We start from the raw sequence: 57671 nt of genomic DNA on the forward strand, positions 1-57671 counted from the left end.
ATCGTCACCCTGCGAGCCTTCAGCAAACTCCTGTGGCTGCAGAATGATCTCATCAACCGACACTACAGCCGCGCGCCATTGCCGGAAGTCGCCAGCGTTGCGTGATGAGTGCTTGGTTCGTCGTCATTCCCGCGAAGGCGGCAATCCAGTGATACTCAGTGGCCTACGCGCGAAACCCAAACTCGCTAGTGCAATAAGCACCATGCCACTCGGCTCCGGCACTGCCGCGAGCGAACTCAGCGGCACAATCGCCCCGCTGCCGGCTTCGCGTTGCCAGATCAGAAAATCACGACCGGTGACGGCCCCATCGCCGTCGGCGTCGCCATCTTGATAGTTCGCGCCGGTCGAGACTCCATAACCGGCCTGCCACAGAATCAAATCGGCCGAGTCCACCAGATTGTTGTGATCGAAATCGGCCTGGAGCGCGGGGCCATACAGAAACTGAACGCCCGCAATGTCGTCGGCATCGGGAATCCGATTGATCGGCATCTTGCCATCACTGTCGGGATCGTAGTACGCGCATTGCGAACCATCGAAACCCGAGTCTACGTACCCACACATCAACCCTGATGGCACATCCGAGTGAGCCAGTGCCACGGCGTGGCCCAGTTCATGGACCACAAGTCCCTCGAAGTCGTTGCGGTAATAGCCGCCCCCCGGCGGGTACAGATCATAGAGATCGCCCTCGGCACCCGGCGCGACATAGAAGGAAATGTCAGACCGACTGTTAAGGATAATGTCGCCATCAAGCGTCGTATCGCCAGGAGGATAGGCCGAATAGCCAACCCCCGCCGAGAAGCCGTCAATGTCAAATGCACCAATGCGAATGTCGCCTATGGTTTGCCCAGGCGCTTTCGGCGCGCCAAAAGGTGTGCCATCGTCGATACCCACATACTCAAAATAAATGTTGCTGACGGACGACCAGTTGTCGAACGCCGATTGAATCATCGCGAGCGCCGCCGTTTGGCCGCCGACCTGATTGAACACGGATGTTAAATCCGAGGTGCCGTGAATGTAGTTGGGCGCCGAGGCATGTAAGGTTGTGCCCTGGGGCATGAAACTCCAAGTGATCGTTCCGCCGGGAGAACCGGGCGTGAATATATCGCCCCACTTTTGGTAGTACTCATCCTCACCCCAAGGATAAGGGCCAAACAGATTGTAGGCCGCCGCCGACGCTGCCAACTGCGTGACGAGAATCAAAGAAAGTAAACCGACTCCCAGAGAACGCATCGTAGCTCCTTTAGTCTTGATCGATTCAAGTTTGCTTGATCGATTTTAATGCCCACGCATTATAGCTGGCCCATGAGTCGCAAAATGAGAGAGAAATACACTTATTCTTAAACAAACTGCGAGGATTGCCCCATCTACTGGGGGGATAGTCCCACCATTTCCATAAGGGCCAGATACGTGTTTTTAGAATTTGCCTTTTCCGTTTTACTGTCGTACTTCGGGCCGAATCCCCCGCTCGTTGTTTCCGAGGAAACAACCGTCATCACCGCGCCGCTCAGCGACGATGGCTTGCCCGACTATCAAACCTATTGGCGGGACTTGGGCCGCGAGGGGGTCACGCACGACAACAATGGCGCCGTGCTGTTTTGGCAGGCCATCTGGCCCGCGGGGCTTTCCCAAAACGATTTGTTCGCGATGAGCGATGCCCTGGGCTTTGCCCAAATGCCCAGCACGACCGAAAGCCTGCAAGATCCGTTCGACAGGACCGTACGCAGCTTGGTGTCGTACTGGCTCACCACACAGTATCAAGTGGTGCTGACTCCGGCCGAGTCCGATACGTTACTCAATCCGACGAATCAACAAATCATCGACAAAGCGGCCGAAGAAGTGATCGATTTGGCCATGAGCCGGCCTTGGACGAGCGAGCAAATCCCGCCGCTTGCCGATTGGGTGAAGCATAACGCAAAACCATTTGAACTTTTGACCGAGGCTGGTCAACGGCCGAAATGGTGGTCTCCTTCACCTTCGCTGTTGCGACCAAAATATGAAGGCGCTATTCAAATTTTGTTGCCGGGAGTACAAAACCTGCGCGGGGCCACACGGGCGCTTTGCATTCGAGCAATGTGGTACGCCGCCCAAGGCCAACGCGCGGAGGCCTGGCAGGACCTGCAAACAACATTTCAATTGGCCACTCACTGTGGACGGGGGATGACCCTCGTCGAACAGTTAGTCGCCATCGCGATCGACAACACGGCTTTGAGCCGCACGGTAACGCTGTTGCAGCTCGACGAATCCGACGCCAAGTTCGCCCGCGAAGTGCTTGATTACTTGCAGAAACGCAAAATCCCTTCCGACGTGGTGCGCTCGTTCGATCAAGGAGAACGCGTCTTCTTTGCCGATATGGTTGTCATGTTGCTGCGTGATTTCAGCACGTTAGAAAATGCGGGCACCGATGTGACGACGCCTGCGCTGTTGTTCTTCAGCCAAGCACCCGTGAATTGGAACAATGTGCTGCGCTCCGCCAATGCGATTTACAATCGGTTGGTGGAAACCGCGCGCATTGCCGACCGAGCCGAACGCATGCGCGCGACGGCGAATCTTGACCACCATATTTCGCAACTCGCCCGCTCGGCTGGGGACCCAGCTCGCATCGCGGCCAGCTTTATTAACGCCGAGGTCAGGTCCGCGCTGGTTGCCGACACAATGGTCAGCCTGATGTTGCCGGCGCTCAATGCCTCCATGAAGGCCCAGGATCGAGCAATTGTATTACTCGATCTCACCCGCGTGGCGGCGGCGCTCGCCGTCTATCGAGCCGAACAAGGCAAGTACCCAGAAAAACTCGCGCAGCTCGTGCCGAGCGTGCTCGACAAACTTCCGAACGATCTTTATTCGGATCAGCCGTTTATTTATGAGCGTAAGCCTGATGGGGGCTATTTGCTCTACAGCGTGTTTGAGAACTGCAAAGACGATGGAGGCACTGAACGCGATGGCTCAATCATCGGCGGCGAATGGGTCGCGCCAAACTCTGGCAATGTCGATTATGAGCACACCGACTTGGTAATCCGCGTACCAGTTCCGAAGTTCGAGTTGCCACCGAAACCGACATTCGCAAACTAAGCCCGGCGAGGCTGCTTCAGCAGCCGTGCGAATAACCCACAAGCTTGCGCTCACGTCTACTCTGTTCTTAACAGCACTTCCAAATGCGTGGCGACGCATTGTGCCAACACTAGAGGATTGTATCCCCCTTCGAGCGCACTCACCAAACGCCCTTGCGCATAGCTGTTGCCAATGTCAACAGCGATCTGCGTGAGCCATTCAAAGTCTTCCGTCTCCAAACCCAACGAACCGACCGGATCGCTGTGGTGCGCATCGAAGCCCGCGCTCACGAGTACGAGTTCCGGTTTGATCTTCGCGGCGAAATCTTCCAGACTTCTTCGCACGATGTCTTGATACTCGCGGCGCGACGTGCCGAAGATCACCGGCAGATTGCGGGTCGTGCCCAATCCTTTGCCGGTGCCGGTTTCGTCGGCCGTTCCTGTGCCGGGATAAAAAGGCCAGCGATGCACCGAGAAAAATCCCACACGCGGTTCTTCGTAAAAGATCGCCTGCGTGCCGTTGCCGTGATGCACGTCCCAATCGATCACGAGCACGCGTTGTAAACCGGCCTCGAGCGCGGTCCGCGCGGCCAGCGCAATGTTGTTGAACAGACAAAATCCCATCGCCACGTCGCGCAGTGCATGATGGCCCGGCGGGCGCACCAAACACAAAGCGTGAGAATCGTCGCCGGCGATGACTCGCTTGGTCGCATCGCAAACGGCCCCCGCCGCGAGCCTTGCGACGTCGACCGATTCGCTCCCCACGATCGTGTCGGCATCCGCCATCCCGCCGCCGCTGGCAGCAAGGCTCTCCAGATAGCGAATCATCTCCTGCGTATGGACCGTGGCCAGACTTTCTTCCTCGGCTCTCTGCCACGTGGGGCGAGTGCAGCGTTCCGCGAGGCCGGTTTCGCTGAGCCGGGTGAGAATCTGCACGAGCCGCTCAGAACGCTCGGGATGCTGGCCGGTGTTGTGATCCAGAAATCTTGGCGAAGTGTAGAGCAGGGTCATGGCAGGGAACTCACAGGGGACAGTTCCTTTAGCTTGACATGCCGCGAGAATTCTGGCCAGAGCGAAAACAAGCTAACACGTTACAAGCCAACGGCTTGCGCACGAAAAAAATGCCGGTTGCGAATGGCGATTTTGCGGCGGGGCACTCCAACCTTAGAATAGAGAGGTTCGCACGCGCGGCCGGTCGGTCGACGCATCTCGCGGCAGGAACATTTAAGGAACAGAGGCCATGTTCGCAAAATCTCATCTCGCTGTACGCCGGCGTTTCTCTCTCTGCGCCGCTTTGGCGGTTGTGTTTGGTAGTCTGTCGACGGCAACGTTTGCCCAAGACTACAGAACCTTGCCCGTCAATCAAGCCGCCAGCAGCTTGAGAATAAGTTTTGCCACTGCCGCTAGAAATCCCGCCGGGTTGGGAGGCTCCCAGGCTGACGTTGAAAAATATTTGAAGGAGTACCACTTACCGTCGATGACTCTCCACACGTCGGACGCTTTGAAGGAACTCAGCAAGTCGCGCGAACAATTGCTTAAACTCCTGACGCAAGTCACCAATGCAGGGTCGCGAGATTTTATCAATGAATTGATTTTCACCTACGGTCGCGGCATGGCGCGGGGCAACTTCCATCCCGCCGTGCGTTACAACGCCGTGCTAATGCTCGGCGATCTGGATCAGCAATTGGGGAGTGGATCTGCCGCTCCGGTTCCGATGGCTAAGGCGACGCAGGAACTCTTGGAACTCGTCGAGAAAGAGGATTTCAATAAAGTCCCCGTGCCTGAGTCGGTGAAACTCGGCGCGCTGATCGGCCTCGAACGGCACAGCCGTTATGGTATTGATCCCAGCCTCAATCCACGCCTGACTGCCGCCATGATCAAAGTCGCGGGCAGCCCAACCCCCGAGGATGTTGATGCCGACGTGCATGACTGGGTCCGCCGCACCGCCGCTCAGGTGCTGGCCAACCAAGCGAAACAAGGCCCCACGAAAGAAGTGCAAGCCGCGCTAACCGCGCTGATCGCCGACAAAAAAGTCGATCTTGATGAACGCTGCAACGCCGCCGCTGCGCTCAAGCGGATCACCTATCCCGCGAATGCCGACATCGACGGTAACGCGGCGGTTGATGCCATGGCGCAATTGGCTCTCGATGTGGTGTCCGAAGCAGCGAATCTTGCTCGGGACTATCAAAAGCAAGCCCTGGCGGGTGCTGATTTTTCGAGCCGAGCCGGGGGTGGTTATGGAGGTGGTCGAGGCTACGGTGGTGGTGAATATGGTGGCGGTCGCGGTTACGGAGGCGATGAAGAAGAGACTGGCCCTCGTTTCGAGCGCCGTCAGGTCTTTGCTCGGCTTTACAGCATCGGTACGGGGAGCACGTCTTTGAAGGCTGGTCTGGCTGATGAACCCAAGGCTCGCTTGGATGACATGATCGATCAGATGGGACCGACCATGCAGATCATGGAAAATAAAGATGCCACAGAAGTGTCGGTGTCCAATAAAGTTATCGAATTAGAGACGGCCCTCAAGCAGTTGGTCCCCGCGGCCAAGTCGGCAGAAGAAGCCGCGGCTGCGACTGAAAAAGAAGACAAGGCGTTGGCTGAGAACTGAGCAGCAAGAGTTTTGAATCACCAGAAACGCAAAACGCCCAGGGATGGCCATCCCTGGGCGTTTTGTGTTTTGAATGATCAAGTCGCTTAATTCTTCACGCGCTCGCGAGCGAAGGCGGGGGTCTTTAATCCGACCGATGCCAAGCTACCGGCCAGCAAGCCGAGGTAGAAAACGTCGCCGGCGAGCATCGTGCGATAGAACGGCAAGCCCGCGACATAGCAATTCGTCAAACCTTCCCAGGTGTGTGCGTACATGCTGGTCGAGGCCCAGTGGACGAAATTGGTCACGATGAAAAACGCCGTGGCGGGAACCATGCCGCAGAGTATGCCTTTACCCACAATTTGCCAGCCTTCGGCACCACGAGTCCAACGACCCAGCACCATCGGCACGATCATCATGAGATAAACCGAGAGCAGCACGAACACGTTCTCGTAGCCGTCGAGGGCGAAGTTGGAAATCGTGAGAATCCCCACCGGCAGCAACGCCGCCAACCACATCGAACGGAAGTAACAGCCACCCAACACCGTGGCAGCCATGATCGGTGTGAAGTTCCAATCAGGCTGACTCCAACGCCCAACCACACCAATCGCCAACAGAAGGAAAAAGACGCTCAGATCGCGGAGGGTATCTCGCTTCGACATGGTGGGTTCCTGAATGAAAACTTGCGACCGAGCGCAAAGATTTGTGCGGAAGGCAATACGCCGCCTATTCTACAGCCCATCTTCTTCCCCCGCAAACCACCAGCGAACCTGCTCGCCGGGGGCGACTTCTTGCAGGCAAAAGCTCTTGGTTCCTGGCGTGCCAGCAACCTCGTATCGCCAATTTCGACCGCTGGCCCCCTCGTTCTTGAGCCCTTCCAATTCCGTGAGAAAACCACCTTCACCTTCGCCGATCTGCTCGTAGGTAATCCCAGGCTGAAAGTCGCGCGCGGCCGCCATCACGTCGGCGGCGGTCATCCCGGCTTTCCAAGGCAAGGCATCGAATTGTCGCTTGGCACCGTTGCCAAAATCGATTTCTAGCTGCACAACTTCGCCGGTGGGCTTATCGCTGGGGGTCCATTCCACCGAGGGCGCTTTGGACAGCGCAGGATGCTCCCGCGCGCGATCCCAAATCACTAAGCTCCCCAAGATGAGCGCCAGAAAAAAAGGAAATAACCACAGCCGAGGTGGGGGTGCGTCCTCGGTCGCGTCTGGGCCATTTGGGTTCGTTGCCATAGAATAAAACGATAACTTTTTGGGGAAACGACGTCGACCGCGTTTCTGCTGATTTCCCTGTCCCCGAATTTCCTTGTCCCGCTGACTTCCTCAAAACTGCCGAGCAATGATGGCTGACTCTATTCTCACGCTCGATTTCCCCCCATCCGACGTGGCGGTGATCACGATCAACGACCCGCAGAAAAGCGTCAACATCTTGTCACGTGGCACGCTAGCGGACTTCGCCAAACTGTTTGACGAACTCGAAGCTCGTAAAGGCTTGTCGGGGCTGGTGATTCAATCGGCCAAGCCTGGCAATTTCATCGCCGGTGCCGATCTGCGTGAATTCGTTGCCGATATCGACAAGCCCAAGTCCGACGTGATAGCCGTCTCGCGCCATGGCCATGAGCTCTTTGGCCGGCTGGCAAAGTTCCCCTTTGTGACCATCGCGGCCATTGGCGGCTTGTGCATCGGTGGTGGGGCGGAACTTTCGATCTGGTGCGATCGCCGCATCATGGCCCGCGAAGCGGCGAGCTACGGCTTCCCTGAAGTGAAGCTTGGTTTGTTTCCCGGTTGGGGTGGCACGGCGCGCACGCCCCGGATTGTGGGCCTCGGCAATGCGGTCGAGCTGGTCTCCAGCGGCGAGAACATTGACACCAGCGCCGCCGAGAAAATGGGGCTGGCGATTGGTGTGCCCGCCGACAAGCTGCTCGACGCCGCGATTGAACTTGCCCGTAGCGAGAGTGTATCGAAGAGTTATCTGAAAGACCGTGAACTTTGGTCGCAGCCGATCACGATCAGCGACACAGAACTTGCGTTTCTCGGCGCGACGGCGAGTGCTTACATCCAGGGCCAAACCAAAGGCCACTATCCCGCGCCACTCGCGGCCCTGGAAGTCATGCTCGGCGCCGCGGGGGTCGATCTCGAAACAGCCTGCCAAATGGAAGCCGAAGGGTTCGCCGACTTGTTTGGTTCACCCGTCAATCGTGCGCTACTCAATGTATTTTTCTTGCAGGACGCCAACAAGAAACAGACCGGCCCTCCTGGCAGCGAGCCGCGGAAGATCGAAAAAGTCGGCGTGCTGGGCGCGGGCACGATGGGGCAGGGGATTGCCGCCGCGAATGTGAAACGCAAGATTCCCGTCACGCTCACCGACATGAACGACGCGGCCATTAATCGCGGCGTGCAGGGGGTGATCACCGAAGTCAGCTTCAACAAAGAAACCAAAGGTCCTGATGCTAAGAAGGCCCTCGATTTTCTGCCGTTTATCGAAGGGACGCAAAGCTACGAAGATCTCGAAGACGCCGACCTTGTTATCGAAGCCGTTTTTGAAAGCGCCGATGTGAAGCACGAGCTCTTTGCCGAGATCGAGCCACAACTGGCCGAAGAAACGCTGCTCTGCTCGAACACGTCGACGATTCCCATCACGACGCTCGCCCACGGGCTCACGCATCCCGAACGGTTCTGCGGGTTGCATTTTTTCAATCCCGTGCGGCGAATGCCGCTCGTGGAAGTGATTCGCGGCAAGCAAACGTCCGACAGCACGATTGCGACCGCTGTGGCTTATGCAAAGGCAATTGGCAAGTCGCCGATTGTCGTGAACGACGGCCCCGGCTTTTTGGTGAATCGCGTTCTGCTCCCCTATATGAATGAAGCACTGTTGCTGCTCGAAGAAGGAGCCACGATCAAGGCCGTCGACAAAGCGGCCACGGGCTTCGGCATGCCGATGGGCCCCATCGAGTTGTACGATACCGTGGGACTCGACGTCGCCCTCCATGCAGGCAACGTGATGGCCCGGGCGTTTCCCGATCGCGTGGTGCCTTCGAAGATTTTGCCGGCGATGGTCGAAGCCAAACGACTCGGTCAAAAGAACGGCCAAGGGTTCTTCGATTACGCCGACGACAGCAAAGGTCGATCAAAATCGCAGCCGTCAGCGGCGGCCGCTGAGATCATCAAGAAACACGCCACAGGTGAGACCAAAGACAATCTCGTCGACCGGCTGTTATTACCCATGTTCCTGGAAGCGACTCGCTTGCTCGAAGAAAACATCGTGAGCGATGTTCGCGACGTCGATCTTGCGTTGATTTTCGGCATCGGATTTCCACCGTTCAAAGGGGGCCTCTTCTTTTGGGCCGATACACTCGGCGCGGCAGCGATTGTCGAGAAGCTTAAGAAGTACGAACACCTGGGCGAGCGATTTAAGCCAACGCCGTTGTTACTCGAGCACGCGGCGAGCGGCGAGAAGTTTTATGCGAGGCAGTCATCATGAAATCTCCTGTTATCGTTGATTGCTGCCGTACGGCCATTGGCCGCTCGAGTGCCGAGAAGGGCGTGTATCGCTTTGTTCGGAGCGACGACCTCGCCACAATTGTGGTGAAGGCTCTCGTCGAGCGGACCGGTATTGATCCCCAGGAAATTGAGGACGTTGTGCTGGGCAACACGCAGCAACAGCGCGAGCAAGGTTTTAACATCGCCCGCATCGTGGGCCTCATGGCGGGGCTGCCTTCCACTTCGGCGGGCGCGACCATCAATCGCCTCTGCGGCAGCAGTTTGCAAGCGATCAACCAAGCATCCCACGCGATCATCGCCGGGGCGGAAGACGTGCAGATCGTCGGTGGCTTGGAACATATGCAGCACATCCCGATGGACTCGGGTGTGGACTTCAATCCGAAGTTGTTCCACGCGACAAGCAAAGGGGCCCTGCACATGGGCTACACGGCGGAGTTCTTGGCGCAATCGCAGGGGATCAGCCGCGAAGCTCAAGACAAGTTTGCACTGGCAAGCCATCAAAAGGCCGCAGCCGCCACCGAGAAGAAGGAGTTCGCACGCGAGATCATCCCCGTCTGGGGTCATGATGAAGCGGGCTTGCCGCTCTCCGTCACGGTCGATCAATGTATCCGCCCCGACACGAGCCTCGAAGCGCTCGCGGCGTTGAAACCGGCGTTCATGCCCGGCATCGGCACGGTTACGGCAGGCAACAGCTCGCCGCTCAACGACGGCGCGGCGGCGCTGTTGATGATGAGCGAAGAGAAAGCCAAATCCCTAGGTCTCAAGCCACTCGTGCGCGTGCGGGCCACGGCGGTGGCTGGAGTTGATCCCGCGGTGATGGGAACCGGTCCCGTGCCCGCCACACAGAAAGCACTCCAACGCGCGGGACTCAAGCTTGCCGACATCGAACTTGTGGAACTTAACGAAGCGTTCGCTTCGCAATCGCTGGCCTGCATTCAGATGCTCGGCCTCGACGAAACGAAGGTGAATGTTCGTGGCGGGGCCATCGCCATCGGCCATCCGCTGGGGGCAAGTGGCGCGCGCATCGCCACGACGCTCATTCACAATATGATCGACCGCGATGCTACGCTAGGACTCGCCACGATGTGCATCGGCATCGGCCAAGGCATCGCCACCATCTTCGAGCGCGTCTAAAGCCGCTCGCGGCTTAGCGCTCTGTGATGAAGCTCGGTGCAAGCACCGCGGCTAAATGGTTTAGTGATCGGCGTAAACGCGGGTGCTTTCTTCCTTGGTGATCGGCTCGCGAATTTCGTCGGTCGTGATCTGCACCTTGATGCGGTGATCGCCGTCACGAATGCCCTGAGCTTGAATGCGGAACGTCGTTTCGGCCTTCGGACCCAATTGGGGCAGGGGAGCAAACACCACGCGATCCCCTTGAATCGCATGTCGTGTGTCGCCGTGGCCCGAGAGCGCTCGCAGACCGGGGGGCATGATCGCCACCACTTGCACGTTGGCCGCGGCTTTGGAACCTTGATTCACAACACGGATCTCATAGCCCGTTTCGCCGCCCACTTCGATGGGGTCATCGCGGTCAACGACTTCAAACATCAGCGCCGCGATCCCTTCGACCGTAACCTGTTTTTGAATTTCGTCGTTCAGACCGTCGCGAGCCTTGGTGCTCACCTGCAACGTGTGCTGCCCTGGTTCGACGGGCAATGCCACGAGTTCCACGGTACCCCGTTCATTGGCGGGGAGTTCCGCTAAACTCCAAATCACGCTATGTGCCGCGGCATCGTATTCACCCAAGTTGTTCGCGCTCACGAATTGCAAACCCTTGGGCAAGTGCGTGACAAGCTGAATTTCCTTCGCCGGGGCCGTGCCGGGATTGTCGACGCTCACTTGGTAAGTCGCGGGACGTTCGAGGAACCGGCGTTCTGGGCCTTCCACGGTCACTTGCAAATCGGGGGCAACAATTTCAAATTCGCAGCTTGCATCGACGTGCAAGCCAGCATCTGCTTTGGCGGTCATCGTGTTTTTGACGCGGCCCGATTGTTCGGCGGTGAGGACCAATTCCAAACGGCGCGTTTCACCCGCGGCGAGATTGCCGATTTCGAATTCCAGAGCCGGTCCCGCTTCGTGCGTTACGCCGGTGGGAACGGTTTCCAAAATCATGACGCCGGTCGCTTCGCCGCTGCCGGGATTGGTAATTTCCACTTGGACGATCTGCTGCTCGCCCGCGTGAACTTGCGGCTGCGACGAAAGTCGCAAGGCGAGTTCGGGCTTGGTGCAGCGAGCCTTGGCCGAAGCTTGAGCAGCCATCGTCACCGTGGCCACGCTCCCCAGTTCGCCTTCTTCGGTGGGAATCAATTCCATCTCGACGGTCCGCTCTTCACCGACAGACAAGGTGCCGAGATCCCACACAACCTTACCACCAGAAACCGAAGCACGGGGTGCCGTGCCGACGAGCTCCGTTCCCAAAGGAATTTCATCATGAACCTGTACGTTCTGAGCGGTTCGCTGACCACTGTTTTGAACGCGGATGCCAAACGTGCAGCGTTTGCCCACCTGAATCTCAGGAGGAGCGAGTTTCAAAATCGTGAGCGAAGGGGTTTGCGCCCCTTCCAACACGCGTTCGCCGGGACGGCCTGAACCAGGCTGCGAAGCCAAACCAGGAGTCGGCGTAATACCGGTGTTCGTCGGTTCGTCGTTGGCAATTTGAGATTCGGCTGGAGTGGGCAGCGGAGCGGCGTCCACAGGGAAGGCCGACATCGGTTGACGAGAAGCGATTTGCGCATCCGCGGCACCCATATCCACGACCGGGGGCAAGCTCGGCGTGGGAACTGTTGTTGGCGTGCCGTAGCGATTGTTGCTCACCGGCATCGGCGCGGCCGCAAACGGATTTGCGGTGGTGACCGAGGGAGCTGACTCTGGCAACTGCGATTGAGGCAGCGGAGACGCCAACGGATTGGATGTTTCTTGGGCCAACGGCTCGGCGGGAGTCGGCGTGTTCACGGGAAGCGGTGAAGCGGTGGCGAAATCTTCGCGCGTGTCGGCGATCTCAGCGGGTGTTTCGAGCTCAGCCTTGGCTTGTTGCACATTCGTGTCGGCCATGCGAAGCGGATTTGCATCGGGCCCTTGGCCCCGAGTCACATCCTCGACGGGTGGCTGAGGTTCTTCTTCGATCGGTGGCAATGTGGCTTGCGGTGCGTAGCTGCCATAGCGGTCGCCAACTAATGGCACGACCGGAGTGGGCTGAGTGTCACGCAACGTATTGCCAAAAGGATCCGGGGCATCGTTGCTGGTTTCCGGCTCGGATTTCTCCTCGGCGAACAGATTCTTGAGCTGTTCCTTGGCGGAATGAGCCCGCAGCGAATTGCCGGTTTCGGTGTCCGCTTCGGCTGAACCATTCATGCACCAATAAGCGCCGCCGCAGCTCGCGCCAAGGACGGTGACAGCCAACGTGGCAGGCCACATCAGACGACGAACAAGAGAAGGACGGCCAGTGGTGAGATTCGTTTCCATGGGAGAACCCTGAAAAATGCCAAGCGTTTACCAAAAAGGGCGCGTGCGTCGGCGCACCTCGGCGCGACTCGCGCGGCGAGGTGTAGCAAATGGCCGTACGCGGGCAAAGAGCATTCCCGCGGATGTGCTAGCAGCCGCTCGCGGCTTAGCAATGGAAACTACTGCACATAGGACAGTGCCAGCAGCACATATCCCGTCACCAGATTGGGATCATTCTCCAACCAGCGCGGCTGGGCATTCACCCAACTGCCGTCAGGCTTCTGCTGCTTGGCCAGAATTTCAACCAACTCGGCTTTCCAGTCGTGGGCCTTGCCCGATTCATCAACCAGCTCGGGTTTGCCCACGGCGTTGAGCGACTTGGCGAACGTGTGATAGTAGTAATAGAGCCCGCTGTCTTTCATGCCGGGATTTTCATCGAGCGTGTAATTCTTGGCGATCCATTCGAGCGCCGCCTTCACGCGCTCGTCGTCGGCTTTCACGCCGGCGTAGATCATGCTCTTGAGACCCGCGTAGGTCATCGAACCGTAGCTACGCAAGCCGCCATCTTCCTCGGCACCGGCTTGGCTCGATCCCCCCGCGGCAATCGTGTAATAAAATCCGCCGTCGGGATTCTTGTCGGCGTACTCGGTTTCATTGTGTTCCGTGGGCAGATTCTGGCAACGCGACACAAACACCAACGCCTTTTGAATCGCGGGGTCATCGTCGCTCGCGCCCAATTCTTTGAGCGTGTCGATCAAGAACGAAGTGTTCGACAAGTCAGGCCGGGAATGCGAACCGTAACCCGCCCCGCCGTAGTTCATGCTCGGTTCGTCGTGATTTTCACCGCCATCCCATTGAACTTCCTTGATGTACTTTTCGGCGTTCTTGACGAGGTCGTCGTATTCACCGTTCTTGTTGGCCAAGTGAAAGGCCACCACCGCCAAACACGTTTCGTAGTTGCGATGGGTGCTCCCCGGCTTGTAGATGCCGCCGTCTTCTTGCACGTACTGCTTCAAATAATCGAGCGCCTTGGCCACGACCGGATCGTCAGGGCTCTTGCCGTTCTTCAGCAAGGCCGTGATCACGAGCGAAGTAATGCCCGTACCGCTGTCGCTACTGAACGAGCCATCCTCGGCCTGCGACTTTTCGAGAAACGCGGTCCCTTTGTCGACGAGTTCCTTGGCCTCCGCGGCGAAAACATTCGCTCGAACCAAACACAGAAGACTCAGAACTACAAACGCAACAAGCCTGGATCGCATGGAAAACTCCTCGCTGCCGGGGGAATGTCGAGAATCGACCGTAAGACTCCTCATCCTACAGCAGGGGAGAGGAGAAGAAAAATCCCCTAGCGCGAGTCGGCAATGGGCACGTGTCAGAAATAGCGACACCGCCAGACACTTCGTCGACAGGCAAATTGCCTTAGCGAATAATCGCCAGCACGTCTGCTGAGCGCAAGATCAAGAGTTGCTCGCCGTCGATATCGACTTCTTGCCCTGCATAGCTGCCGAACACCACGCGATCCCCTTCTTGCACGTCGCAGCCGCCGCGCTTGCCACTGGGCAGCAGCGGGCCATCGCCCACGCTCAAGACTTTTCCTTGTTGAGGCTGTTCGCGCGCTGAATCGGGCAGGACGATCCCTCCCGCGGTGGTTTCTTCCGCTTCGACGCGCTTGACGACAATATTATCCCCGATGGGTACCACGTTCATGTCAATTAGTGTCCTCGTTTATGCTTGCCGCGCTGAAAGACTCGATTCGCGGCGTTAGCTCTGCCTCAACGAATCACTCTATTGAAAAACGGCGCGGCAAGAAGTTCAACTGCCAAACGCCATCCAAGCCAGAAAAATCATCCACAACGCCAACAAAACACTGGAAACAATCAGTTGCCAACGGCTGGGGCGGGGGCCAGAAAAGTTGGTTTCAGCAGGGGAAGCCGTTCCCACGGGACCGCTGGGCGGAGGGGCTTGCCGTTTCTTGGCCGACATCAATGCTCCGTCCTCTGCAACTCAGTCCTCTTCGACTCAGTCCCCATCAATAATCGCGCTCCTCGCTCGGATCGAGAGGCGAGAATTGAAAGCTATGCTGAAAACCTTCATCGAAATCAAAGACGTCGTCGAAATCTTCACGACGATCGTGAGGCGTTTTGCGCATCTGTTCGATCTTGATGAGATTGAACACGATCTCGCCAAAGTCGCCCGTGCTTTTGATGCCCCAACTGTTGAGCACGCATTTGGCCATGTAGCCGTATTGCTCGTGGGCATAAACTCGCATCGCTTCGCAGAGCTCTTGCCCCGTCACGTGCCGTTCGGGTTCGTCTTCCTCTTCGGCTTCGTCGGCAAAATACTCGGTCCCCATGCCGAGCTTCTCCTGCGCATGCCGCAGGGCCTCAAACACAAACAGATAAGCATCCAAATCGTAGCGCTTGTCGTGACACAAAAGTTCTGCAAGCGGATGATCGGGGTCAAGCATGGTCATAATAGTGGTCGCTTATCGCTATCGGTGCTGCATCGAAAATGCTGAATCGAAATGCCACCTACATCAGTTAATCTTACTCTCCCGCGGGAGAATCGTCAGCATCTGGTGACGGGAAATCCTCGCCCGACGTATCATCATCGGCCTGCCGCTGCGGATTCTTCGCATTTCCGCCGTTCCGCGAGCCACCCTTTTTCAGGACAGTCAGCACCGCCGAGCCATCCAGGGCCAAATGACGCATGTCCTCCATTTCCACGAGGATACGCCCGGCGAGAATCTCCTGTGCCAGCACTCGGCCCCGGCCTTCGCTGGTGATAATATCCGCCCCGATGGGTGGCAAATCTTTTTGCAATTCCTGGTAAGTATCGTACTCATAACGCAAACAGCACTTCAGCCGCCCGCACCGGCCGGAAATCTTGCTGGGGTCGAGCGTCGCCTTTTGCAGCTTCGCCATCCGCATCGAAACGGGGGGCATCTCCGACAGATGGGTATTGCAGCAGACCGGTTTGCCGCAATCGCCGTAATCGGCCAGCAGTTTCGCTTCGTCCCGCACGCCGATTTGTTTCATCTCGATGCGGGTTTGAAATTCGGTCGCCAGATTCTTCACCAGCAGCCGGAAATCAATGCGATCCTCGGCCAGGTAATAGACCACCACCCGCTCACCGCCATAAATTCGCTCGACGTCGACCAGCTTCATGTCGAGCTTCAATTCCTCGATATGCCGTTGGCAGGTGGCGTGTTCGTGTTTTTGTTGTTCCATCAAGCGGCGCAATTCGCCGGCGTCGTTGGCGTCGCGCTCGCGCAGGATCTGGCCGTTCTTGGGATCTTGCAAGTTCGCCAGGGCCAGTTCATTGGCCTCGCACAGCACTTCACCCACTTCCAAACCCCTCGCCGTCCGCGCGATCACTTGCGTACCGCGCGCAAACAGATCGCTCCCCCGGCTCGCAAAGACACCGAGGTCACGCATCACGCCATGTCGCACAACGTATTTGGGCATAGCTGGTCACTGAAAGAGTGGTTTGAGGAACCAATCAATATATCGGATAGATCGTACCACTAGTAGCCGAACATGGCCCCGAATCGCCCCAAATACGGCATAAGAACTGGCTTGCTTGCAGTCAGATTTCGATCTAAGCTTGATAGAGATCAGGCGATGGAGTTCGCCATAACCGCCGGGTTCTCTTGTAACCCGTGCTGATGACTCCTACAAACTAGGCCACCGCTATGTTTGTAGGAATCACTTCTCCGGCCTGCTGCCGCGAACCAGTGTTCCCTACAAACTCAAAACTAGGGAGCAACGATGCACTTTATTTGGGATCCACGCGAACACTGGGCACTGTTCACTTACACGCTCAAATGGATCTGCCTGGCCGGGCCCGTGGCGGCGGTCATCGGTTCGGCGTGCGCCTTATTTTTGTGGGCCTTGGAAGTCGCCACCCAAACACGCTATGCCGAACCGTGGCTGCTTTGGACTTTGCCACTTTCCGGGGCAGCAATCGCGGGGCTCTACTGGTTGTTTGGTAAATCGGTCGAGAAGGGCAACGATCTGATCATGGACGAGATCCACGAGCCGATCGAAGGAGTGCGTCTGCGGATGGCTCCGCTGATTCTGATTGGCACCGTGGCCACCCACCTTTGCGGTGGATCGGCGGGACGCGAAGGAACAGCCATTCAAATGGGTGGCAGCATCGCGTCCACATTCTCGCGCTGGCTGAAACTCTCGAAGCTCGACAATCGCACACTGTTACTCACGGGGGTGGCCGCCGGATTCGGCGGCGTCTTCGGCACTCCCGTCGCCGGCGCGATCTTCGCCGCGGAGTTTTTGGCGATTGGCCGTTTTCAGCACGAAGCACTTGTGCCTTGTTTGTTTGCCGGCATCGTGAGCGATTGGACCTGCACGGCCTGGGGGATGAATCACACCGACTACCATCAATACATCCAAACGCTTCCGCGTCACAATTGGCTGCTATTGGCCAAGGTTGCGTTGGCGGCGGTTGCGTTTGGCTTGGCCAGTGTTTGCTTCGCGCAGTTGACTCATGGCGTCAAGCATAGCTTCGCCAAGTTGATTCGCTGGCCAATCATGAGGCCCGTCGTGGGGGGGCTGCTGGTGATTGGGCTTACCTATGCTTTGGGGACTCGCGATTATCTGGGGCTCGGGGTGACGCCCCCTCCCCAAGACTCCCAGGGGGTGAGCATCGTCACCAGCTTTGCCGCCGGTGGCTCGCAAACCTGGAGCTGGTTCTGGAAAATTCTTTTCACCGCGATCACGCTCGGCAGCGGCTTCAAGGGGGGAGAGGTGACACCCTTGTTCTTTGTGGGGGCCACTCTCGGCAACACCCTGGCCATTGCCCTGGGGGCACCCATCGACCTCTTTGCCGCCATAGGATTTGTCGCAGTTTTTGCCGGGGCAACGAACACGCCCCTCGCTTGCACGGTCATGGGAATTGAATTGTTTGGCGCCGAACACGCCGTTTACATCGCCACCGGCTGCTCGTTGGCCTATCTGCTCAGCGGTCACTCGAGCATCTACAAGTCCCAACGCATCGCCATCCCCAAGATCGCCCCGAGCGCTAGAGAGCCACTCCCCGAGCAAGGGTATGGGGCTAACATAGCGACATGATTCAAATTATTGATAACGGAGACTCGCATCCCTGGCGTGCTGTTTGTTGTCGGCGGATACAATGCGCGGAAAGAAGGGTAAGACGGCGATATTATCCCCCTCCTTTCCAAGGAGGGGCTAGGGGAGGATTGTTTGGGAAGTTTTCGCGCGAAGGATTCTTCACTACCGCGCAGTGTTTGCCTTCACGAACGTGGGGGCGGGAATTCAAAAGGCCTGAAAGGTCGGCGATAAGATAGCCCAGGCCAACGGCCTGGGTTCTGGATGTTAAAGAGATCGTAGCCCAGAAGGGGCGCGATTACGCAGCGCCCTGTATTGTCGCCCCTACAGGGCTAAAACATTGGGGGCGGACTATTTTCCCAGGGCTGCGCCCTGGGCTATCATAGCGACGCCACGTTGTGGCTGACACGGCCATGCCGATCGCACGCCGTGGTGAGAGATATCACATTTCACTGCCGCAAACAACACTGCTGGGCAAGCTAGCAATTGCACCCAGCGAAAAAGCAAATACTATGCGAGTCGTCCGACATCGAGCGGTTCTACACATCCTAAATAGCGACCCTTAGCTTGCGAAAAATATCTGAACCTGTGTCCCCATGCACCACCTGGCAGAACCAATTCGCTGGAAAGTTTGCACAATTGAATTCGATGAGGTGGCGGAACGAGTTCCGGGCCGAGGAAAAGATACATTTCCACCAAAACTTGATTCTCCGTTTCATATGCCCACAACAGGTGACACCACTTCATTGGTACAAATGTGTTCTCGCCAAAGGGCATGTGGAAACGAGGTCCAGGCTGATCAAAAAACTGCTCGTAATCACCACCACACTTAATAAAGCTTCGAATGGCCTTAAACTGCATTTCATCGCCTGCATAACCGCGACGGCAATGAACTAAATAGTAGTGAAACGCCATCTTTGCGATCGCCCGAAAATAGTCGGTCGAAAAAGTGAATTTCACGCGCCCCGGAAGGGTCCGATTACCCGGTTCTGTCCCTGGTTCATTCCTCCAATTCGTCATGCTGCTGAAAAGATCCTTTGAGAGCTTTTTGTAGTAACCATAATGCGAGCTATCGCAATCAAACGCGACTTCGCGGATGTCGCTTATACCCAAAGAGTCGATTGCTTCCTGCAATCGCTCCCGAGTAATGTTCGGATAGAGTTGAACAAAGTATTCATTTCCATCACCATCCAGAATTCTAAAATGATCTACCGGCTCGGCAGATCTAAAATTTCCAGGTTGTATTTTTATAAGTTCGTACCGTCCGTTACGAAGAATCAAGTGGACAGGTGCTTTGCTATTCTTAGCGCCTCTTTGTTGAATTCCCGCAGCTTTCCTTCGTCCTGGATTTTTTCCGAGAACAATTCCTCTTAAATAACCTTCAGGTCCAGCTTGCGCTACAATTTGCTCTAGGGTGCCAAAATGATTGTTGCATGTAGAACAGCAACCACGGAATCGTGAATCACCTTGAAATTCACCAAAAATTGCTGATGGAAGTACATGATCGCCAGCACCAAGTGCGGGATTGAAGTAGCGTCCGCAGTATATGCATTTGGCAACTCCCATCGTCTGACCTCTCACATATTCTTGCAGACAAATCTATGTTACGTAAGTTCACGCATGTGACTCGCTCGATGCCACTGCACACCTAGTCCAACGGCAGCTTGAGATCATCGGCGGAAACCGATGGCTCCACAAATGGAACGCAATCGCGATATTCAATGTCGTCCCATCGTGGCTCGTCTTTATCTCCTAGCTTTCCGAAATTTTCCTTCCCCACCGCCGCAAAATTCCCCCCAGATTTTGTAGAAATTGTGCCACGCGTTGTGCTAAGGTGCGAAGAGGAGAGGCCAGGGGTCGGAGGCCGGAGGTCAGATGTCTCCCAATGGTCATTGGGTCATTGGGCCTTCGTCATTGAAGCTACTGCTACGCGCTCACCCACAGTCCACCGTCCATAGTCCCCCCCTGACTCTTGGCCGCTTGGGCAAAAAAGAGAGTTCTCGTTGGCCGCTTCCAGGGAATCCCGGAGTTTTCGCACATTCGAACAATCACAAGTGAACTTTACCCGGAATTTTCCCGTCCCATTGTCCGACAGTCTCACCGTCCCCCTTGGTCATTCGGTCATTGAACATTGGTCATTTCCTCCAGTCATTCATCAACCATCCCTCACCGATTACAATGAACGGTCCGCATCGCATCACCTTTACCAACTTGCCATGATCCAAATCATCGACAACTACGACTCGTTCACCTACAACCTCGTGCAGCGGCTGGGGGAAATCGATGCCACGCTCGAAATCTCGGTCGACCGCAACGATCAAATCACGGTCGACGAGATCCTCGCCCGTAAGCCCGACCGGCTGATCATCTCGCCCGGGCCGTGTACCCCGTCCGAAGCCGGCATCTCGGTCGAATGCGTCAGCAAGCTCACCGGCAAGTTGCCGATCTTGGGGGTCTGCCTGGGCCATCAATCCATCGGCCAAGCGCTCGGCGGCAAGATCGTCCGCGCGGGCCGCTTGATGCACGGCAAAGTCGATCAGATCCATCACGACGACAGCACGCTGTTCGATGGCATTGTCAATCCATTTCAAGCAACCCGTTATCACAGCCTGGTGATCAAGCCCGACACGTTGCCTAAAGTGCTCCGAATGACCGCCTGGAGCGATGCCCCCAATGGTGACCGCGAGATCATGGCCGTCGAACATCGCAGCGAACCGCTCTACGGCGTGCAGTTCCATCCCGAGAGTTTCCTCACCCACGCCGGGATGGACATGCTGCGAAGGTTCTTGGCGGTGAATTAATAAATGTCATTCTGAGGCGCCAGCAATAATTTTTTGAGGTACGACCCGAAGAATCTAGCTTCTATAGTCAAAGTTGAAAGTTAAGAGTTAAGTGCCATGCAGTCTGGCTCTAGACTCTGGACTCTCCGCTCTTGGCTAACTAGATCCTTCGGTCGCCTAGGCTCTCTCAGGATGACCTTATAGAAAGCGTGTCAGAAATATCTATGATCACCGTCGACGAAGCCTTTGAACTTGTTCGCCAAGCCGTGCGCTCGCTCCCCGTAGCGCGCGTCCCGTTGAGCGAGACCTTGGGCTTGCGACTCGCCGAGCCGATTGTGAGCGACATGGATTCGCCACCGTTCGACAAGTCGATGCTCGATGGCTTCGCCATCTCGGTCGAAGACCCTTCGCCCATGCGGCGGATCATCGAACAAGTGATCGCCGGCGGAGTTCCTCAGCACGCCATCGAACCGGGCGTCACGATCCAAGTGATGACCGGCGCACCGATTCCCGACGGGGCCAACGCGGTCGTGAAACATGAAGACACCGAGCGGCTCGATGAGTCGACCGTGAGACTTCCCGACAAATCGCTGTCCCCGGGTGCCGGCATCTTTCAACGGGGCGGCTCGTTTCAACAGGGAGAAGAAGTCGTTCACGCCGGCAAGATTGTGCGTGCGATCGATCTCGCGCTGATGGCCGAGGTGGGGCAGGGGATGGTGAGCGTGATTCCCCGGCCGCGCGTGGCCGTGCTCTCGACGGGAAACGAACTGGTCGAATGCAGCCAGCCGCTCGCCGCCGGGCAGATTCGTAATTCCAACGGGCCCATGCTGGTGGCCGCGATTCAAGAAGCCGCTGCGACTCCCCTTGATCTGGGCATCGCGCGGGACGACGTCGATGAGCTACTAACAAAAATCGACACGGGACTCGACGCCGACATTCTGCTGATCACCGGCGGCGTGTCCGCGGGAGTGATGGACTTGGTCCCCACCGTGCTGGCGGAGCTGGGCGTAAAGCAAGTCTTTCACAAAGTCCGTATGAAACCGGGCAAGCCCTTGTGGTTCGGAGTCCGCGAAGCAGAAGGCCGCCGCACATTAGTGTTCGGTCTGCCCGGCAACCCGGTGAGCACGCTCGTGTCGTTCCAGCTGTTCGTGAAGCCGGTCTTGGCCGCGCTGGCGGGTGCGGAATTCGCCGCGGCGAAACCACTGCGCGGTCAACTCACCGCCCCCACCAAACATCGCGGCGACCGTCCCACGTATCATCCGTGCCGTTTGGAACACAATCTCCAAGGACAAGAATCGGTGGACCCCTTGGTCTGGCGCGGCTCCGCCGACTTGGCAGCCCTCACCGATGCCAACGGCTTGATGATCCTACCGGCCGGCGACTACGAACTCGCCGTCGGCACGCCGGTGGATGCGCTGGAGTTGTGAAATCGCTTAAACTTCAAACACTACAAATTCCGATTGATCAGCCCCAAATCGAGCGACAACACGAACAGCATCAGCGACACGATGAACACAAAGCCAATCGTGTGCAGCGCCACCACGAGCTTTTCGCCCGCGGGACGGCCGCGAATGCCTTCCCAAGCCAAAAACACCATGTGCCCACCATCGAGCAACGGGATCGGCAGGAAGTTGATCACCGCCAGGTTGGCACTGAGCATCGTGAGAAACACCAAGAGTTTGCCCACGCCCTCAAACGCCGAATAGCCGGCGGCTTGGGCAATGGTGAGCGGACCACCCAGCGACGTGAGCGGCACCTGAGTGCCCAGTTTGCCCAAGAAGCGGAACACCATCCCCAGCGAGTTGACGGTTTCTCGATAGCCTAAGCGGAGTTGCTCACTGAAGCTGGTCGCTCGGCGCATCTGTTGAACAGGGTCGAACTGAAAACCACGCTCCGGTTCAAAACTATCGGGCACGATCTGTGGACTTAATTCGGCGGTCAGAGTTTCGTCGCCACGCTGATAAGTGAGCTTCACCTTGGCATCGTTCGGCAAGTTTTGCAGCAACTGCATCAACGCCGGCCAATTGTGGCCCCCTTGCTCGTTGAACGTAATCTTCTTCGGGGCATCTTCCTGCTTCTTCTTCTCGCCCTCGGGGAAAATGATTTCGGCGGCAGTCACCACGTCGCCACTCTTCATGCCTTCTTTAGCGGCGGGGCTATCGGGAATCACTTGATTCACGCGATTGAGCACACGATAGGCAATGCCCAAGGCCGGCACGCTCAACGGATCATTCAAAATGATGGTCGGCTCGAGCCAGGTCACATCACGGAGACGCAACGTCAGTGGTTCAGTTGCCTGTCGACCGTCACCCGAAGTTGCTGAACGACGGACCGTGAGTTCAATGTCGCGATTCTCATTGGCCAACCGGCGCAACTGTTCGGGGAGTGTCATAGGATCGGTAAACAACTGCTCGCCCTCGGCAACATCCTGAGGAGCGCCGCTGCCGTAACCCACTTTGTCGATAAAATCGCCGGGCGCGATCTTCTTTTCATCGGCTTCGGTACCCTTTTCAACCGCGACGATCTTGCCCATCTCCATCACCAGCCCGAGGCTGCGCGTCGGCTTGGCGGGGACGGTGATCGTGAGTTCTTCGCCACCCTTGCGCGGTCCGAAGCGATCATCCGACGGTGCTTTACCGCCGCGCTGGACGGTCACCTCAAGCGGTTCGTTGGCGCGATCGACGATTTGCTCGACAAAGTCAGCATACGATTTCACCGGCACGCCGTTAACGGCCACAATATCGTCGTTGCCTTTAAACTTTGGTGAAGCTTCGGCGGCGGCGGAATCTTCCGCCACGGGAAACTCTGCGTTCAAGCGGAGCGATTGCGGCATAAAAATACCAACCTTCGCCAAGCCGCCCGCTTCCTGACTCGGCTTCAGCACAACGGTGCGTTCCGAATCCGTCGACTCACGCCGCACGGTGAAGGGGATGCCGTTATCCAAATCGCCCAACGTGACGCCGCTCTTCAGATCGACGAACGTCGGCTTTTCGATGTCGCCGATCTTCGTGATTTCATCGCCCGTCCGAATGCCCGCTTGATAAGCGGCCGAACCAGGGGATGTTTGCGAAACAACGCAAGGGATATAAGGCACACCAATTCCATAAGCGATCACGGCGAAGATGAAAGCAAAGATCACATTCATGATCACACCCGCGGAAATAATCGCCATCCGTTGGGGCACGCTCTTGGCCAAATAGCTGCGGCTATCGACCATATACTTCGTGCCGTCGGGACCGACGATTTCTTTCGTGGCGATTTGGCTGCCAGCTTGCACTTGCGATTCGCGGACCTGCTCGGCAATGTTGGCCGGATTATCGTCCTGGCCGAGCATCTTCACATAGCCGCCCAGCGGCAAGATGCCGATGCCGTATTCCGTTTCGCCCCATTTGCGGCTGAGCTTGTAGCCGCCGATGTCGAAGCCGATGAAGAACTTTTCGCACTTCACGCCGCACATCTTCGCGACGGCAAAGTGCCCCAGTTCATGGACAAAGATCACAGCCCCCAAGCCAAGTCCAACTTGAAGAATAACCAACAGCCATTCCACGGGTGTCGTGGCGGCGATCAAGCAAATACCCAATGCGTAACCTCCTCTCGAGCCCAACGATCGAGGTCGATCAATTGGTCGAGTGTGGGATGCGATTCAAATTTGTGAGATTCCAATACACTCCGGCAAGCCGGCACAATCTCGGTAAAGTGTAGCTCACCGGCCAGGAAAGCCCCAACCGCAGCTTCGTTCGCCGCGTTCAGCACGGCCCCCGAGCTGCCACCGGCTTGGGCACAGTCGTGCCCCAATTTTAAGGCGGGATAACGGTCTAAGTCGGGCGGATAAAATTCCAAGGAAAATGCCGACTTCCAATCCATACGTTCCGCGATGCTCTTCGTTCGCTCCGGATAATGCAGCGCGTAATGAATGGGAAGCCGCATATCGGGCGGGCTCATTTGCGCCATAACCGAACCATCCACGAACTCCACTAGCGAATGCACGACCGACTGCGGATGCAGCACAACCTGAATTTGATCCGGCTCGACCCCAAACAGCCACCGGGCCTCAATGATTTCCAGGGCCTTGTTCATCATGGTCGCCGAATCCACCGTTATTTTAGGCCCCATGTCCCACACCGGGTGCTCCAGGGCTTCGGCCACGGTCACTTGTTTGAGCTGTTCAGAGCTCATTTGCCGAAAGGGGCCGCCGCTCGCCGTGAGCACCAGCCGCTGAATTTCGCGATGTTGGCCCGCTTGGAGAGCTTGGAAAATCGCACTGTGCTCGCTGTCGACCGGCAGCAAGGCGGCCGACCGCTCGCGGGACAGTTCCATCACCAACGGCCCAGCCATCACCAGCGTCTCTTTATTCGCCAGGGCGACCGTTTTCTTGGCATCAAGCGCCGCCCATGTGCTTTCCAGCCCTGCGCGACCCACGATTGCGGCAACCACCACGTCGACGTCGGGCTCGGCCACGACCTTGTTAAGCGCCTCGGCGCCGATTAATAATTCCGTGCCGGCGGGCAAACCAGACCAATCGAAATTGGCCGCAGTGCGCCCATTGGTCGCCACAACCCAGCGTGGTTGGAATTGGCAGGCTTGCGCTATGAGTTGTTTGAACTTGGAATGGGCCGAGAGCGCAACGGCTTGCAAGCGTCCTTCGCTCGCCGCGATCACATCGAGGGCATTCGTACCGATGCTCCCCGTCGATCCCAGCACAGCAATTCGTTTGGGTGATGAGGACATGCAAATCGGCCCAAAACAATCGGTCGTTTCGGCACAGCAAGCACCGCACCTGCGGCTTGTAGCGAGCGTAGCGAAGGTAATGATAAATTCTTCTGCCCGCCCGCCAAACAACCAATCGCCAAATATCTTGCCAGCGGCGGCAGGGGAAATTGAGCCCTGTATTGTAGGTTTCACGTAGAAGTGTCACAACCCGAGCCGTCCAGCACGCCCGCAGCCAGTCGCGGGGATTCGTTGTCTTTTACGGCAGGCTAACTTACGATGAATTAAGTCCCAACCGGCCATTTGAGCCCCACTCGTCGATTCTGACCCCTCGAACCACGACAGATTAACCGCGATGGAAGATTCCCCCGAAACACCGACCAAGACTCCCAGCGAAAAAAAGAACAACACCCCCAGCGGCAACTTGGTGTGGTATGTCCTAGGTCTCATGGCCCTATTGATTCTCTTGGGCACGATCTGGCAGGGGCAATCGCGGCTCACCGTCAAATGGAGCGATCTCGAAAAGCTCATCGCCATTACGGGCAAGAAGGACAATCTCGAAGACAATTACATCGTCATCGAAGACACGCGCAACACGACGCCCACCGAACTCAAAATTTCGGGATTGAAGGATCTCAAAGTCAGCACCACCGACGTCACCGGTTCGGTCTTGGTCGAACCGTTGAATCCTGATCCTGATCAAGCTTCGTCAAACCAAGGCCCCGCCGCCAATGGTCCGCAAGTCACCAAGTTCATCACCTATCGTTTGCCCAACGAAACTCTTTTGCTCGAAGTCCTCAAGGACTCGGGCGTCGAACACACGCTGGCCGAATCGCCCAGCCCCCTGTTGGGCTACATTCTGCCGCTCACGTTCACCGGTTTGTTGATCGTGTTGATGGTCGTGATGATGCGCCGCATGGGCGGAGCCGGTTCGCCGATGGCCTTTGGCCGCAGCCGTGCGAAGCTTTATGCCCAAGAAGATATTGATGTCACCTTCGACGACGTCGCTGGTGTCGAAGAAGCGGTCGACGAGCTCCGCGAAGTGGTCGACTTCCTCAAGAACCCGGATCGTTATCAACGCCTGGGTGGTCGCATTCCCAAAGGCGTGCTGCTCGTTGGCCCGCCAGGCACGGGCAAAACCTTGCTCGCCAAAGCCGTCGCCGGTGAAGCGGGCGTCCCGTTCTTCAGCTTGAGCGGTTCCGACTTTGTCGAAATGTTTGTCGGCGTGGGTGCCGCGCGCGTCCGCGACATGTTCGGCCAGGCCGAGCAGCGCGCTCCGTGTATTATCTTCATCGACGAACTCGATGCGCTGGGCAAAACCCGTGGCAGCGGACAAATCGGTGGCCACGACGAACGCGAGCAAACGCTCAACGCGCTGCTCGTGGAAATGGATGGCTTCGGCTCGAACAGCGGCGTCATCGTGATGGCCGCCACAAACCGCCCCGAAACGCTCGACCCCGCGTTGCTGCGTCCGGGCCGTTTCGATCGCCATGTGTTGGTGGATCGTCCCGACGTCGCGGGTCGCGAAGATATCTTGGAAGTGCATCTCAAGAACATCAAGGTGGCCGAAGATGTGAAGGTCAAGCAAGTCGCCGCGATCACCAGCGGTTTCGTCGGTGCCGATCTCGCCAACATTGTGAATGAAGCCGCACTCTTGGCCGCGCGCAACGGCAAGAAGGCGGTCGGTATGATCGAGCTCAACGAAGCGGTCGAACGCTCAAGCGCTGGTCTCGAAAAGAAACAGCGGATCATGCAGGAAGAAGAAAAGCTCCGCGTGGCCTTCCACGAAGCAGGTCACGCACTCGTGGCTTACTCGCTGCCCAATACCGATCCCGTGCACAAGGTTTCGATCATTCCCCGTGGACTCGCCGCGCTCGGTTACACGATGCAGCGTCCCGAGCAAGATCGCTTCTTGATGACGCAGGGCGAACTCGAAAGCCGCATCCAAGTGCTGCTCGCCGGAACGGTCGCCGAGGAAATCGTCTTTGCCGACATTTCTTCCGGTGCGCAAAACGACTTGGAGCGCGGTACCGAAATCGCGCGCAGCATGGTCATGGATTTCGGCATGAGCCGCTTGGGCCGCGTCAACTTCCGCGAAAGCCATCGCAGTCCGTTCCTCGCGGTGGGTGGCGGCGATGGCCGCATGTCGAGCCACAGCGAACAAACGGCACGCGAAATCGACGAAGAAGTCAAACGCATCATCGACGAAGGTTTGGAACGGGTGCGTCACATCCTGGCCAAACGCCGCGCCGCGCTCGATGCGATTTCCGAAGAGCTGATGAAGCAAGAAGTCATCGACTCGGAAACGCTCACGAAGATCATCGAAGAAAATTCGCCAAGCCCCATGATCGTCCCCGGCACCGACAGCGAACCCCGCCGATCGGTCAAACTCGCCGACGCCGAACCCGACGGGGGCTCATCCTCGGTGGGCGGTTAATGCCGCTCGCCGGCTTAGCGCGCAACCTTTTGCCAGTTGCCACTGCCATAATCCCAATCACAATGGGATTATGGCAAGCACACAATTTTCAACTGATTCCACGCCCGACCTCCGCGGCCCCATTCTCATTGGCATCGGCCTCGCGACGGTCCTCGCCGCGCAGTTCTGCGCGACGATCCCGCTCGCCTCAGCCATGGCCGTGATCGGCCTGGGTGCGACGTTCACCCTCTTCGCACGGCAACAGCACGAGCTCGTGATCCAGTTCAATCTCTTGATCTACGCTGCGATTGTTTCCTTCACGATTGGCTCTCAATTTTATCCCGGCGGGAACTTTGTCGTCCTCATCGATGCCGCGGCCGCCCTCGTAATTCTCTTCCGCGCATTCAAAACCACCCTCGCGCAAAACTAAAGCCACTGCGTGAACCTGAGTCCCACAGCACGGGTGGACAAGCCACCCCTGGCACCCGCCGAACCACCCTGACTCACGCCTGGGTGCCACTGCTGGCTCGCCCAGCAGTGTCTTCACAACACGACCGGACTCACGCTTCGCGAACAATCAATTCCAACCGCTCCGTACCCCTAAACACCGTCACCGCGAGCGGCATCTCGCGCGGGATCGCCGCCAACAACCGATGCAGATCATCAACGTCGGTCACCAATCGTCCGTTGACTTCGGCGATCAAATCCCCGCCGCGCAAACCCGCGGCACTCGCCGCTCCTTGTCGCGCCACTTCAAGCACTTCCACCACCGTATCGGCAATCAGATCGAGTTCGCGAACCATCTGCCGGGGCAACCGCCGCGTCGTCGCCGTGATCCCCAACTGACGCCGCTGCACACTCCCATGTTGAAAAATCTCCGTCACAACCCATTGCGCCGTGTTCGCTGGGATAGCAAAACCCAACCCTTGGGCAAACGCAATAATCGCCGTGTTCACACCCACGACGCGGCCGCGCGAATCTAGCAACGGTCCGCCTGAGTTGCCCGGATTAATCGGCGCAGCGTGCTGAATCACTTTGTCGATCAACCGCCCGTCGCGTCCGCGCATGTTGCGACCGATCGCGCTCACCACGCCGGTCGAAACGGTGGATTGCAGCCCCAACGGACTCCCCATCGCGATCACCAGCTGGCCCGGCCGCAGGGCATCGCTATCGCCCAACTGCACGTGAACCAAACCGCTGGTCGCCAATCGCAACAACGCCAAATCGGTGGCCGGATCGTCGCCGATCAACTCCGCACCAACACGGTCGCCATCAACCGTCTCGGCCACGAAACTTTCATGTCCCTCGACTACGTGGCTGTTGGTGACCACATACCCATCGGGCGTAATGACAAATCCTGACCCCGACCCCGCGGGCCGACCTTGCCGCAAACCGGTGATACTCACCACCGCCGGCGCCGCCGACTCGACCACGGCGATCACCGCTTGCGAGTAGGCATCGAGTAATTCGGCATCGCTCTGCGACTTTAAGGGAAGCCCCTTCGCCGCGGGCTGAGTCGGTTCCTCCTGCGACTGCGAAACGAATTGCCAAAGTTTTGAATTGTGTGGTCCCATCGTTATTGTCCTGCTGTGCTCTGGTCCGTAAGTCCTCCTTAAACAATAGGCGCGACCACAATCAGAGTGAAGCAACCCCCGAACTGGTCACTTCACGCACCCGGGCGGCGTTCATACTGCGAGGGACCATCGCCTCACCCCAAAAAATTTAGCCCCGCGTGAAGCGAGGCCCCGCCGAGCCACACGCGTGGCCAAGATAACCGCTTTTAAGAAATGTCCATCAGACAACCCGACGACGTAGTCCCGCTAAGAGAACGACGGCCAGACTCATCGACACGAAGGATGACGGTTCAGGCACTGAGAGAATCGCGTACCAAGAGCGCTGAACCCCATTAGGATCAATACCATCCCCGATGATCGCGCGGCCGTTATCGGAGATGTCAATCGCTCTAGTCAAATGCCATCCAGTCAAATCAACTCCTGACGCCTCAAGTAGATCTTCGACAAACGTAAACTGATAGCCTGAGGGCGTATTTTGCCAAAACGCTGCGCTGCTGGTGACTCCATTGGCGTTAGGAGAAGGCTGGCCCCAGATTTGAACGCCCACTAGCCTAGAACCATCGAACGATATACCGCTAACGATCGCCGAAGTACGAGAGTTACCTGGGCCGGCGGGAACATAGACAAAGCCATCACTTGCGGTCCATGTCCAACCAAGCATGTCGTCGCTTGTTTGGCTTCTCCCCGCCAGCACCAATCCATCGCCAGAAATCAAACTCGCCCCTCCTGTTGGTATACCGTCGGTTACTGGCGGTAGTCCTATTACGTCGTAGCCATCTGAGATTGTCCAGCGATACGGCTTGTAATAGGCATCCGCCGTAGTCGTGACCTCTCCGACGACGATACTACCATCGGCAGAGACACCGTTTCCATCACTAGATGGGTCGTAGATCGTATTCAGGGTGCCAAGTGTGCCCAAATTGACTTGCCCCGTGGCTTGGGTCCAGCGAAACGCCCGGCGGCCATCGGGAGTGTCATTGGTTCCCACTACAACCGATCCATCGTATGAGACATCCCCGGCGTAAGCTCGATCAAGCCAATCATCTGAGAATCTTCCCAGCGTTTGATATCCGGCATTTCGGGTCCAGCGGAAAGTTTCGTGACGTTGACTAAGCCCAGTTCCAATTCGAATGCTGCCAATCACTGTCGTGCCATCGCCCGATATGCTGGACACGTCCGTCAGTGAGTAGCCGACTGGCTGTGGAAATGTTTCAATACCACCTGACTCGGTCCATAGCGCGACGGCATCATTTGTTACTTGTCCAGCCACAATAGTGCCGTCAGACGAGAGCCCGCGAATTGAAAAATTGTTGATCGGTATGAATCTTGCGGTTGCCTGTGCCTCATCCTGATTGATGAGATTCCAAATCCAGAAGCAGATCAGCGCACTTGCGCAGCAGAATTTTGATGATTTCATGAGCCATGCCTCCTCTCGAATCAATTAAAGATAAAAAGATAAGAGCTGTGTTCCGGAGGCAAGTGTAAATCTGGCGGCTCTAGATTGCAACAATTTTTCCAAGGGCCGCAATTCCAGTGACCTGTTACTCTTTTAGGGCACCCCTTGGGTAAATTGATCAGAAAATTTCTTCCCATGAAGAAGTACCTGTCTTAACGGCTGCGCAGTCTTATTTCGGGTGCCTGAGCAATGGCCAATATTGTCAGCTCATAACCTTGAAAAGAGAATTCTCCGCACTTTAATCCCTTCCCCCCTGGCCAAAAATCGTTGTGGCAAAGCGATATTCAATCGCGATAATGGTGCTTGCCCTGTGGTAGGCGTGTTCTTTGACAACCAGAAAACTCAGCGGGGACTTTTGGAGCGCGCTCTTCGTGCGTTTCGTCCAAAAGTCGACTCGTTTTGGAACGGGCGAATGTCGCAAGCGATTGAATGATCAGCACTTGCAACAGCGCTATGTGACAAAACCCAGGAGTTTCGTCACCAAAGTTGGGACCCCAGCGTAGAAGCGAAAATTCAGCTTGGCGTTGCTGAGGGGGTGCAAACCAAGCAAAGCACGCAAACCTCGCAAAGCTGAAACGAGAAGCTGATAGCTATGAACCGTCAGCTATTAGCCAGAGGAAGAGGGATTCCCGCCCCACCTTCGTGAGGGCAGGCTCTGCGCGGGAAAGACGTTGAAACTGCGCGCATTCGACACCAGGCACCATTTCCCAAAAACTCCCTATTTCAACTTGATCAACGAGCAGGCGTGAATAAGTTGCCAAAGTTGATCAAGATGACAAAGTTCGAAATACGCAAAGAATCACCAGTCGGAGACTCGTGCCACACGGGAATGAAAAATTCACTACTCGCAACAAGCGAAATAGACCCCGACAAGTTCGACAAGTTGGAAGAGTTGGAAGTCTTGAATTGAGAAGAGAAGTAGCGAGTTGTGAGTCGTGAGTTGCGAGCCAATTGTCCCGCAACTCGATGCTCATAACTCGCAACTCACTACCTAACTCCCCTCCACCGGTGTGGCGCCTGGTGGGGGCGTGCCGCCGCCGCTGCGGACGTAATCGCCGCGGGCTTGGGCGTAGTCGGTTGACTCGGGGAGTTCGGCGGTGGCGTTCGCGCGGCTGGCTTCGAACATTTTTTGGAGGAACGGCCGGCACCAGCCGCAACCGGTTCCCGCGCCGAAGCAATCGGCCAGTTGCGCAGCACGCTGCGGGCGTTCGAGTCGCAAGAAGTTGGCGACCTTGCGCTGCGTGACGTGAAAGCAAAGGCAGAGTTCGTCGTCGGGTTTCATGAAATGAGAGGTCAGAGATTGGTGGCGAGTTGGAGGGCGACGCGGCGGGCGTGGTGGAATTCTACCAAATCCAACCATTCGGAGGTCGTATGAATGTTGTTTTGTCCGCAACCTAAGGTCACGGTGGGGATGCCGTGTGCTGTGAGCCAGTTGGCGTCGAGCCCGCCGTTGGAGATGTTGATCTCCGGCGTGAGTCCCACTGCCACGACCGCGGCCTTCGCGGTTTGGACACTCGGATCGTTCGTCGCGAGATGAAACGATTCGTAATCGAGTTGGCCCTGGATCGTGACTTCGCCATGCTCGCCGGAGCTGTTGCACACCTTTTTGGTCGCCCGGCGGAAGGCCTTTTCGATTTCATCGATGATCCGCTGGCGAAACTTGGGATCATGGGCCCGGGCTTCGGCGCGGATGGCGACGTGATCGGTCACGACGTTGGTGGCCGTCCCGCCGGTGATGACGCCGACGTTGCTCGTGCCCCGTTTGCCTTGTTTCTCGATCAGGCCGTGCCAGCCGTTCTCGACGAGGTCGGCAATGGCGAGCGAAGCAATGGCGATGGCGCTGATCCCTTTTTCGGGATGCCCGCCGGCGTGGCTGGCCAAACCACGAATTTCAATGTTCATTCGGTAGCCGCCGGTGGCGCCGATGGTCAACTTCGCGGGGGATTGGCCATCGAAGTTAAACGCCATCGCCGGTTTGCCCAGCAGGTTCAACCCGACGTGCCGGGCCCCGTGCAGGCCGATTTCCTCCTGCACGGTCCAGAGAAAGGTGAGCGGCGAATGGGGCAAGTCGTCCTGCAGTACGGCCAAGGCCGTGGCCAGCAGCACCGCCACGCCCGTCCGGTCGTCGGCTCCCAAGCCGGTGTGGGCATCGGCAGCCACGATCCGCTTTCCCTTTTTGACCGGCCGCGCGCCGACGCAAATCGGCACGGTATCCATGTGCGCCGAAAGCATCCGCCGCTCGCCGCGAACGGTTCCCGGGAGTTTAAGGACAAGGTTTCCCTGATCCCCCTTGTGGACCGACTTGCGATGGGCCGAGTCGGTCTTCAAGGCACCCGGCGAAACCCCGGCGGCGAGGAGTTTCTCGCGAACGTATTCGGCCACGGGAGTTTCCTGGCCACTCCCCGCGGGGATGGAGAGCAACTCGAGCAACAGCTGCTCGGCTTGGGTGTCGGTAACAGCTGCGGGCTTTTGTTTGGTCTTCACGGTGATAATTCTTGTGTGATTTTCGCGTGTCAAAGTTCACCCATTTTCGCCTGCAAGCACAACCGGAGGCAAGATTGCCTAGTTACGCGAAAATTGCCTGCCTCAACACAATCACCACCAGCATTGCTGGCAAAACCAGACGCAAGAGAACGACGCAGAATACCGATCTTATCTGAACGAGTGCATTTGTGTGTCGTGAACCCACACGGCCCCCACCCGGATTGGTGGCACAACGGCGGAAGCTGTGGCGCTGCGGTCCGCTCCGCACGACAGCTTGGATGGATCCATTTCCCGGGGCAGGAGAGAACAACGACATGCGGTGGGAACGACGCAGACCGGTTTGGCCGTTGATGGGGGGCATGGCTTGTCTGTTCGGACTGGCCGTTGCCGCGCCGTATTGTTGGCAGCATCCCGTTCTCAACGTCCACGAACTCATCGAGCGCCGCCAGCTCGTTCGTCCTATCGAGCAACAAGCCTTGCCCGTGCGTGCGACGTTCGACATGGGCACGCTGCGCACGATGCATGCCACGCTCAAAAGGCTCGTCGAAGTCACCGAGTCGATCACTCCGCCCACGCCCTTGCCGGCACAGCCGAAGGTGATGGTCACGAGCGAAAACGATCGCCTCGCGATGCTCGAAACTCGAAATACAAAACAAGCTTTCTCGCTGGTGGAACCCGTTGCTGCTAAGTCTCAGCCCGTTCCCCACGTTCAAGAGCCTGTCGCCACGATCACGCCGACCCCCTTGCTGCGGCAAGCACCGACGTTGCTGATCGAACGCTTGGAGAAACTCGCCCACCAGCCGCTGGCCACCGAATGGGCCTCGGCGGTGCTTACGCGCGTTCGCCAACTCACCGAAAATCCGGCCACGCCCCCCGTGATCGGTTTGCAAATACTCGCCGAACTCAAGCAACTCGCCGCGGCGGGTCAGATTCGTTCGCTTGAAATCTCGGATCCGGCCGTGCAACAGAATTGGTTGCAAGCTGCTCAAGGTTTGCAGCGGCGGATTGGCATCTGGGAACTGTTGATCGAACGCGGCGGTGCTGAGCCGATCACCCCCACGGCTCAACAAACCACCGACCTCATGCCGGTGATCACCGATATCGCTGCCCTCCTGGCGGGGACGGCCAACGGCGACGAATGGCGTGACTACCTGCTGCTCGATCAAGTGGCCGCCGCCGCGAGCGAAGGGGTCGCCTTCGATCACCTCACGCGGATGCGCTTGAGCCAGGAAGTTCTCTCGCGGCTGAACGATCCTCGTTTGTCGGACCAACAACGCACGTTCATCGCCGCCGAACCGCTCTCCAGTTTTTCGCGCGAACTGCAACCTTGGGCCGCGGGGCCGGTTGATCTCAATAAACTCCTGGCGATTGTCGAACGCTACGAGGCCGACAGCCGCATGCTCTACGCCGAAGCGATTGGCCAACTCTCGCAGCGGATGCAATGGTCGAACGATCCCCAGCTCCAAACACTTGCTCACGATTTGCAGCAGCAATTTCGCGGGGCGAATATGCGGATCGCGCTCAATCACGAGATGTTCAACCGGATGATCCCCAAGCAACCGAGCATCGTCGCGCCGGTGCGCGAACGCATTGCCGGCACGAAGGTCGAAGGCAACTCGAAGACCACCAGCGACGTCGATATCCGCCTCTTGCCGGCCGACGACGCTTGGCAATTGGTCCTGCGTGCCGATGGCCAAGTCCTGTCGAACACCCGTTCCGATACCTGGCCGGTGAAGGTTCGCAACGCCGCCCGCTATGAATATGCCGCCGAAAAGGTGATCACCATCGGCGAGGACGGCCTCGAGGTCGAACCGACCAAAGCCGCCGCCAATGGCAAGCACCAATACCTCGGTGCCGAATCGAAATTCGACCGCGTGCCGTTCCTCGGCGCGATGTTCCGTGGTTTTGCCAAAAAGGAAAATCAAAAATCGCGTCCGCAGGCGATGGCCCAAGTTCGCTCGAAGGTCGTCAACAAAGCCTGTTCGCGGATGGATAGCGAAGCCGATCCGAAGCTTCAAAAAGTCGAGCAACGCTTTCACGATTTTGTCATGGTTCCCTTCGAACAGTTGGCCCTCGCCGCCGAGCCGATCGACATGTTCACCACCTCGGATCGCGCGGTCATGCAATTACGGCTCGCGAATCTCGATCAACTCGCCGCCCACACGCCGCGTCCCTCGGCACCTGCCGACAGCGTCGTGAGTGTGCAGCTGCATGAAACCGCGCTCAACAACGCGTTCGCTGGGCTCGACCTCGAAGGCCGGCGGATGACGCTGCCTGAATTGCATAAATTCCTCGCCGAGAAATTTGGCAATCCCGATGCCCCCATGCCCGAAGATTTCCCCACGCGTGCTCGCATCGAATTCGCCAAGCACGATGCGGTCCACGTTTCGTTTGTCGAAGACCGTTTGGAGTTGGTGCTCAACATCCGCGAGCTGGGCCACGGTCGCGACAAGATTCAAAACTTCCAAGTCCATGCCTATTACCGCCCGCAACTCGACGGGCTGTCGGTGAATCTCGTGCGGGATGAAACGCTGCAATTCGCCGGGCCTCAGCTCAAAACCGGCGCGCGGTTCGTACTGCACGGCATCATGGGCAAGGTCTTCTCGCGCGGCCGCGAGCTGCGCATCGTTCGCAAAACGCTCGAAGACGATCCACGCTTCGACGGGCTCATGGTGACGCAACTGGTGATCGACGACGGCTGGATGGCGATGGCGCTCGGCCCCGTCACGACCGACCGCACCGCCTGGCGGACGCCGAACTACGTTCTCGAAACCGAGATGAAGTAGGGAAGAGCGGCGAGTTATGAGTTTCGAGTTGCGGGACAATTGGCTCGCAACTCACCACTCACAACTCGCTACTTCTCTTCTCAATTCAAGACTTCCAACTCTTCCAACTTGTCGAACTTGTCGGGGTCTATTGCGCTTGTTGCGAGTTGTAAATTTTTTCACTCCCGTGTGGCACGAGTCTGGGGCTTGTGATTCTTGGCTACCGTCCACCGTATTTGGAACTTTGTCATCTTGATCAACTTTGGCAACTTATTCACGCCTGCTCGTTGATCAAGTTGAAATAGGAAGTTTGTGGGAAATGGTGCCTGGCGTGTCGATTGCGCGCAGTTTCAACGTCTTTCCCGCGCAGAGCCTGCCCTCACGAAGGTGGGGGCGGGAATCCCTCTTCCTCTGGCTAACAGCTAATAGCCAAGAGCTAACAGCTTCTCGTTTCAGCTTTGCGAGGTTTGCGTGCTTTGCTTGGTTTGCACCCCCTCAGCAACGCCAAGCTGACTTTTCGCTTCTGCGCTGGGGTCCCAACATTCGCGCCGAAAGTCTTGGGTTTTGTCACTTGGTGATGTTGCAAGTGCTGATCATTCAAGCCGTTGCGACATTCGCCCGTTCCAAAACAAGTCGACTTTTGGACAAAACGCACGAAGAGCGCGTTCCAAAACCTCATTCCACATTCAATTATCAAAGAGCACGCCTACCACAGGAGCACCATTATCGCGATTGAAAATCGCTTTGCCACAACGATTTTTGGCCAGGGGGGAAGGGACCATGGAGGAACGGAGGGCGCGGAGAGATGCTTGCTTCAGAAAAGCCGTGGCGAGTGAATCGAGCGTTAATCGCTTGTTGGAACTTACAACAAGATGGATAGTGACTTTAGTTTTGCGAGTATCATTTAACCAAATAGTGGGGTATGAAAAGGCATTCCAATGGATTGTGTAAAAACGACCCACGCGCCAATTGCTAGTGCGAATAAGGTCACGACAAGCAATGCCTCGTATGTGCTATATCGCCATCGGGGATTGGGCCTTGTCGCTACGGCCAGAAAACCGAAAAGCATCACACAAAACCAATGGGGAATACAAATGAGCGTCCAAGTCATGGTCGCTCCCCAATCTTTTGTTTCAAAGTTGAATCCAAGGGTTCTAGGGTGCGCTGGTTTTTCTTGTACTGGATTGTTGATGGTACGAAATTGGTAGCTGATTGGACGACGAGTCGTTTCTTCCCATGCTATTAATCGAATTGGGAAGATGCCTCGCAGGCTATATAAAGAAAGGTAAGAGTGGCTCGATTCTCTCACCAAGTAATCAACACAGAAGTAGCTGCGAAACCATGATCCAAGAAATAACATGGTTAGAATTAGACAAGAACAGGAAATAGCTTGGCGAAGTGGCTTTTTCATAGTGGCATTGTATTTCAAAGGGTAGAGCTTGCATTCCCAGACTTCATTTTATCGATTGTTATCCAACCCCTTCAGGGTTGCCTTTCATAGTGGGATCATTTCCCAGGGTAGTCGCCGGGGGCTCCGTAACCCTGGGCTGAATGATGGAACCGCTTCGCGGTAAGGGACTGGGTTCCTGCCTCCGTGGGAATGACGTGAAGCAAGCAGACCCTCACCTAACCTCTCCCGGATGGAGAGGGATTAAGCGCCGCCACGTTCGTGAGAAAGATCGGTCACAGAACCCGCTCCGCGTCGCTTCGCAACACGTCGCGGCTAACGAATTTACTGCGTGAAAGACCCTCCCTTAGCCTCTCCCGGTGGGAGGGGGATTGTTTGTTGGCGACTCTTTTTCTTTGCCCCGTGTATTGCCCCGCGTGTGGCTCGGCGGGGCCTCGCTTCACGCGGGGCTAAATATGAACTCGGCGCGGGGACTTGCGTGACCCGGCTGGCCTTTTATCATCCGTCGACGTGACTATTTGCCGAGTGCTGTCTCTGGTGTAAGCAGCGCGGCGGCGATGCTGACTTCAATCGTCATCACGTCGTCGAACACGTCCAAGGGCTTGCCCGTCTTGAGCGTGCCGGTGATGCGGTTTTTTTCGACTTTGAGATTGTTCACAGGGTCATCGATGCTGTTGCCCACGCCGATGCCGCCCGAGTTGAACGAAAAGCTTGTGTACTCGCCCACACTGATGCGAATGTAGCTCGGCCAATTCTCGCCGAAGATATCGTCGATGCTCGCGTCGTCCTGCGTGACGAGCAATTCTTGAATATGAGCGAGCGGAATCGGGCGGTCGGTGAACAGCAATTGCGTCGTGGAGTCGCCATTTTGTTTGGTGCGAAAGGCGGCAGCGTGCTTGAACGTGTACCGCTTACCTTCGAGCACAATGTTGGCCGTGCCGGTGTTCTTGGAAACGTCGACCACCACTCGCGGCAGGGTGGGTTTGTCGTCGGCTGCGGGAGTTCTGCCTGTCGTCGCCAGTGGACCGACATCGGCCAGCGGTGGGATCAACGGCTCTCGAGCGGTCGTTTCATAGCCCAAGACCACGCGCGAACCGATTTCGTGCGCAAAAACATTGACGCTCACTTCGTCGGGGCCGCGTTGGAACTCCGTGTAGCGACGGTCGGCGGTGACGATCGGTTTACGCGATTCCCGCCAGCCTTGGCTTTTGAGTTGTTTGTTGAAGAAATCAAAGACTTCAGGGAGCCCCAACTTGGATTTGAAGTGGCAAGAGTCGTTCGAGTACTCCATGTCTTGGATTCCGGTGGGGCGGGCGACGTGCTTTTGCAGAAACACATAGGCGCGAGGTTGGGGGACACCCGCGGTAATCAACGCGGCGGGGTCACTCGTGCCAGCGAAGTCGAGCCCTTCGCAATCGAAACTAACTTGCACGCCGTCGGAGCGCTTGTCGAATTCCACGACGATCTCCACGCCATCGTGGGTGAAGGTCAGCTCAGCGGAATCGGTTTCGATTTCCAATGCGGAAGGATCTTCGGCCCATCCGCGCTTGGCGAGCTCGCGACGATAAAAGTCGACGAGCGCTGGAAGTGATGAACCCGATGTGAATTCGATGTCGTCGAATGTTGCATCAAATTCCAACTCCCGGACATCGGGAGGAAACGGCAAGGCCTCGGCGCGATTAGAAAACTCGGTTTTCTTTGGTTCGGAGGCATAGACCGTCGATACCAGCAAGGCAACGAAGGGAAGAGCTAAAGTCCAGCGCATGGGATTTCTCGGCAGGGAGAGTAAAAAGTTGTTGAGAGGATTCTAACTTAAAGGACAAACAAGAATAGAAGTCCCGCCGGGTGGTGAATTTCGCTTCCCAAATCGCAGCAACATCGCCAGAATGATCGCCGTGGGATCGATTCTCTTCGCGAAAGGACTTGTCGATGCGTTGCGCGGTTGTGTTTTGTCTGTGTATCTGGCTGGCGCTGGGGAATAGTTCCGTCAGTCAGGGGATCGATGCGATCTATCATGGTGGTGATATCCTCACCATGGTGGGAGAGGAACCGGCCTACGTCGAAGCCGTTGCCGTGGAGGACGGCAAGATCGTGTTCGTGGGTGCGCTGGCCGAGGCTTTGGCCAAGAAAACCGACGACACGAAAGTCGTCGATCTCGCCGGGAAAACGCTGTTACCCGGGTTCATCGACGGTCACAGCCATTTCATCAATGCGCTGCTCGTTTCGCGGCAAGCGAATTGCTTTTCGCCACCGGCCGGGCCCGCGAAGTCGATCAGCGATATCATTACGGCCCTCCAGCAATGCCAAAGGAAGTTTGACATTCCTCCGGGTGAGTTCATCGTTGGTTACGGCTACGATCCCGACGTGCTGTCGGATGGCCGGGAGTTGACGGCCGCGGATTTGGATGCGGCGTTTCCTGATCATCCGGTCTTCGTGCAGCATGTGTCTTTGCACGGCGCGGTGTGCAACTCGGCGGCACTTAAGAAATTCAACATCACCAAAGACACACCGACGCCACCGGGAGGCGTGATCGCACGCAAACAGAACTCGAATGAACCGGCGGGGCTATTGATGGAAACGGCTTGGATGCCGGTGTTCGCGAACATGCCGCAACCGAGCGAAGCGGAAATGCTGTCGCGTTTCAAGGATGCGCAGCAGATTTATGCCGCGGCGGGCCTGACGACGGCTCAAGAGGGCGCGACCATGGCGCATGACGTGGAGTTGCTGCAAAAAGCGGCCGAGCAAGGCTTGTTGGTGCTCGACGTGGTGTCGTATCCATTCATCACGGAAGCAGAAACCGTGCTGCAGAAGAATCCGCCGGAGAGTTTCGGCCGTTATCAGAATCATTTTAAGTTGGGCGGGATCAAGATCACGGCCGACGGTTCGCCTCAAGGGAAGACGGCGTTTTTCACGACGCCCTATCTGACGGGCGGACCCAATGGCGAAAAGGATTGGACCGGTGAACCGACGTTTCCCAAAGGGCAATTCCAAGACATGGTCAAATTGGTCTACGACAAGAATCTGCAACTGCTCGTACATTGCAACGGCGACGCGGCCATTGATTGGTTGATCGAGGCCCATGAAGCTGCCACGCCAGATCGTGCGGCGGATCGACGCACCACTGTTGTGCATTCGCAATTCGTGCGGCCGGATCAGCTTGATAAATATCAGAAATACAACCTGTTGGCTTCGTTCTTCACCGAGCACTGCTTTTATTTTGGGGACACGCACGTCAAAAATCGGGGCGAAAAGCAAGCGTTTTTCCTAAGCCCGATGAAAACGGCTCTCGAGATGGGAATTCCTTGTGCGAATCACACCGACTTCAACGTGTCGCCCATCGATCAGCTGTTCGTCGTGTGGTCGGCGGTGAATCGCACTTCACGGAGTAACAAGATCATCGGCCCCGAAGAAAGAATCACACCGTACGCAGCGCTGCAAGCCATCACCACGGGTAGTGCTTATATGTACCGTGAAGAAGATCTGAAGGGGACGTTGGAGAAAGGTAAGCTGGCGGATTTTGTGATTCTCGATCAAAATCCCGTGAAGGTCGATCCAACCTCGATCAAAGATGTCCAGGTACTGGAAACCATCAAAGAAGGCAAAACGATCTACAGCAAACACGCAGCACCGTCATCGGTACCGGCAGGCGAGTGGCTACTTGAGTCGATCAGCGGCAAGGCATTGCCTGCTGGCATCAAGACGCCTACTCTTTCCGTCAAAGAAGACGGAAGCTTGGCGGGCTTTGGGGGCGTGAATCGCTTCTTCGGCAAAGTGGCCACGGACGACAAGAAACTCTTTGGCCCCATTGGTTCGACGATGATGGCCGGCCCGCCGGAGGCGATGAAGGTTGAGTCGCAGTTGTTTCAGGCATTTGAGAAAGCTACGCGCGCCACAAGCGCAGACGGCAAATTACAGTTGCTGGATTCAACCGATCAAGTCTTGGCGGAATTCGTTTCGCAATAATGATTTGACTCCGAACTATTTGCCAATGAAGTCCATGAAGAAAACGATCTTCCTGGATTTCTCGCGTAGTGTGAATTTTTCGCGAAACTGCGAAACTCCCGCAAGCTTCGTCGGTTTCACCCTTTGACGGCACGATCTCAATCTGCCCCAACGGCAACGGGGCTACGTCTGTTCTCTCGTGCCCGCTCATCAAGGGGCATAACAACTCGTTAGAAGGAGAGAGGACCATGTCTTGCGCAAAGCGTACGTTGAGAATTGAATCATTGGAGCAGAAACAGCTCCTAGCTGGCGATGTGGCTGTGAATGTGCTGAACGGTGTGTTGACTCTAGAAGGCGACGAACTGGATAACCAAGTCGTGGTCAGTTCGGGAGAAGTTCCGGGGACTTTCGTGATTCGTGGACTGGAAGGCACACAGTTGCTCAGTGGTGATGCCGATCCAGTTACAGAAGTGGTTGTCGAAGGAGTCAGACATGGTTTGCGTGCTAGCCTTGGCGAAGGGAACGATCTTCTGCGAATCGTCAATTCCTCGATACGTGGGAATGTGGCGATCAACATGGGCACGGGCGATGACCGTGTCGCAATCGGCGTATTGCCCGAGATGTCCGAGTCTGATTTAGATGTAACGGAATCTCCTAACGTCAAGCTCGGAGCGAACTTGGCTATCAACCTTGGTGCCGGCAATGACATGGCTGTGATCCAGAGCACGGTCGCGCGAGGTGCTCTGCACATAGTCGCCGGTGAAGGTGACGATATCGTGAGACTTGGTCGGCCGGAAGAAACGACAGAAGAAGAAACCGCAAGCATTGTGGAAGGCGAAATGGACCGACCCGAATTCCACTTTCGTCGCGGCGTCCAAGTCCGACTGGGAGACGGCGATGATTCGTTTGCTGCCAACGGCCTGCATGTCAATGGACTGGGCGTAAATGTTAACGGCGGCCTCGGCACCGATAGCATACGAGTCGTGGAAACACATGCTCCAATCCTGAGTCTCGACGGCGGGCAAGGTGAGAGTAGCGATCGAGTAAGTATCCAAGACTCAGCGACTCGGCTGTTGTTTGTGGGTCTCGGAGGGGGCGACGATATGCTGTCGCTCGGTGGGGTGAAGGCGCAACTGGCACTACTTTACGGTGGTCCAGGCGAAGCTGATACACTCACTCTCTTAGGTGAGAATATGATTCGCCAGCGCCGCGTGACCGGCTTTGAGATTCGCAATCCGAGCGAAGAAGCCGCACCAGTAGCATAATGGAATACACCGGGGACGGGCTGAGTTGGTTCGTCCCCGGTATCTACAACTCAATTGCTGCTTCCTATTTGGCAAGCCTACTGCTTCTATTTACCTACAGAGCTGGGCACTTCGAGCGACGTGACGTTTTTCATGTCTTGGCCGCAGCACTTGAGTTCGACGCAGGACTTTTCGCATTCGCATTCTTTGGTGACCTGGACTTCAAACTCGCATTTTTCGCAGCGGAACATGTCGCCCGTGGCGGGGGAGTTGGGATCGGCGTGACTCATGGGGGTCTCCTAAATCTTGGACTTCCCGGACCGCATGGCGGACCGGCTATAGAAAATGTCTGTGCACTCGTCATGCCGAAGTCATGGCCGTGCGGAATTCATTTTCGGAGACTTGCAGGCCCTCGCGAACCATTTCAAAGGAAATCGCCGTTTCGGGCCAACCGAAGCAGGTGAGCAGGCGATCAAACTGATCTGATGGGCACCAGCCGTGAAGTTCCACGCGGTGAAGCTGCTGTGCGAAATCGAACAGATGACCATTCACGTGCCACTGCTGGCCATCGGTCGCACCGGACCAAATCCACGAGCCATCGGGCTCGAAGATCATTCGCTCCAGAGATTCCAACTGCGCCGCGGCTTGTTCCCAAGTGCAGTTGAAGCCGAAGAGGTTTAGGTGGAAGCGATACATTTTGAAAGTTAACCACAAAGGGCACTAAGAGCACAAAGAAGAATTTCAATTTCTTTAGAGTAAGACAATCAAACTTTGTGTCCTTCGTGTCTTCGTGGTAAATTTCTTACGGCAGTTGATGTCCCATCTTGTCGCGTTTGACGGCCAGATAGCCGGCGTTGTGTTCGTGGATCGGCGGGACGATCGGGACCTGGTCGATGACTTCCAAATTGAACCCGCCGTAGATAAAGGCGTCGGTCTTCTTGGGATTGTTGGTCAGCAAGCGAACCCGCGTGAGTCCCAAATCTTTGAGCAATTGAATCCCCACGCCGTAGTCGCGCGGGTCGGCTTTGAATCCCAACGCGATGTTGGCTTCGACCGTGTCGAGCCCTTCGTCTTGCAGTTTGTACGCTTTGATCTTTTCGACGATGCCAATTCCACGGCCTTCTTGCGGCAGGTAAACCAACACGCCACAACCTTCGCGGCTGATCATGTCGAGCGCCATGTGCAACTGGTCACCGCAATCGCAGCGCAGTGATTCGAGCAAGTCGCCCGTGAAACACGAGGAATGCAACCGCACGAGCGGGGCGGTGGACTTAGTCAGATCGCCCATCACATACACGAGCGGTTCCTGCGTTTCGTACTTCACACCATAGGCGATGATCGTGCCGTTGCCGTAGCGGGTGGGGAGCTTGGCTTCGGCTTGGCGGAAGACAAGCTTCTCGCGCACGCGGCGGTACGCGATCAACTGTTCGATGGAAATAATCGGCAGGTTGAAATCTTTGGCGAGCTCTAACAGCTGATCGCGGTTGGCCCGGTCGCCGCTCTCGTCAAGAATTTCGCACAACACACCCGCCGGCATCAGTCCGGCCATGCGAGCCAAGTCGACGGCCGCTTCGGTGTGTCCCGCGCGGCGGAGGACGCCGCCTTCTTTGGCCACGAGCGGAAACAAGTGCCCGGGGCGATTGAAATCCAGCGGAACGCTCTGCGGATCGCAAATTGCGAGGATGGTTTGAGCCCGTTCCGCGGCGGTGATGCCGGTCCGCGAGCTGCGGTGGTCGACCGGCACGGTGTAGTTGGTCCCCAACGGGGCCGTGTTCATCTCGACCATCGGGCTGAGTTTCAGCCGTTCGCTCACGTCGGGCAAAATCGGCATGCAAAGTTGGCCCCGGCCGTGCGTGATCATAAAATTCACGGTCTCGGTGGTGACCATTTCGGCCGCGCAGACGAAGTCGCCTTCGTTTTCGCGGTCTTCGGCATCGACAACGACGATGGTTTTGCCAGCGGCGATAGCGGCGACGGCATCTTCAATAGTGGAATATTGGCCGGACAATCGACACTCCGTAAGTAAGGGTGGCTTCCAGCCGCTCGTAATAAACAGCGGCTGGAAGCCACCGCTACGAACTTGCGGTTGGTAAGTTGTGTAGAGGATATTATAAGAGCCGCGGGAAGGGTCACCAACGGGCTGGTTTTGTGGCGTGAATGCACGGCAGCGGGACAGTTGGTCAACCGCATCGGGACGATGCGGCTATACAATGGGAGTTAGTGCCTTGAATAAAGTCATTCTGACAATGGGCTTGGTTTTGGTGCTGAGCACTTCGGTGCGCGGGGCTGAGGCTTTAACCGCAGTTGCTGGTGAATTCGACACAAAATACGGCGAAACCTATATCGAACGAGACACCGGCCCGTTGAAGGCGGATCTCTATATTCCCAAAAGTGCGGGACTCCACCCCGGCGTGCTCGTGGTTCACGGGGGTGCCTGGACGATGGGAACCCGGGCTCAGCTTTCGGGCGTGGCCCAAATGTTGGCGAAAAGTGGCTTCACGGCGGTGGCGATCAGCTATCGTCTGGCTCCACAGTCGAAATTCCCCGCGCAGATTGAAGACTGCAAAGCGGCGGTCCGCTGGATGCGCGAGCATGCGGCGGAGTTGAAGCTCGACCCCGAGCGAATCGGCGGGTTTGGCTACTCGGCGGGGGCCCAGTTGGTGGCCTTGTTGGGAACGACCGATGCCGAAGATGGCCTGGAAGGCGTGGAGAAACCGGCTGAACTTCCCAGCACGCGCTTGCAAGCCGTGGCCGGGGGCGGTGCACCGTGTGATTTTCGTGTGATGCCCTTGGACGAAAAGTTCCTGGGATTCTGGCTCGGCGGCTCGCGGCGGGAAGTCCCCGAGCAATACCGCTTGGCTTCGCCCGCGACGTTTATTTCTGAGGACGATCCACCGATGTTTTTCTTCCACGGCGAGCGCGACGAGCTCGTGCCGCTCTTTATTCCGCAAGGAATGTGTGATGCCATGAAAACCTGTGGCTGCAATGCGGAACTTTACATCGTGCCGATGATCGGCCATACGGCGGCGGCTTACGATCGCACGGCGGTGCAGAAATCGGTGGACTTTTTGGCTCACCATCTGAAATTACAGGCCACGCCATGAGCGAGCCCACTGCAGCACTGTCGCCGCTACCGCGAGAAGAGTACGTAGAACAGGCCCACTTTTTCTCGGTGCTGGCCGAACGGATGGCGGAGAACTCCCCGGCGCAGGAAATTTTAGAGGCTGTGCGCGAGGAAGTGCTTGCGACCACGAAACTTCCGATGGCGATTGATTTTCTGCTCTCCGAGCTACGGCATCAGGGAACATTCGCCCCGGGTATGCGGCAGCTTGCGCACTATTTCACGCCATTTCAGTGCTACGTGATGAGCGAAGCGGAGAATGACCGCAAGCGGTTCGATCTGCGGATCGGACTGTTAATCTTGGCCCGCGAAGCCCAATACCGCGCGGCCGAGCATGTCACACGACAAGGTTTGTTCGTTTATCAATTCGAGGCCCTCTGCCGAAACCGGTTGAATTACGATCAGGGGCTCGACGCGATGTCTCGCGATCCGTCGTATGACGCGACTTGGAGTGAATGGATTCTGACCGTCAGGCGGCAGATTGGTTTGGTCGAGCTGGCGGATCTCATCTATGTGCGCAGCGGATTCTACGTTTTGCAACAGGAACGGTTAGGTTCTGGCGGGGATTCGACCGCTGAGCAATCACCTCATGCGGTACTCTTTGGCGTTCAGGAAGGCCGAATTGCTTGGGCTAATCGGCGAAAAGACCCGCTTTTGCTGTTTGCGGCGTTGCATCGGCACTTGGATTATCCTGAAGTTCCACGCAGCGAACGTGTCGACCCCGAAGAACGACTTTTGCCGGTGCTGGCGCGGCGCTTGGAACAGGTCGAAGCGCGGCTGCGATTGTTGGAAGAAGAGCAACGCGGGGGGATCGATTTGACTCGCTTCTACAACGCGAATCAGAATAAGCCTTCGTAATCGTAACGAAGCCGTCAGGTGCTCTTAATCTGAGTAGTCCAGGAAATCGGCAGATTTGAGCCGTTTTTGCTGTTTTACACCCAGGCGCCGCATGGTAAAGTTCGTAGATACTTTTGCGAGGGAGCAAATCAATTCTAAGTGAACGGCTCGTCCTGGGCCGTTCAGTATCGGGGTCGAGACGACCTGGCTCGCCTTGCAATCATGTTCTGAGAAAGCACGACACGTGAGTTTTCATCTGAGCCTAAGCACCGAAACGGTGATGGCCGCCTACCCCGAAAAGCCGCTCATCGTTGCGCCGGATGCGACCGTGGGTGGAGTGCTCGAACTGATGCGCGCACAAAAGACCGGCAGCGTGCTGATCTGCGAAGGTGGCAAACTGGCTGGCATCTTTACCGACCGCGACGCGCTGCGTTGGATGGCCAATCAAGACGTCGCCGCCAACGAGCCCATCTCGAAACTGATGACCGCCAGTCCTACCACGCTTCCAGCGAATACGACCGTGGGTGAAACGATTCAGAAGATGTCGGACGGTCGCTATCGTCACCTGCCGATCATCGATGACAACAGTTGTCCCAGCGGCATGTCCACGGTTTATGGAATTGTCCACTATTTGGTGGACCACTTCCCACAAACGATTTACAACTTGTCGCCACAACCGGGGCAAGTACCCGCCGAGCGCGAAGGCGCCTAACATTCACTAATACTTCGCTTTCATAGCAAATCATCCAAAGGACCAGTTTGGCAATCATGGCCACAGCGACTCCCCCGAAACCCGTCTCGGAACTTGTTGAAGCAACCGTAAGATTTTGTGGCGACTCTGGCGACGGCATGCAGCTCGCCGGAACTCAATTCACCAATACGTCGGCGTTGTTGGGTAACGACGTCGCCACGTTCCCTGACTTCCCGGCCGAAATTCGCGCTCCGCGCGGTACGAAGGCCGGCGTCTCGGGCTTCCAGATCCACTTTTCCAGCACGCAAATCTACACGCCGGGTGACACGGTCGACGCCCTCGTGGCGATGAACCCCGCGGCACTCACCACCAACATCGGTGACTTGCGCGACGGCGGTATTTTGCTTGTGAATAAGGATGCCTTCGACGGCAAAGGCCTTGAGCAGGCCGGCTATGCCACCAACCCGCTCGAAGATGGCAGCCTGAGCAAATACAAGCTGCATTCGGTCGACATGACCCGCCTCACGCGGCTCGCGGTCGATGGCCTCGGTTTGAGCCAAAAAGAGGCCGACCGTTGCCGTAACTTCTTCGCGATGGGTTTGGTGTTCTGGTTGTACGACCGCTCGCTGGAACCGACTTTGCGTTTCATCGAGAGCAAGTTCGGTAAGCTCCCCGGCGTGGCTCAGGCGAACACCAACGCCTTGAAGGCAGGTTACAACTACGGCGAAACCGTCGAAGCGATCAACACGCAGTATCACGTCGGCCCCGCCAAACTGAAGCCGGGCAAGTATCGCAACATCGAAGGTAACGAAGCGATGGCTTGGGGCTTGCTAGCCGCAGCTCAGCTGTCGAATAAGCGGATGTTCTTGGGTGCTTATCCCATCACGCCCGCCAGCGATATTCTGCATTACCTGTCGAACTACAAAAACTACGACGTCCTGACCTTCCAGGCCGAAGACGAAATCGCGGCGATCACCGCCACGATCGGTGCCGCGTTCGCGGGAGACATGGCCGTCACCGCTTCGAGTGGACCGGGTATCGCACTCAAGGCCGAAGCGATGGGTCTGGCCGTGATGACCGAACTTCCGATGCTGATCATCAACGTGCAGCGCGGCGGTCCTTCGACGGGCCTCCCTACGAAGACGGAACAAGCCGACTTGCTCCAGGCACTTTACGGCCGCAACGGCGAATGCCCGATGCCGGTGATCGCGGCCCGCAGCCCTGGCGATTGTTTTTACGTGGCGCAAGAAGCCTGGCGAATCGCGACCCGCTTTATGCTCCCCGTGATGGTGCTCACCGACGGTTACATTGCCAACGGTAGCGAACCTTGGCGGATTCCAGCGATTTCGGAACTCCCCAAGATCGCCATCAAGCATCCCGATGGACTCACCAACGGCGATGAGTTTCTGCCCTATGAGCGCGACGAACGGTTGTCGCGGCCTTGGGCGATTCCCGGAACTCCAGGCTTGGAGCATCGCATCGGCGGTTTGGAAAAGGCGAATATCACGGGCAACGTGAGCTACGACCCCATCAACCACGAAAAGATGTGTCACCTGCGAGCACAAAAGGTGGCCAACGTGGCCGACGATATTCCGCTGCAGGAACTCGACGGTGCGGAAACGGGCGACTTGCTCGTGCTGAGCTGGGGTGGTCCTTACGGCGCTTGTGCAACGGCGGTCCACACGGCTCAAAAAGCCGGCAAGAAGGTGACTCACTGCCACCTGCGTTACATCAATCCGTTCCCCAAGAATCTGGAAACGATTCTGCGGAACTTCAAGCAAGTTTTGATTCCCGAACTGAACCTGGGTCAGCTCAGTATGATCATTCGGTCGAAATTCTTGATCGACGCGATCAGCCTGAACAAAATCCAAGGTAAGCCGTTTAGTGTCTCTGAAATTGTTACCAAGATTAACTCACTCGTCGCGTAAAACGCGCAATAACTTTGTCGCGTAAAACGCGCATCAACCAAGCCGCGTATAAAAACCGCGCATAAAAGCGATCCTCCCATGAGTATTGAATCCACGCTTCCGATATTGAAACCTGCCGACTTCGCTAGCGATCAGGATGTTCGTTGGTGTCCTGGCTGTGGCGACTATTCGATTCTCGCCCAAATGAAAAAGGTGCTGCCCACGTTGGGCGTGCCCCGCGAGAAGATCGTGTTCATCTCGGGCATCGGTTGTTCGAGCCGCTTTCCGTACTACATGAACACGTACGGGATGCACTCGATTCACGGTCGTGCCCCCGCGGTGGCGACGGGACTCAAGAGTTCCCGCCCCGACCTGCAAGTGTGGGTCATTACGGGCGACGGCGACGGGTTGTCCATCGGTGGCAATCACTTGATGCACGCCATCCGCCGCAACGTGGACCTCAACATCGTGTTGTTCAACAACCGGATCTACGGATTGACCAAGGGTCAATACTCGCCGACTTCGCCGTTGGGCAAGAAGACCAAAAGCACGCCGATGGGTGCGATTGATAATCCGCTCCATCCGCTGTCGATTGCCATTGGTTGCGAAGCGACTTTTGTCGCCCGCAGCATTGATACCAACATCAAACACTTGGGCGACGTGTTGAAGCGAGCCGCCGAGCATCGCGGCACGTCGTTCGTCGAAGTTTATCAAAACTGCAACGTGTTCAACGACGGTGCTTGGGAATATGCCAAGGACCGCGACACCAAAGAAGACACCACGCTGGAACTTGAGCATGGCAAGCCGCTGATCTTCGGCAAGGAACGCAAAAAGGGCATCCGCCTGCATGGCCTGGATCCCGAAGTCGTCGAACTGGGCAAAGGCATCAGCGAAGACGATCTGCTGTTCCACGATGAGAAAGCGACCGAGCCGAGCCTGGCTTATTTGCTCAGCCGGATGCGGTATGAAGATGGATTCCCCGAGCCGATTGGCGTGTTCCGCGCCGTCGACCTGCCGCGCTACGACCAGATGGCCAACGCGCAAATTGAACAGGCGATCAAGGACAAAGGGAAGGGCGATCTCGAAGCACTCTTTAATTCCGGCGACACTTGGACGGTTTCATGATTCCTTGCCCAGCTTGCGGTTTTGATAATTTGGAAGGTGCTGACCACTGCCATCAGTGTCAGCTGTCGCTCTCGGACTTGAGCCATCCTCATCCGCGCACGACGCTTGAGAAAGCGTTGATGAAAGACCGCATCGAGCTGCTGCAACCGCGCAAGCCGCTGGCCGTTTCGCCCGACGACAAAATCGGCGACGTGCTGAAAAAGATGGTCGCCGAAAAAATCGGCTGCGTGATGGTAATGGAAGGGGATGAGCTTGCCGGCATCTTCACCGAGTTCGACGCGCTGATGAAGGTCAACACAAGCATTAAATCGCTCGCCGACCGGCCGATCAGTTCCGTGATGACCACCAAGCCGGTGACTCTGAATATCGAAAACAAGATCGCCTACGCGCTGCATCAGATGCACGTCGGCGGTTACCGCCACTTGCCGATTCTCTCTGGCGGCACGCTCGTAGGTGTTTCTTCGATCCGCGACATTCTCAATTATCTCGCCCAACGGCTCGTCCCGGCGTGAGAATTATTGAACGTGCTCACCGACCCATTGTTGGTTTGAGTTTTTGATATATCCCGAAGGGATTCTATCATTCAGCCTAGGGTTGCGAGCCTGCGAGCTACCCTAGGATGGGTAACCGACTCCTCGGCTACCCCGCAGGGGTTGGATCAATCCCAAACGTATCGCTCATCGAATTCAATTTCGTATTTACTCAACAAACGACGATATTCGTCCAGGTAGGCCGCTCTAAATACGTCTATAACCCAGGGTAGTCGCTGGAAGCGACCAACCCTGGGCTGAATGATAGAATCCCTGCGGGATAGAAATTTGATAAATAGATTGCTATGGCGATCACTGGCAAACTCTCTGCCTCTAGGATATTCGCTGATACAAGCGATGAAATATTGACGAGGAACTAAGTCAATGAGTCTTAATAGCTTAACCGCCGCGGAAGTTGCTTCGGGCGTTGCCCAGCGGCTGGCTGATTTTTTGCCGGACGCAAACTCTTCGGTCTCCATCGAGGTACAGCAGGCGATTCATCTGGCGCGGCAATTGCAAACTCGCGCCAATGAGTTGCAAACCCCCGCCGAGCGACGACAACAAGGGGAATTGGATCGCATGATCCAGTCGCCGCACGACAAGGCGACTCTCACGCAGCTCACCGATCAGGCGTTTCGCTCGCAGTTGCCGCATCGAGCGGCGGACCAATTCATTCATATTCTCGACGTGCAGGGTGTGCCTCGCTTCTTCAGCACGTTCGACCGCACGCTGCTCAAAGGGTTTCAATCGTTCGGTTCGTATCTGCCTGGCGTGGCGATGCCCTTCGTCAAGGAAAAGATGCAGCAGGAAACGGCGAACGTCATTCTGCCCGCTGAGGAAGAGTTGCTCAAAGATCATCTAGAGCAGCGCCGCGAAGCGGGGTTGCGGATGAATGTCAATTTTCTAGGCGAAGCCCTGCTGGGCGAACAAGAAGCCGAGCGACGGCTGGAGAATTATCTCGAAGCTCTGCAACGACCCGAGATCGAAGTCTTGTCAGTCAAAATTTCGACGATCTATTCGCAGATTTCCGCGCTCGCCCGCGAACACACGGTCGAAATTCTTTGCGATCGGCTGGAGCTGCTGTTCCGCGCTGCGATGAAGCATGAATTCGTGCGGCACGACGGCACGCGGGTTAAGAAGTTTGTTTACCTCGATATGGAAGAGTATCGCGATATGTCGCTCACTGCGGAAGCGTTCATGCGCACGCTCGATCGGCCGGAGCTCACGAAATGCCAGGCGGGTATCGCGCTGCAGGCGTATATTCCCGACTCATTTCTCCAGCAGCAAAAAATTACCGCGTGGGCGCGCAAGCGAGTCGCAGCAGGTGGCGCACCGGCGACCATTCGCATCGTGAAGGGGGCCAACATGGAAATGGAATGCGTCGAGGCCAGTTTGCGCGGTTGGCCACAGGCTCCGTTTCACGAGAAGATCGAAACCGACGCCAACTATCATCGGATGCTCAAATTTGGCATGCAGGAGGAGAATCTCAACGCCGTGCGGCTAGGGATCGCTTCGCACAATTTGTTCACGCTCGCTTATGGACTGGTGCTCGCCACACATGCGCAGGCTCACGACCGCGTGCAGTTTGAGATGCTTGAAGGGATGGCCAATCACCAACGGCGGGCCCTCGTGGAACTTTCCAAGAACATGCTGCTGTATGCCCCCGCCTGCAAGCAGGAAGATTTTATTAACGCGATTGGTTATCTCGTGCGTCGGCTCGACGAGAACGCCGGCGACGAAAATTTTCTCCGCCATGCGTTTCGGCTTACGGTCGATAGCGATGATTGGCGAAAGCTGGAACAGGGATTTGGAGAATCGTTTGAGAAGATTCCGTCTTTATCGAGTAAACCAAGGCGAACGCAGGATCGGGCAGAATTGCGGAATTCGGATTGCGGATTGCGAAATGAATTCACAAACGAGCCGGATACGGATTGGTCGCTGACGCAGAATGGCCAGTGGGCCGACGGGATTCTTGAACGCTGGCGCTCGCGATGCGACGCACAAGCGGCGACCGTGCCGCTTGTGATCGCGGGAGAAGAGATTGCCAGCAAGCGTGAGCAACGCGATTCACAAGATCCTTCACGGCCCGGCATGGTTGTGGCCCGCTATCACCAAGCGAATGAGGTCGACATCGAACAAGCGGTCACCTGCGCCAAGAACGATCCGGCGGGTTGGCGAAAACTTTCGCCGCGAGAACGCACGGAAAACCTCTTTCGCGTGGCCAATGAGATCGCCGCACGACGCGGTGACTTGATGGGAGCAATGTTGGCCGAGGGGGGAAAGTTGCTCACGGAAAGTGATCCCGAAGTTTCCGAAGCAATCGATTTTTGTCGGTTCTATGCTCAATCAGCGGAAGAGTTCCACAATCTCGACAATCTCAATGCTCGGGGCAGGGGAGTTGTGGTGGTGGTTTCGCCGTGGAATTTTCCATTTGCGATTCCCTGCGGCGGCATCGCGGCGGCGCTGGCGGCGGGGAACACGGTGATTTTCAAACCGGCGAGCGACACCGTGCTGATCGCTTACGAGTTGTGCCGGTGCTTTTGGGAGGCCGGCGTTCCGAAAACGGCTTTGCAGTTCGCGCCATGCAGTGGCGGCAGCGTCGGACAGCAACTTGTCACGCACGAAGCAGTCGATGGTGTAATTCTCACCGGTGGCACGGAGACTGCGCTGCGGATGCTGGCCGCGAAACCGACGCTGAAACTCTTTGCCGAAACCGGCGGAAAGAACGCGACCATCGTTACGGCGCTTGCCGATCGGGATCTCGCCATCAAGAACATCCTGCACTCGGCCTTCAGCCACAGCGGGCAAAAATGCTCGGCCACGTCGCTCTTGATTTTGGAAAGCGAAGTGTATCACGATGCTAAGTTTCGTGAATCGCTCGTCGATGCGGTGGAAAGTTTGCGGGTGGGAAGTGCCTGGGATCTGGCAACTAAAGTTGGGCCATTAATTCGCCCGCCCAGTGGCGATCTCGAACGCGGGCTGAAGGAACTCGAAGCCGGTGAATCGTGGGCCGTGAGGCCTCATTTGCACGTGCAGGAGAATCTCCATCTGGTCAGCCCCGGCGTGAAATGGGGTGTCACAAATAACAGCTACACGCATTGCACGGAATTTTTCGGCCCGCTGCTGGCCGTGATGGAAGCGCGTAACCTACACCACGCGATTGATTTGGTGAACGCGACGGGATATGGACTCACTTCGGGACTGGAAAGTCTCGACGACCGCGAACATCAATTGTGGCAGGAAGGAATTCGCGCGGGGAATCTTTATATCAATCGGCCCACGACGGGAGCGATTGTACTGCGGCAGCCGTTCGGCGGAATGGGTAAGAGCGCGATCGGGCCCGGCATCAAAGCGGGTGGGCCAAATTATGTCGCGCAGTTTATGAAGTTTGAAGAACCATCGACTTCCGTGGGCGGCTATCAAAATGTCGCAGCCGAGGACGGAAGTCCACGGGCTCCCACAGATCTCGGCGACACGGGCCTCGATGATTTCTGTGAGGCGTTACGCATGACTGCAGCGCGGGGTGGTATCGATGCCGAGGATGCGGAACAAATCGTAACGGCGGCGCAGAGTTACGAACATTGGATGGGCCAAGAATTCTCGCTGTCGCACGATCACTTCAAGCTGTTGGGCGAAGACAATTTTCGCCGGTATCTGCCGATCAAGACCGTGCATGTCCGCGTGCATGCCGATGACACGCCGTTTGAAATTTTCGCGCGGGCGTTGGCCGCACACACGGCTGGTTGCCGCACAGTGGTAAGCTCGTCGCCGGAGTTGGATGCGCCGGTCGTGCAGCTATTGGACGTGCTCACCGACAGCTGGGCGGGTGCGATTGAGTTCGTCGAGCAGTCGGATATTGAATTAGCTCAACTCCTGCGCGAAGGGCAAATCGGACGATTACGCTACGCCAGCCCCGACCGTGTGCCGTTTGAACTGCGCACCGCCGCGGCGGCCAGTGGCGAATACATCGCCGATGAACCCGTCTCCCGACATGGCCGCGTGGAATTGCTCTGGTATTTCCATGAGCAAAGTCTCACGCATGTTTATCATCGGTATGGGAATTTGGGGGCGCGAGTGAATGAGATAAGGACATTTACACTCTAGTAGAATAAGGTACGAACATGCCAGAAATATCTCGCTTCTTGGGGATTGTGATCCGCATGTACTATCGCGATCATGATCCCGCTCACTTTCACGCGGAGTATGGCGAACACGAGATCACCGTGGAAATTGAAAGCGGAGTTGTGGAAGGGAAGTTCCCGCGACGGGCGTTGACTGCCGTGCTAGAATGGTTTGAAGCTCACACTGAAGAATTGAGCGAGAACTGGCAGCTCTTGAAGAGCCAACAACCTCTCAAAAAAATTGATCCCTTGGAGTAACTCAATAATGCTTCACGTCATTCGCGCCGAATACACCAGCGACTATCGCGCTCATCTATGGTTTAACGACGGTACGGATGGCGAAGTCGATTTAGCTAGCTCATTCGAGGGACCGGTTTTCGAGCCGCTCCAGAATGTGGCGTATTTCAAAACATTCAAGATCGAAGGGCATACCTTATCCTGGGAAAATGGAGCTGACTTTGCCCCTGAGTACTTGTATGAGTTGATGCAATCCGCCACGCCAGCGTAAATTGCTTACCACTCAATCGCCCTCCGCACATCCCACGGCGCAAACTCTTCGCCGCCGGCGATGTTGCCGAACGTGGTTTCCATCCATTCGCGGGGATAACCGTAGAAAAACGGCACCGCGTTGGTGAGTCGATCGCGTAGCTCCGCAGGCAAGTCCCAATCTCCCGTGGGGAGCCATTCGGTGACTTGTTCAGCCCGTTTGGCTCCGACGATCACAGCCGACACGCGGCGATCTCCCAACAACCACGCCATGGCAACTTGGGCCGCGCTGACGCCCGTTTCTTTCGCGACGGCCACGACTTCGTCGATGATGCGAAAGCTTTCGTCGTTCCAATAACGGGGCAGATCGATGTTCGCCCGCTGACCGACGCGGGAATCCTTGGGTGGACCGGATTTTTGATCATACTTGCCGGCGAGCAGGCCCCCCGCGATGGCGCTCCAGCAGAGCATGCCCATCCCTTGATCGGCACAGGCGGGGAGAATTTCGCGCTCGATATCTCTACGCAATAAATTGTAAAGATGCTGGCCGCTGATGAGTTTGGTAAGCCCAAGCTCCTTGGCCACGGCATTGGCTTTCACCATTTGCCAACCGTAAAAGTTGCTGCAACCAAGGTAACGGACTTTGCCGGCTTTTACCAAATCGTCGAGCGCTCGCAAGGTTTCTTCAAGCGGCGTGAACGGATCGGGGCCATGCAACTGATAGAGATCGATGTAATCGGTTCCCAAACGGCGCAAGCTGGCTTCGGCGGCGGAGATGATGTGCTTGCGCGAAAGCCCCTTGCCGTTGGGCGTGTCGCGCATGCGGAACCAACACTTCGTGGCGATCACCAGATCGTCGCGGTTATGATTTCGGAGCGCCTTGCCGACAAACTCCTCGGATACGCCCTTGGAATACATGTCGGCCGTATCGAGGAAATTGCCGCCCCCTGCGATGAAGCGGTTCGTGATGTCGATCGAAGTGGCTTCGTCACAGCCCCAACCTTCCATGCCGAAGGTCATCGTGCCCAAGCAAATTCGCGAAACCAACAAGCCGGAATCGCCTAGATAGCGGTATTTCATCGTGTAGCTCCCAGAGAATGTGAGGCTACGATGATAACATAACTGGATTAATTTTCAGGGAGGCCGGAATAGGCCACAGATGAACGCAGATCGGGCGGATGATCGCGGATCCAAATTTTTTTACTTGCGTGGTCCGTGTAAATCAGCCAAATCCGTGTTCCTCTGCGTTCTATGTTTTGCTTGACACTACAAACGCTTGAGGCCATCAGCGGTCTTTTTTTTACACAGCTTCCAGGCCGTTTTAGCGTAGTCGCTATTCAGACGGGCGAGACGAACTTTGCGCACGTCGAGCGTTTGACGCTCGCCGTTGGGTTGCTTGACCAAGACGAACGGCAAGCAGACAGAAACCACCTTCAGCGGCACGCCCCCCGTCTCAGGCAAATAGCAGAGCCGCACCAACTCCTCGCGGCGCTCGAGCTTCGAGTCGCAACCCCAGAAGAACGACGGCAAATCATAAAACACGTGCAGCGGTGAAACGAATTCGCCGGCGCGGATTTCCTCCGGCGCGAGCGGTTTGGCTAGCGTGCTGGCCGTCGTGTTGACTGGCTCATCAGTTTGGGAAGAAATTGCCATGGAAGACAAGACAGTCGACCGCGGGCAAGGTTCGGGGAGAAAGATTGATAGAACACGGACAAACGCGGATTTGGCGGATGAGCGCGGATCGAATTCTGTACAAGAAGAACAAGACTATAATCCGCGAATATCCGTTTGATCTGCGTTCCTCCGCGTTTTATTCGTCATTCGTCACTGCGGCTGACTTGGGCTTCTTGTACTTTCTTGCGGCGGACTTTGCGCACAACCACGCGCCACGCGCCGTGCTCCAAGGTTTCACCACCGGTGACTTCATGGCCGAGATGGCCGATGACCCATTCGCTCAGCGTGTTGGCCCCGCGGGGGGGAAGGTCGTCAACAAGGTTCATGCCCGTCGCGACTTTCAAGCGTTCCAGCGGCACGCCGCCACCCACGACCCACGCATGGCCCGAAGACACAACATGTGCGGGCAAGCGGTCGTACTCATCTTCGATCTCACCAACGAGCTCTTCCAGGATATCTTCAAGTGACACCATGCCGATGATTTTTTCCTGATCATTCCGCACGACCGCGATGTGAGTATGCTCACGCATCAAGCGTTCCAAGCATTCGGCAATCGGCTGGTTTTCGCGAAAACTGGGGAGCCGCCGCACGATCGAACGGAGCGAAGGGTCTTTGGGATTCATCCGCAACGTGGCGATGATGTCCTTCACGTTAACATAACCGACCACCGTTTGCAGGTCACCCAGCGTTTCGACGACGGGAAAGCGCGTGTGCATATCAAGATGCGCGGTGACCAAACTGTCG

General features: G+C 56.8%; 47 protein-coding genes and 1 riboswitch (2 of these 48 running past the window's edge). Of the genes, 22 read left to right on the forward strand and 25 right to left on the reverse strand.

Annotation, left to right across the window (positions count from 1 at the left end; genetic code table 11):
* Nucleotides 1-105, forward strand: partial view of a protoglobin family protein gene (locus tag SH678x_RS22640; protein ID WP_496920741.1) — the 3' end only. Its footprint begins 498 nt before the window's first position; 105 of the gene's 603 nt are visible here — the last part of the coding sequence; its start codon lies beyond the left edge, outside the window; it ends in the stop codon at nt 103-105.
* Nucleotides 106-123: 18 nt separating this feature from the next.
* On the opposite strand, the gene SH678x_RS22645 is transcribed toward SH678x_RS22640, so the two are convergent.
* On the reverse strand, nt 124-1230 hold the full coding sequence (locus SH678x_RS22645; protein WP_496920742.1) for a matrixin family metalloprotease: 1107 nt from the start codon (nt 1228-1230) through the stop codon (nt 124-126).
* 177 nt (nt 1231-1407) lie between these two features.
* Between SH678x_RS22645 and SH678x_RS22650 the strand changes: the two genes are divergently transcribed.
* Nucleotides 1408-3066 (forward strand): hypothetical protein, encoded by a 1659-nt coding sequence (locus tag SH678x_RS22650; protein WP_496920743.1) that lies wholly within the window; start codon nt 1408-1410, stop codon nt 3064-3066.
* A gap of 56 nt (nt 3067-3122) precedes the next feature.
* On the opposite strand, the gene SH678x_RS22655 is transcribed toward SH678x_RS22650, so the two are convergent.
* A complete protein-coding gene (locus SH678x_RS22655; protein WP_496920744.1) occupies nt 3123-4055 on the reverse strand; it encodes a histone deacetylase family protein in 933 nt (310 codons plus the stop codon).
* Nucleotides 4056-4284: 229 nt separating this feature from the next.
* Here SH678x_RS22655 and SH678x_RS22660 point away from each other — a divergent pair, with 229 nt between their 5' ends.
* Nucleotides 4285-5649: a hypothetical protein gene (locus tag SH678x_RS22660; protein ID WP_496920745.1), complete on the forward strand. Its 1365-nt coding sequence runs from the start codon at nt 4285-4287 to the stop codon at nt 5647-5649.
* An 86-nt stretch (nt 5650-5735) separates the two neighbouring features.
* Here the strand turns inward: SH678x_RS22660 and SH678x_RS22665 are convergent, their stop codons facing one another.
* A complete protein-coding gene (locus tag SH678x_RS22665; RefSeq protein WP_496920746.1) occupies nt 5736-6290 on the reverse strand; it encodes a DUF6580 family putative transport protein in 555 nt (184 codons plus the stop codon).
* Nucleotides 6291-6359: 69 nt separating this feature from the next.
* A complete protein-coding gene (locus tag SH678x_RS22670; RefSeq protein ID WP_496920747.1) occupies nt 6360-6863 on the reverse strand; it encodes a DUF4430 domain-containing protein in 504 nt (167 codons plus the stop codon).
* A 106-nt stretch (nt 6864-6969) separates the two neighbouring features.
* Between SH678x_RS22670 and SH678x_RS22675 the strand changes: the two genes are divergently transcribed.
* Both SH678x_RS22675 and fadA read left to right on the forward strand, forming a co-directional pair.
* Nucleotides 6970-9111, forward strand: coding sequence for a 3-hydroxyacyl-CoA dehydrogenase NAD-binding domain-containing protein (locus SH678x_RS22675; protein ID WP_496920748.1), 2142 nt, complete (start codon nt 6970-6972; stop codon nt 9109-9111).
* Nucleotides 9108-10265 (forward strand): acetyl-CoA C-acyltransferase FadA, encoded by a 1158-nt coding sequence (gene fadA / locus SH678x_RS22680; protein ID WP_496920749.1) that lies wholly within the window; start codon nt 9108-9110, stop codon nt 10263-10265. The genes SH678x_RS22675 and fadA overlap by 4 nt, the downstream gene beginning before the upstream one ends.
* 60 nt (nt 10266-10325) lie before the next feature.
* Here the strand turns inward: fadA and SH678x_RS22685 are convergent, their stop codons facing one another.
* The 6 genes from SH678x_RS22685 to SH678x_RS22710 all read right to left on the reverse strand — a co-directional run bounded on the left by SH678x_RS22685 (nt 10326) and on the right by SH678x_RS22710 (nt 16039).
* On the reverse strand, nt 10326-12593 hold the full coding sequence (locus tag SH678x_RS22685) for a hypothetical protein (RefSeq protein WP_496920750.1): 2268 nt from the start codon (nt 12591-12593) through the stop codon (nt 10326-10328).
* 158 nt (nt 12594-12751) lie between these two features.
* On the reverse strand, nt 12752-13831 hold the full coding sequence (locus tag SH678x_RS22690) for a prenyltransferase/squalene oxidase repeat-containing protein (protein ID WP_496920751.1): 1080 nt from the start codon (nt 13829-13831) through the stop codon (nt 12752-12754).
* 160 nt (nt 13832-13991) lie between these two features.
* Nucleotides 13992-14279 carry a co-chaperone GroES gene (locus tag SH678x_RS22695; RefSeq protein WP_496920752.1) on the reverse strand — a complete coding sequence of 96 codons (288 nt, stop codon included), beginning with the start codon at nt 14277-14279 and terminating at the stop codon, nt 13992-13994.
* 105 nt (nt 14280-14384) lie between these two features.
* On the reverse strand, nt 14385-14555 hold the full coding sequence (locus tag SH678x_RS22700) for a hypothetical protein (protein WP_496920753.1): 171 nt from the start codon (nt 14553-14555) through the stop codon (nt 14385-14387).
* A gap of 46 nt (nt 14556-14601) precedes the next feature.
* Nucleotides 14602-15045, reverse strand: coding sequence for a Minf_1886 family protein (locus tag SH678x_RS22705; RefSeq protein ID WP_496920754.1), 444 nt, complete (start codon nt 15043-15045; stop codon nt 14602-14604).
* A gap of 73 nt (nt 15046-15118) precedes the next feature.
* Complete coding sequence (locus SH678x_RS22710) at nt 15119-16039, reverse strand: PSP1 domain-containing protein (RefSeq protein WP_496920755.1); 921 nt, start codon at nt 16037-16039, stop codon at nt 15119-15121.
* 143 nt (nt 16040-16182) lie between these two features.
* Nucleotides 16183-16256, forward strand: a riboswitch (Fluoride riboswitch).
* Nucleotides 16257-16342: 86 nt separating this feature from the next.
* On the opposite strand from SH678x_RS22710, the gene SH678x_RS22715 reads away from it, so the two are divergent.
* On the forward strand, nt 16343-17662 hold the full coding sequence (locus SH678x_RS22715) for a voltage-gated chloride channel family protein (RefSeq protein ID WP_496920756.1): 1320 nt from the start codon (nt 16343-16345) through the stop codon (nt 17660-17662).
* A 507-nt stretch (nt 17663-18169) separates the two neighbouring features.
* Here the strand turns inward: SH678x_RS22715 and SH678x_RS22720 are convergent.
* Nucleotides 18170-19225 carry a hypothetical protein gene (locus SH678x_RS22720; RefSeq protein WP_496920757.1) on the reverse strand — a complete coding sequence of 352 codons (1056 nt, stop codon included), beginning with the start codon at nt 19223-19225 and terminating at the stop codon, nt 18170-18172.
* Nucleotides 19226-19875: 650 nt separating this feature from the next.
* On the opposite strand from SH678x_RS22720, the gene SH678x_RS22725 reads away from it, so the two are divergent.
* Complete coding sequence (locus SH678x_RS22725) at nt 19876-20460, forward strand: anthranilate synthase component II (RefSeq protein WP_496920758.1); 585 nt, start codon at nt 19876-19878, stop codon at nt 20458-20460.
* A 203-nt stretch (nt 20461-20663) separates the two neighbouring features.
* Complete coding sequence (locus SH678x_RS22730) at nt 20664-21866, forward strand: molybdopterin molybdotransferase MoeA (RefSeq protein WP_496920759.1); 1203 nt, start codon at nt 20664-20666, stop codon at nt 21864-21866.
* 20 nt (nt 21867-21886) lie between these two features.
* Here SH678x_RS22730 and SH678x_RS22735 read toward each other — a convergent pair whose 3' ends face one another.
* Both SH678x_RS22735 and SH678x_RS22740 read right to left on the reverse strand, forming a co-directional pair.
* Nucleotides 21887-24019, reverse strand: coding sequence for a site-2 protease family protein (locus tag SH678x_RS22735; protein ID WP_496920760.1), 2133 nt, complete (start codon nt 24017-24019; stop codon nt 21887-21889).
* Nucleotides 24004-25167: a 1-deoxy-D-xylulose-5-phosphate reductoisomerase gene (locus SH678x_RS22740; RefSeq protein WP_496920761.1), complete on the reverse strand. Its 1164-nt coding sequence runs from the start codon at nt 25165-25167 to the stop codon at nt 24004-24006. Before SH678x_RS22740 ends, SH678x_RS22735 begins: the two co-directional genes overlap by 16 nt.
* Nucleotides 25168-25501: 334 nt before the next feature.
* Between SH678x_RS22740 and ftsH the strand changes: the two genes are divergently transcribed.
* Nucleotides 25502-27583 (forward strand): ATP-dependent zinc metalloprotease FtsH, encoded by a 2082-nt coding sequence (gene ftsH, locus SH678x_RS22745; protein ID WP_496920762.1) that lies wholly within the window; start codon nt 25502-25504, stop codon nt 27581-27583.
* A 70-nt stretch (nt 27584-27653) separates the two neighbouring features.
* Entirely contained in the window at nt 27654-27992 is a 339-nt protein-coding gene (locus tag SH678x_RS22750; RefSeq protein WP_496920763.1) for a hypothetical protein, read from the forward strand.
* Between the two features lie 130 nt (nt 27993-28122).
* Here SH678x_RS22750 and SH678x_RS22755 read toward each other — a convergent pair whose 3' ends face one another.
* From SH678x_RS22755 to SH678x_RS22770, 4 genes are all read right to left on the reverse strand, one after another.
* Entirely contained in the window at nt 28123-29136 is a 1014-nt protein-coding gene (locus SH678x_RS22755) for a S1C family serine protease (protein ID WP_496920764.1), read from the reverse strand.
* 220 nt (nt 29137-29356) lie between these two features.
* Complete coding sequence (locus SH678x_RS22760) at nt 29357-30553, reverse strand: hypothetical protein (RefSeq protein ID WP_496920765.1); 1197 nt, start codon at nt 30551-30553, stop codon at nt 29357-29359.
* Between the two features lie 1030 nt (nt 30554-31583).
* Entirely contained in the window at nt 31584-31874 is a 291-nt protein-coding gene (locus SH678x_RS22765) for a (2Fe-2S)-binding protein (RefSeq protein ID WP_496920766.1), read from the reverse strand.
* Between the two features lie 11 nt (nt 31875-31885).
* Entirely contained in the window at nt 31886-33076 is a 1191-nt protein-coding gene (locus SH678x_RS22770) for a M20/M25/M40 family metallo-hydrolase (protein WP_496920767.1), read from the reverse strand.
* A gap of 278 nt (nt 33077-33354) precedes the next feature.
* On the opposite strand from SH678x_RS22770, the gene SH678x_RS22775 reads away from it, so the two are divergent.
* A complete protein-coding gene (locus SH678x_RS22775; RefSeq protein ID WP_496920768.1) occupies nt 33355-35862 on the forward strand; it encodes a hypothetical protein in 2508 nt (835 codons plus the stop codon).
* An 883-nt stretch (nt 35863-36745) separates the two neighbouring features.
* Here SH678x_RS22775 and SH678x_RS22780 read toward each other — a convergent pair.
* Nucleotides 36746-37252: a hypothetical protein gene (locus tag SH678x_RS22780; protein ID WP_496920769.1), complete on the reverse strand. Its 507-nt coding sequence runs from the start codon at nt 37250-37252 to the stop codon at nt 36746-36748.
* A 511-nt stretch (nt 37253-37763) separates the two neighbouring features.
* The gene (locus SH678x_RS22785) at nt 37764-39014 is read right to left on the reverse strand and encodes a hypothetical protein (RefSeq protein WP_496920770.1); all 1251 of its coding nucleotides are present in this window, start codon (nt 39012-39014) and stop codon (nt 37764-37766) included.
* 164 nt (nt 39015-39178) lie between these two features.
* On the opposite strand from SH678x_RS22785, the gene SH678x_RS22790 reads away from it, so the two are divergent.
* Nucleotides 39179-41212: an amidohydrolase family protein gene (locus tag SH678x_RS22790; protein WP_496920771.1), complete on the forward strand. Its 2034-nt coding sequence runs from the start codon at nt 39179-39181 to the stop codon at nt 41210-41212.
* A gap of 227 nt (nt 41213-41439) precedes the next feature.
* Nucleotides 41440-42456: a hypothetical protein gene (locus SH678x_RS22795; RefSeq protein ID WP_496920772.1), complete on the forward strand. Its 1017-nt coding sequence runs from the start codon at nt 41440-41442 to the stop codon at nt 42454-42456.
* Nucleotides 42457-42542: 86 nt separating this feature from the next.
* Here the strand turns inward: SH678x_RS22795 and SH678x_RS22800 are convergent, their stop codons facing one another.
* The 3 genes from SH678x_RS22800 to ribA form a co-directional block, all read right to left on the reverse strand.
* The gene (locus tag SH678x_RS22800; RefSeq protein WP_496920773.1) at nt 42543-42725 is read right to left on the reverse strand and encodes a hypothetical protein; all 183 of its coding nucleotides are present in this window, start codon (nt 42723-42725) and stop codon (nt 42543-42545) included.
* A gap of 70 nt (nt 42726-42795) precedes the next feature.
* Entirely contained in the window at nt 42796-43131 is a 336-nt protein-coding gene (locus tag SH678x_RS22805; RefSeq protein ID WP_496920774.1) for a hypothetical protein, read from the reverse strand.
* Nucleotides 43132-43237: 106 nt separating this feature from the next.
* Nucleotides 43238-44443: a GTP cyclohydrolase II gene (gene ribA, locus SH678x_RS22810; protein WP_496920775.1), complete on the reverse strand. Its 1206-nt coding sequence runs from the start codon at nt 44441-44443 to the stop codon at nt 43238-43240.
* A 217-nt stretch (nt 44444-44660) separates the two neighbouring features.
* On the opposite strand from ribA, the gene SH678x_RS22815 reads away from it, so the two are divergent.
* From SH678x_RS22815 to SH678x_RS22855, 9 genes are all read left to right on the forward strand, one after another.
* Nucleotides 44661-45539: an alpha/beta hydrolase fold domain-containing protein gene (locus SH678x_RS22815; RefSeq protein WP_496920776.1), complete on the forward strand. Its 879-nt coding sequence runs from the start codon at nt 44661-44663 to the stop codon at nt 45537-45539.
* Nucleotides 45536-46414, forward strand: coding sequence for a hypothetical protein (locus SH678x_RS22820; RefSeq protein WP_496920777.1), 879 nt, complete (start codon nt 45536-45538; stop codon nt 46412-46414). The genes SH678x_RS22815 and SH678x_RS22820 overlap by 4 nt, the downstream gene beginning before the upstream one ends.
* Nucleotides 46415-46637: 223 nt before the next feature.
* A complete protein-coding gene (locus SH678x_RS22825; RefSeq protein WP_496920778.1) occupies nt 46638-47105 on the forward strand; it encodes a CBS domain-containing protein in 468 nt (155 codons plus the stop codon).
* Between the two features lie 56 nt (nt 47106-47161).
* A complete protein-coding gene (locus tag SH678x_RS22830) occupies nt 47162-49012 on the forward strand; it encodes a 2-oxoacid:acceptor oxidoreductase subunit alpha (RefSeq protein WP_496920779.1) in 1851 nt (616 codons plus the stop codon).
* A 78-nt stretch (nt 49013-49090) separates the two neighbouring features.
* Complete coding sequence (locus SH678x_RS22835) at nt 49091-50116, forward strand: 2-oxoacid:ferredoxin oxidoreductase subunit beta (protein ID WP_496920780.1); 1026 nt, start codon at nt 49091-49093, stop codon at nt 50114-50116.
* On the forward strand, nt 50113-50628 hold the full coding sequence (locus SH678x_RS22840; RefSeq protein ID WP_496920781.1) for a CBS domain-containing protein: 516 nt from the start codon (nt 50113-50115) through the stop codon (nt 50626-50628). The genes SH678x_RS22835 and SH678x_RS22840 overlap by 4 nt, the downstream gene beginning before the upstream one ends.
* A gap of 402 nt (nt 50629-51030) precedes the next feature.
* Nucleotides 51031-54750: a proline dehydrogenase family protein gene (locus SH678x_RS22845; RefSeq protein WP_496920782.1), complete on the forward strand. Its 3720-nt coding sequence runs from the start codon at nt 51031-51033 to the stop codon at nt 54748-54750.
* A 17-nt stretch (nt 54751-54767) separates the two neighbouring features.
* The gene (locus SH678x_RS22850) at nt 54768-55025 is read left to right on the forward strand and encodes a DUF4160 domain-containing protein (protein ID WP_496920783.1); all 258 of its coding nucleotides are present in this window, start codon (nt 54768-54770) and stop codon (nt 55023-55025) included.
* Nucleotides 55026-55032: 7 nt separating this feature from the next.
* On the forward strand, nt 55033-55275 hold the full coding sequence (locus SH678x_RS22855) for a DUF2442 domain-containing protein (RefSeq protein WP_496920784.1): 243 nt from the start codon (nt 55033-55035) through the stop codon (nt 55273-55275).
* Between the two features lie 5 nt (nt 55276-55280).
* On the opposite strand, the gene SH678x_RS22860 is transcribed toward SH678x_RS22855, so the two are convergent.
* The 3 genes from SH678x_RS22860 to SH678x_RS22870 form a co-directional block, all read right to left on the reverse strand.
* Nucleotides 55281-56333, reverse strand: coding sequence for an aldo/keto reductase (locus tag SH678x_RS22860; protein WP_496920785.1), 1053 nt, complete (start codon nt 56331-56333; stop codon nt 55281-55283).
* Between the two features lie 186 nt (nt 56334-56519).
* Nucleotides 56520-56906 (reverse strand): hypothetical protein, encoded by a 387-nt coding sequence (locus tag SH678x_RS22865; RefSeq protein ID WP_496920786.1) that lies wholly within the window; start codon nt 56904-56906, stop codon nt 56520-56522.
* 164 nt (nt 56907-57070) lie between these two features.
* A protein-coding gene (locus SH678x_RS22870; protein ID WP_496920787.1) for a hemolysin family protein crosses the window boundary here: on the reverse strand, nt 57071-57671 show its 3' portion. Its footprint extends 716 nt past the window's final position; the window shows 601 of its 1317 coding nt (coding positions 717-1317); its start codon lies off the right edge, out of view — the gene reads right to left on this strand; it ends in the stop codon at nt 57071-57073.

It is taken from the genome of Bythopirellula superficialaquae, from assembly GCF_059632245.1.

Coding starts and splice junctions, on each gene's coding strand:
- SH678x_RS22645 (WP_496920742.1), bottom strand. CDS start 1,230: ATGCGTTCTCTGGGAGTCGGTTTACTTTCTTTGATTCTCGTCACGCAG.
- SH678x_RS22655 (WP_496920744.1), bottom strand. CDS start 4,055: ATGACCCTGCTCTACACTTCGCCAAGATTTCTGGATCACAACACCGGC.
- SH678x_RS22660 (WP_496920745.1), top strand. CDS start 4,285: ATGTTCGCAAAATCTCATCTCGCTGTACGCCGGCGTTTCTCTCTCTGC.
- SH678x_RS22665 (WP_496920746.1), bottom strand. CDS start 6,290: ATGTCGAAGCGAGATACCCTCCGCGATCTGAGCGTCTTTTTCCTTCTG.
- SH678x_RS22670 (WP_496920747.1), bottom strand. CDS start 6,863: ATGGCAACGAACCCAAATGGCCCAGACGCGACCGAGGACGCACCCCCA.
- SH678x_RS22675 (WP_496920748.1), top strand. CDS start 6,970: ATGATGGCTGACTCTATTCTCACGCTCGATTTCCCCCCATCCGACGTG.
- fadA (WP_496920749.1), top strand. CDS start 9,108: ATGAAATCTCCTGTTATCGTTGATTGCTGCCGTACGGCCATTGGCCGC.
- SH678x_RS22685 (WP_496920750.1), bottom strand. CDS start 12,593: ATGGAAACGAATCTCACCACTGGCCGTCCTTCTCTTGTTCGTCGTCTG.
- SH678x_RS22690 (WP_496920751.1), bottom strand. CDS start 13,831: ATGCGATCCAGGCTTGTTGCGTTTGTAGTTCTGAGTCTTCTGTGTTTG.
- SH678x_RS22695 (WP_496920752.1), bottom strand. CDS start 14,279: ATGAACGTGGTACCCATCGGGGATAATATTGTCGTCAAGCGCGTCGAA.
- SH678x_RS22700 (WP_496920753.1), bottom strand. CDS start 14,555: ATGTCGGCCAAGAAACGGCAAGCCCCTCCGCCCAGCGGTCCCGTGGGA.
- SH678x_RS22705 (WP_496920754.1), bottom strand. CDS start 15,045: ATGACCATGCTTGACCCCGATCATCCGCTTGCAGAACTTTTGTGTCAC.
- SH678x_RS22710 (WP_496920755.1), bottom strand. CDS start 16,039: ATGCCCAAATACGTTGTGCGACATGGCGTGATGCGTGACCTCGGTGTC.
- SH678x_RS22715 (WP_496920756.1), top strand. CDS start 16,343: ATGCACTTTATTTGGGATCCACGCGAACACTGGGCACTGTTCACTTAC.
- SH678x_RS22720 (WP_496920757.1), bottom strand. CDS start 19,225: ATGGGAGTTGCCAAATGCATATACTGCGGACGCTACTTCAATCCCGCA.
- SH678x_RS22725 (WP_496920758.1), top strand. CDS start 19,876: ATGATCCAAATCATCGACAACTACGACTCGTTCACCTACAACCTCGTG.
- SH678x_RS22730 (WP_496920759.1), top strand. CDS start 20,664: ATGATCACCGTCGACGAAGCCTTTGAACTTGTTCGCCAAGCCGTGCGC.
- SH678x_RS22740 (WP_496920761.1), bottom strand. CDS start 25,167: ATGTCCTCATCACCCAAACGAATTGCTGTGCTGGGATCGACGGGGAGC.
- ftsH (WP_496920762.1), top strand. CDS start 25,502: ATGGAAGATTCCCCCGAAACACCGACCAAGACTCCCAGCGAAAAAAAG.
- SH678x_RS22750 (WP_496920763.1), top strand. CDS start 27,654: ATGGCAAGCACACAATTTTCAACTGATTCCACGCCCGACCTCCGCGGC.
- SH678x_RS22755 (WP_496920764.1), bottom strand. CDS start 29,136: ATGGGACCACACAATTCAAAACTTTGGCAATTCGTTTCGCAGTCGCAG.
- SH678x_RS22760 (WP_496920765.1), bottom strand. CDS start 30,553: ATGAAATCATCAAAATTCTGCTGCGCAAGTGCGCTGATCTGCTTCTGG.
- SH678x_RS22765 (WP_496920766.1), bottom strand. CDS start 31,874: ATGAAACCCGACGACGAACTCTGCCTTTGCTTTCACGTCACGCAGCGC.
- SH678x_RS22775 (WP_496920768.1), top strand. CDS start 33,355: ATGGATCCATTTCCCGGGGCAGGAGAGAACAACGACATGCGGTGGGAA.
- SH678x_RS22780 (WP_496920769.1), bottom strand. CDS start 37,252: ATGAAAAAGCCACTTCGCCAAGCTATTTCCTGTTCTTGTCTAATTCTA.
- SH678x_RS22785 (WP_496920770.1), bottom strand. CDS start 39,014: ATGCGCTGGACTTTAGCTCTTCCCTTCGTTGCCTTGCTGGTATCGACG.
- SH678x_RS22790 (WP_496920771.1), top strand. CDS start 39,179: ATGCGTTGCGCGGTTGTGTTTTGTCTGTGTATCTGGCTGGCGCTGGGG.
- SH678x_RS22795 (WP_496920772.1), top strand. CDS start 41,440: ATGTCTTGCGCAAAGCGTACGTTGAGAATTGAATCATTGGAGCAGAAA.
- SH678x_RS22800 (WP_496920773.1), bottom strand. CDS start 42,725: ATGAGTCACGCCGATCCCAACTCCCCCGCCACGGGCGACATGTTCCGC.
- SH678x_RS22805 (WP_496920774.1), bottom strand. CDS start 43,131: ATGTATCGCTTCCACCTAAACCTCTTCGGCTTCAACTGCACTTGGGAA.
- SH678x_RS22820 (WP_496920777.1), top strand. CDS start 45,536: ATGAGCGAGCCCACTGCAGCACTGTCGCCGCTACCGCGAGAAGAGTAC.
- SH678x_RS22830 (WP_496920779.1), top strand. CDS start 47,162: ATGGCCACAGCGACTCCCCCGAAACCCGTCTCGGAACTTGTTGAAGCA.
- SH678x_RS22835 (WP_496920780.1), top strand. CDS start 49,091: ATGAGTATTGAATCCACGCTTCCGATATTGAAACCTGCCGACTTCGCT.
- SH678x_RS22840 (WP_496920781.1), top strand. CDS start 50,113: ATGATTCCTTGCCCAGCTTGCGGTTTTGATAATTTGGAAGGTGCTGAC.
- SH678x_RS22845 (WP_496920782.1), top strand. CDS start 51,031: ATGAGTCTTAATAGCTTAACCGCCGCGGAAGTTGCTTCGGGCGTTGCC.
- SH678x_RS22850 (WP_496920783.1), top strand. CDS start 54,768: ATGCCAGAAATATCTCGCTTCTTGGGGATTGTGATCCGCATGTACTAT.
- SH678x_RS22855 (WP_496920784.1), top strand. CDS start 55,033: ATGCTTCACGTCATTCGCGCCGAATACACCAGCGACTATCGCGCTCAT.
- SH678x_RS22860 (WP_496920785.1), bottom strand. CDS start 56,333: ATGAAATACCGCTATCTAGGCGATTCCGGCTTGTTGGTTTCGCGAATT.
- SH678x_RS22865 (WP_496920786.1), bottom strand. CDS start 56,906: ATGGCAATTTCTTCCCAAACTGATGAGCCAGTCAACACGACGGCCAGC.